The organism is Proteiniclasticum sp. C24MP (genome assembly GCF_043951855.1).
Lineage (GTDB): Bacteria > Bacillota > Clostridia > Clostridiales > Clostridiaceae > Proteiniclasticum.
In genome coordinates this window covers 1-50,675 of the sequence record NZ_JBINJW010000019.1, presented here as the reverse complement: position 1 = coordinate 50,675, position 50,675 = coordinate 1, and the positions used below count along the sequence as shown (strand labels likewise).

Annotated in this window: 45 protein-coding genes, 2 tRNA genes, 2 pseudogenes and 1 other annotated feature; of the genes and pseudogenes, 10 read left to right on the top strand and 39 right to left on the bottom strand. The window is 43.8% G+C overall.

Translation table 11 applies throughout. The features are described from left to right. Positions 1-20: 20 nt before the first annotated feature. A complete protein-coding gene (locus ACHAL6_RS11810; RefSeq protein WP_395270873.1) occupies positions 21-887 on the top strand; it encodes an aldo/keto reductase in 867 nt (288 codons plus the stop codon). A 149-nt stretch (positions 888-1,036) separates the two neighbouring features. Here ACHAL6_RS11810 and ACHAL6_RS11805 read toward each other — a convergent pair whose 3' ends face one another. The 17 genes and pseudogenes from ACHAL6_RS11805 to ACHAL6_RS11725 form a co-directional block, all read right to left on the bottom strand. Further along, a complete protein-coding gene (locus ACHAL6_RS11805) occupies positions 1,037-1,723 on the bottom strand; it encodes a transaldolase family protein (RefSeq protein ID WP_395270872.1) in 687 nt (228 codons plus the stop codon). A gap of 76 nt (positions 1,724-1,799) precedes the next feature. Beyond that, positions 1,800-2,459, bottom strand: a complete 660-nt coding sequence (locus tag ACHAL6_RS11800) for an aspartate/glutamate racemase family protein (protein ID WP_395270871.1) — start codon at positions 2,457-2,459, stop codon at positions 1,800-1,802. 17 nt (positions 2,460-2,476) lie between these two features. Next, positions 2,477-3,391 carry a sugar phosphate isomerase/epimerase family protein gene (locus ACHAL6_RS11795; RefSeq protein ID WP_395270870.1) on the bottom strand — a complete coding sequence of 305 codons (915 nt, stop codon included), beginning with the start codon at positions 3,389-3,391 and terminating at the stop codon, positions 2,477-2,479. Between the two features lie 127 nt (positions 3,392-3,518). Then, the gene (locus ACHAL6_RS11790) at positions 3,519-4,520 is read right to left on the bottom strand and encodes a 4-hydroxythreonine-4-phosphate dehydrogenase PdxA (protein WP_395270869.1); all 1,002 of its coding nucleotides are present in this window, start codon (positions 4,518-4,520) and stop codon (positions 3,519-3,521) included. Between the two features lie 90 nt (positions 4,521-4,610). After that, on the bottom strand, positions 4,611-5,594 hold the full coding sequence (locus ACHAL6_RS11785; protein ID WP_395270868.1) for a Bug family tripartite tricarboxylate transporter substrate binding protein: 984 nt from the start codon (positions 5,592-5,594) through the stop codon (positions 4,611-4,613). A 33-nt stretch (positions 5,595-5,627) separates the two neighbouring features. Further along, complete coding sequence (locus tag ACHAL6_RS11780) at positions 5,628-7,169, bottom strand: tripartite tricarboxylate transporter permease (RefSeq protein ID WP_395270867.1); 1,542 nt, start codon at positions 7,167-7,169, stop codon at positions 5,628-5,630. A gap of 13 nt (positions 7,170-7,182) precedes the next feature. Continuing rightward, on the bottom strand, positions 7,183-7,629 hold the full coding sequence (locus ACHAL6_RS11775) for a tripartite tricarboxylate transporter TctB family protein (RefSeq protein WP_395270866.1): 447 nt from the start codon (positions 7,627-7,629) through the stop codon (positions 7,183-7,185). A gap of 23 nt (positions 7,630-7,652) precedes the next feature. Beyond that, positions 7,653-8,692: pseudogene (locus tag ACHAL6_RS11770) on the bottom strand (glycerate kinase). A 44-nt stretch (positions 8,693-8,736) separates the two neighbouring features. Beyond that, positions 8,737-9,696: a D-2-hydroxyacid dehydrogenase gene (locus ACHAL6_RS11765; protein WP_395270865.1), complete on the bottom strand. Its 960-nt coding sequence runs from the start codon at positions 9,694-9,696 to the stop codon at positions 8,737-8,739. A gap of 19 nt (positions 9,697-9,715) precedes the next feature. Continuing rightward, positions 9,716-10,612: a sugar phosphate isomerase/epimerase family protein gene (locus ACHAL6_RS11760; RefSeq protein ID WP_395270864.1), complete on the bottom strand. Its 897-nt coding sequence runs from the start codon at positions 10,610-10,612 to the stop codon at positions 9,716-9,718. Positions 10,613-10,659: 47 nt separating this feature from the next. After that, entirely contained in the window at positions 10,660-11,601 is a 942-nt protein-coding gene (locus ACHAL6_RS11755) for a transketolase family protein (protein ID WP_395270863.1), read from the bottom strand. Then, the gene (locus tag ACHAL6_RS11750) at positions 11,601-12,428 is read right to left on the bottom strand and encodes a transketolase (protein ID WP_395270862.1); all 828 of its coding nucleotides are present in this window, start codon (positions 12,426-12,428) and stop codon (positions 11,601-11,603) included. Before ACHAL6_RS11750 ends, ACHAL6_RS11755 begins: the two co-directional genes overlap by 1 nt. A 26-nt stretch (positions 12,429-12,454) precedes the next feature. Beyond that, positions 12,455-13,285: a sugar phosphate isomerase/epimerase family protein gene (locus ACHAL6_RS11745; protein WP_395270861.1), complete on the bottom strand. Its 831-nt coding sequence runs from the start codon at positions 13,283-13,285 to the stop codon at positions 12,455-12,457. Between the two features lie 17 nt (positions 13,286-13,302). Continuing rightward, entirely contained in the window at positions 13,303-13,959 is a 657-nt protein-coding gene (locus ACHAL6_RS11740; protein ID WP_395270860.1) for a GntR family transcriptional regulator, read from the bottom strand. Positions 13,960-14,187: 228 nt separating this feature from the next. Next, positions 14,188-14,826: a GntR family transcriptional regulator gene (locus tag ACHAL6_RS11735; RefSeq protein WP_395270859.1), complete on the bottom strand. Its 639-nt coding sequence runs from the start codon at positions 14,824-14,826 to the stop codon at positions 14,188-14,190. Positions 14,827-15,134: 308 nt separating this feature from the next. Beyond that, entirely contained in the window at positions 15,135-16,013 is an 879-nt protein-coding gene (locus tag ACHAL6_RS11730) for a hypothetical protein (RefSeq protein WP_395270858.1), read from the bottom strand. Beyond that, positions 16,006-16,572 (bottom strand): sigma-70 family RNA polymerase sigma factor, encoded by a 567-nt coding sequence (locus tag ACHAL6_RS11725; RefSeq protein WP_395270857.1) that lies wholly within the window; start codon positions 16,570-16,572, stop codon positions 16,006-16,008. The genes ACHAL6_RS11730 and ACHAL6_RS11725 overlap by 8 nt, the downstream gene beginning before the upstream one ends. A gap of 289 nt (positions 16,573-16,861) precedes the next feature. Here ACHAL6_RS11725 and ACHAL6_RS11720 point away from each other — a divergent pair. Beyond that, positions 16,862-17,404: pseudogene (locus tag ACHAL6_RS11720) on the top strand (IS1595 family transposase); the annotation flags it as partial. A 16-nt stretch (positions 17,405-17,420) separates the two neighbouring features. Here the strand turns inward: ACHAL6_RS11720 and ACHAL6_RS11715 are convergent. From ACHAL6_RS11715 to ACHAL6_RS11690, 6 genes are all read right to left on the bottom strand, one after another. After that, complete coding sequence (locus tag ACHAL6_RS11715) at positions 17,421-17,702, bottom strand: hypothetical protein (RefSeq protein WP_395270856.1); 282 nt, start codon at positions 17,700-17,702, stop codon at positions 17,421-17,423. Between the two features lie 706 nt (positions 17,703-18,408). Beyond that, positions 18,409-19,191, bottom strand: a complete 783-nt coding sequence (locus tag ACHAL6_RS11710) for a hypothetical protein (RefSeq protein ID WP_395270855.1) — start codon at positions 19,189-19,191, stop codon at positions 18,409-18,411. Positions 19,192-19,242: 51 nt separating this feature from the next. Beyond that, positions 19,243-22,290 carry a type I restriction endonuclease subunit R gene (locus tag ACHAL6_RS11705; protein ID WP_395270854.1) on the bottom strand — a complete coding sequence of 1,016 codons (3,048 nt, stop codon included), beginning with the start codon at positions 22,288-22,290 and terminating at the stop codon, positions 19,243-19,245. Between the two features lie 14 nt (positions 22,291-22,304). Beyond that, positions 22,305-23,525, bottom strand: a complete 1,221-nt coding sequence (locus ACHAL6_RS11700) for a restriction endonuclease subunit S (RefSeq protein WP_395270853.1) — start codon at positions 23,523-23,525, stop codon at positions 22,305-22,307. Further along, positions 23,518-25,317, bottom strand: coding sequence for an N-6 DNA methylase (locus ACHAL6_RS11695; RefSeq protein ID WP_395270852.1), 1,800 nt, complete (start codon positions 25,315-25,317; stop codon positions 23,518-23,520). The genes ACHAL6_RS11700 and ACHAL6_RS11695 overlap by 8 nt, the downstream gene beginning before the upstream one ends. Before the next feature lie 81 nt (positions 25,318-25,398). Next, positions 25,399-25,986 carry a hypothetical protein gene (locus tag ACHAL6_RS11690; RefSeq protein WP_395270851.1) on the bottom strand — a complete coding sequence of 196 codons (588 nt, stop codon included), beginning with the start codon at positions 25,984-25,986 and terminating at the stop codon, positions 25,399-25,401. Between the two features lie 412 nt (positions 25,987-26,398). On the opposite strand from ACHAL6_RS11690, the gene ACHAL6_RS11685 reads away from it, so the two are divergent. From ACHAL6_RS11685 to ACHAL6_RS11665, 5 genes are all read left to right on the top strand, one after another. Beyond that, positions 26,399-27,016 carry a tyrosine-type recombinase/integrase gene (locus tag ACHAL6_RS11685; protein WP_395270850.1) on the top strand — a complete coding sequence of 206 codons (618 nt, stop codon included), beginning with the start codon at positions 26,399-26,401 and terminating at the stop codon, positions 27,014-27,016. A 66-nt stretch (positions 27,017-27,082) separates the two neighbouring features. Then, complete coding sequence (locus ACHAL6_RS11680) at positions 27,083-27,946, top strand: ArdC-like ssDNA-binding domain-containing protein (RefSeq protein WP_395270849.1); 864 nt, start codon at positions 27,083-27,085, stop codon at positions 27,944-27,946. A 40-nt stretch (positions 27,947-27,986) separates the two neighbouring features. Further along, entirely contained in the window at positions 27,987-28,259 is a 273-nt protein-coding gene (locus ACHAL6_RS11675) for a hypothetical protein (protein ID WP_395270848.1), read from the top strand. 75 nt (positions 28,260-28,334) lie between these two features. Continuing rightward, entirely contained in the window at positions 28,335-28,946 is a 612-nt protein-coding gene (gene radC, locus ACHAL6_RS11670) for a DNA repair protein RadC (RefSeq protein ID WP_395270847.1), read from the top strand. Between the two features lie 29 nt (positions 28,947-28,975). Next, positions 28,976-29,446 (top strand): HIRAN domain-containing protein, encoded by a 471-nt coding sequence (locus ACHAL6_RS11665; RefSeq protein ID WP_395270846.1) that lies wholly within the window; start codon positions 28,976-28,978, stop codon positions 29,444-29,446. Between the two features lie 279 nt (positions 29,447-29,725). Here ACHAL6_RS11665 and ACHAL6_RS11660 read toward each other — a convergent pair whose 3' ends face one another. The 3 genes from ACHAL6_RS11660 to ACHAL6_RS11650 form a co-directional block, all read right to left on the bottom strand. After that, positions 29,726-30,778 carry a hypothetical protein gene (locus tag ACHAL6_RS11660; RefSeq protein WP_395270845.1) on the bottom strand — a complete coding sequence of 351 codons (1,053 nt, stop codon included), beginning with the start codon at positions 30,776-30,778 and terminating at the stop codon, positions 29,726-29,728. Between the two features lie 168 nt (positions 30,779-30,946). Continuing rightward, on the bottom strand, positions 30,947-31,174 hold the full coding sequence (locus ACHAL6_RS11655) for a hypothetical protein (protein WP_395270844.1): 228 nt from the start codon (positions 31,172-31,174) through the stop codon (positions 30,947-30,949). Between the two features lies 1 nt (position 31,175). After that, complete coding sequence (locus ACHAL6_RS11650; RefSeq protein ID WP_395270843.1) at positions 31,176-31,382, bottom strand: hypothetical protein; 207 nt, start codon at positions 31,380-31,382, stop codon at positions 31,176-31,178. A gap of 124 nt (positions 31,383-31,506) precedes the next feature. On the opposite strand from ACHAL6_RS11650, the gene ACHAL6_RS11645 reads away from it, so the two are divergent. Beyond that, positions 31,507-32,568, top strand: coding sequence for a hypothetical protein (locus ACHAL6_RS11645; RefSeq protein ID WP_395270842.1), 1,062 nt, complete (start codon positions 31,507-31,509; stop codon positions 32,566-32,568). Continuing rightward, positions 32,543-33,991 carry a tyrosine recombinase XerC gene (gene xerC, locus ACHAL6_RS11640; RefSeq protein ID WP_395270841.1) on the top strand — a complete coding sequence of 483 codons (1,449 nt, stop codon included), beginning with the start codon at positions 32,543-32,545 and terminating at the stop codon, positions 33,989-33,991. Before ACHAL6_RS11645 ends, xerC begins: the two co-directional genes overlap by 26 nt. 24 nt (positions 33,992-34,015) lie before the next feature. On the opposite strand, the gene ACHAL6_RS11635 is transcribed toward xerC, so the two are convergent. The 4 genes from ACHAL6_RS11635 to thiM (ACHAL6_RS11620) form a co-directional block, all read right to left on the bottom strand. Continuing rightward, positions 34,016-34,363 carry a hypothetical protein gene (locus ACHAL6_RS11635; protein ID WP_395270840.1) on the bottom strand — a complete coding sequence of 116 codons (348 nt, stop codon included), beginning with the start codon at positions 34,361-34,363 and terminating at the stop codon, positions 34,016-34,018. A gap of 140 nt (positions 34,364-34,503) precedes the next feature. Next, positions 34,504-34,579 (bottom strand) — tRNA-Thr (locus ACHAL6_RS11630). Positions 34,580-34,713: 134 nt separating this feature from the next. Further along, a complete protein-coding gene (gene thiM, locus ACHAL6_RS11625) occupies positions 34,714-35,532 on the bottom strand; it encodes a hydroxyethylthiazole kinase (protein WP_395270839.1) in 819 nt (272 codons plus the stop codon). A gap of 9 nt (positions 35,533-35,541) precedes the next feature. Continuing rightward, a complete protein-coding gene (gene thiM, locus ACHAL6_RS11620; RefSeq protein ID WP_395270838.1) occupies positions 35,542-36,381 on the bottom strand; it encodes a hydroxyethylthiazole kinase in 840 nt (279 codons plus the stop codon). Between the two features lie 511 nt (positions 36,382-36,892). Here thiM (ACHAL6_RS11620) and adhE point away from each other — a divergent pair. After that, the gene (gene adhE, locus ACHAL6_RS11615; protein ID WP_395270874.1) at positions 36,893-39,514 is read left to right on the top strand and encodes a bifunctional acetaldehyde-CoA/alcohol dehydrogenase; all 2,622 of its coding nucleotides are present in this window, start codon (positions 36,893-36,895) and stop codon (positions 39,512-39,514) included. An 81-nt stretch (positions 39,515-39,595) separates the two neighbouring features. On the opposite strand, the gene ACHAL6_RS11610 is transcribed toward adhE, so the two are convergent. The 9 genes from ACHAL6_RS11610 to ACHAL6_RS11570 all read right to left on the bottom strand — a co-directional run bounded on the left by ACHAL6_RS11610 (position 39,596) and on the right by ACHAL6_RS11570 (position 50,536). Beyond that, positions 39,596-41,020 (bottom strand): carbon starvation protein A, encoded by a 1,425-nt coding sequence (locus ACHAL6_RS11610; protein ID WP_395270837.1) that lies wholly within the window; start codon positions 41,018-41,020, stop codon positions 39,596-39,598. Between the two features lie 176 nt (positions 41,021-41,196). Beyond that, on the bottom strand, positions 41,197-41,919 hold the full coding sequence (locus ACHAL6_RS11605) for a LytR/AlgR family response regulator transcription factor (RefSeq protein ID WP_395270836.1): 723 nt from the start codon (positions 41,917-41,919) through the stop codon (positions 41,197-41,199). Between the two features lie 27 nt (positions 41,920-41,946). Next, the gene (locus tag ACHAL6_RS11600) at positions 41,947-43,647 is read right to left on the bottom strand and encodes a LytS/YhcK type 5TM receptor domain-containing protein (RefSeq protein WP_395270835.1); all 1,701 of its coding nucleotides are present in this window, start codon (positions 43,645-43,647) and stop codon (positions 41,947-41,949) included. Positions 43,648-43,828: 181 nt separating this feature from the next. Further along, positions 43,829-43,919, bottom strand: a tRNA-Ser gene (locus ACHAL6_RS11595). A 117-nt stretch (positions 43,920-44,036) separates the two neighbouring features. Continuing rightward, positions 44,037-45,314, bottom strand: a complete 1,278-nt coding sequence (gene serS / locus ACHAL6_RS11590; RefSeq protein ID WP_395270834.1) for a serine--tRNA ligase — start codon at positions 45,312-45,314, stop codon at positions 44,037-44,039. Between the two features lie 51 nt (positions 45,315-45,365). Then, positions 45,366-45,563, bottom strand: a binding site (T-box leader). Between the two features lie 32 nt (positions 45,564-45,595). Then, the gene (locus tag ACHAL6_RS11585) at positions 45,596-45,823 is read right to left on the bottom strand and encodes a DUF1667 domain-containing protein (RefSeq protein ID WP_395270833.1); all 228 of its coding nucleotides are present in this window, start codon (positions 45,821-45,823) and stop codon (positions 45,596-45,598) included. Positions 45,824-45,837: 14 nt separating this feature from the next. Then, on the bottom strand, positions 45,838-47,223 hold the full coding sequence (locus ACHAL6_RS11580; RefSeq protein WP_395270832.1) for an FAD-dependent oxidoreductase: 1,386 nt from the start codon (positions 47,221-47,223) through the stop codon (positions 45,838-45,840). 17 nt (positions 47,224-47,240) lie between these two features. Further along, positions 47,241-49,985: a UPF0182 family protein gene (locus tag ACHAL6_RS11575; protein ID WP_395270831.1), complete on the bottom strand. Its 2,745-nt coding sequence runs from the start codon at positions 49,983-49,985 to the stop codon at positions 47,241-47,243. Positions 49,986-50,020: 35 nt separating this feature from the next. Continuing rightward, positions 50,021-50,536, bottom strand: a complete 516-nt coding sequence (locus ACHAL6_RS11570; protein WP_395270830.1) for an HD domain-containing protein — start codon at positions 50,534-50,536, stop codon at positions 50,021-50,023. Between the last annotated feature and the right edge of the window lie 139 nt (positions 50,537-50,675).

The window sequence follows — 50,675 nt, the reverse complement described above, 5'->3', positions numbered from 1 at the left end:
ATTAATAAAAGGAGTTTTTTATGGATACTTATACATTAGTCAATGGGATCTCTATCCCCAGGATCGGATATGGTACATGGAAAAATCTGAATCCGAAAGAATGCGTCAATGGAATAAAATACGCTCTTGAACTAGGTTTCAAGCACATCGACTGTGCTAGAGTCTATGCAAATGAGAAACTGGTTGGACAGGGCATTCTTGAAAGCGGAGTTGAAAGAAAAGACATATTTATCACAAGTAAGCTTCGTAACAGCGCTCATGGATATGAGCATGTGCGCAAAGAGGTGGAAGCGACGCTTGCCGACCTCAACACGGATTATCTTGATCTTTACCTGATTCACTGGCCTGTGGTTGCCGGACATCAGGAGGACTGGCGTGAAGATAACCTGGATACCTGGAAAGCCTTTGAAGAGCTTTATGAGGAAGGAAAGCTGAAAGCCATCGGTGTCAGCAACTTTTCAGTGAATCATCTGGAGAATCTTGTTGAAAACGCCAGAATCGCGCCCATGGTCAATCAGATTCTCATTCACCCAGGCGTACTGCTCACCGAAGAAATGGAGTACTGCAGAAAGCATGACATCCTTCTGGAAGCCTATTCGCCTCTGGCACCACTTTCCGTTCTCACGAAAAATGAAACCTTCCAGAAAATCATGGCCAATCACGGGAAATCACCTGCTCAGATTCTCATCCGCTTCATACTCGAGCTGGGTGCACTTCCCCTGACTAAGACCATCCACCCCTCCAGAATGTCAGAAAATCTGCATGTGAATGATTTCTCCCTGACGAAAGAGGAAATGGATTTTCTTGCAACATGGTCCCATCCTGACTTCACGCCCAGAGACAACCAGAAGGAACGTCCCCCACAGGCACTGGATGCAAAGATTTAACTGAATACCTGTACTGATTCCAAGACTCTTGTTTTACGAACTGCTTTCACTTTGGGCGTTCATAAGGCTGAATCCTATCAGAGACAAAAATAAGCCATGTAAAAACCAGTTTCTCTGGATTCTACATGGCTCTTTCATATGTTCTTCAATCAGTCACGAATGGTATTGTTCCAGGCATCACAGAAGATGCCCAATCCCTGATTTGTGAAAGGATGTCTGAAGCTGTCCTTATAGACCGCTATTCCCGCCGTCACTATGTCCGCACCCGCCAGAGCGCAGTCCACCATCTGCTTTGGTGTTCTGATTGCCGCACAGATGATTTCCGTTTTTCCTTTATATCCGTAATTCTCGTAGATTGCACAGATATCCTCGATGTATTTTCTGCAGTCTTCTCCGTTTGATTCTTTCCATCCTATGAAGGGAGACACATACATGGAGTGGTTCTTTCCTGCAATCAGAGCCTGGGCAGAAGAGAAAACCAGTGTCAGATTTGTCCTGATGTTCATTTTCTCCAGTTTTCTTGCTGCTTCAATTCCTTCTTCCGTGCAAGGGATCTTGATCACGAAATTACTGGAGATCTTTGCGACTTCCTGTCCCATTGCGATCATTTCCCCTGGGTCTGTGAGATTCGGATTGATTTCCACAGAAATCGGAAAAACCTCTTTGCCTTCTATGCCCTCTTCTTTTACCCACTCTGATATATCCTGAAGAAAAGCATGGAAGGATTTCCCGCTGTTCATGATATGTTTCGGGTTCGTGGTCACTCCGTCAATGCCGAAAGTGTTGTATGCGAATTTGATTTCATCGAGCTTTGCGCTGTCTAAAAAGTATTTCAAGTGTTTTCCTCCTGCTCATTTGATTTTCTGTATGTTTATGCATTGTCCCTGGTTTGGTTTTACGGATTAAGAATGGTTATCTCCCCAGAATAAAGGATCTGATTTCCTCAAGACACAGATCCGGACTGGAGAGAACCGGAATGCCTGTTATCTCCTCGATCTCTTCTTCCAGATGAGCCATGGAAGCCTGGGCCAGGACGATGCAGTCCACATCCGTGATCGTTTCAGCCTGAGAGATAAGCAGCGCATCATGCTTTTCCATATCGTTTCTCTTCAATGCTTTAAACGCTTCACCGTTGACCATGGTCTCAAACCGCATTTTCTTTCCGATTTTCAAGGCTTCCGTACTGAGCTTGTCCAGCGTAGGCCTGATTGTGCTTTCTGCCGTAGCCAGAATCATGATTTTTTCTCCGGTGGTAACCGCTTTTCTGCCCATGGCATCATCGATGGCGATGACGGGAACGGATAGGAAGGGTCGGATCTGTTCCACAATGGGGGTCAGTGTGGAACAAGTTACAACTATGAGATCCGCTCCGGTTAGCTCCGCATTCTTCAGATCGTGAAAAAGTCTTGTTCGGTTTGTCTTTGTGAATTCGCCCACTTCATTGGGATGAATGGCAAGGTAGTCATCCAGAAGATTATAGATTTTCACCTCTTCTTCCAGGACATCTCTTACCTTTTCATCAAAGGTGTTTGCCACATTCTTCACCGTATGAATCAGTGCAATACTTTTCATCAGATCACCCTCTCCTTTCAGTCTATGAGTTCCCACGCACAGTTCAGTGTTCTCTTTGCATTGGCAATGATCATTTCACTGTCTTCGTTACCGAATGGCTTCACCTCAAAACTGACGATATTTCTGTTCTCAGGATTCAGGTAGCCTATTTCCATCAGCTTCTTCAGGTACGCTGCCAGTTCTTCCACATCATTTTCGCTGCCCGGAAACCCGAATCTTGGATGGGTGTCTCCATAACCAGGAAGATTTTCATCCTTGATCACTGTATTGCCCATATGAGCATGGAGCACATACTCTCTGATCGGATCGATGTTTTCATCCAGGGTCTCATGTAGCATCGGAATGTGGCTCAGATCTATAAGAAGGCCAAAGTTGTCAAATTCCTCCGTAAGCGTTTCCGCTAAACGCTTTGCCATATGGACTGGTCCGATGAGTGACTTCTTGTCGATATCATAATCAAACACTTCCAGCGTGATGGGCATATCTCCCTTTTCCTTCGCAAAAGTCAGAATTTCGGCACTGGACTTCAGAAGCGCCTGAAACGATTCTTCCTTCGTTTCTTCCTCGTAATTTCCTGCAAGATAGGAAAACCCTTTGGCTCCGATCTCATAGGCTTCTTCGATCCCTTTCTTCAGCATATCCACCGCTTTTCTTCTTTCTTTCTCAACCAGATGGTTCACATTGAGACCATTCATAAGCAGTAAAGGCTGTCCCCCATAAATGACTTCCATATGGCCGCAGGAGATCATCTCCTTCGCTTCTTGTCTTACTTCGGGGTCTTTGATGTGGGTGATCTCCACCACATCGAAGTAATCATCTTTCACCACTTTCCTGAGGCTTTCCAGAATCGGACCTTCCCCACCTGCCAGGCCATTAAATGCCATATGGAGGATGATCCCCACCTTCATATACTTTCTCATTGATTTCATCATCTAAATCCTCATTTCTTTACATTATATACGCTTCTCGTCTCCATGTGCTTCGATCGCATCGAATCTCATGAATTTCACCAGAAAATGAATGAAGTGGAACAACTCCACCTCATATCATTTCTCTGTATCATTTCATCAGGTTTTCAGCCATTTTTGAAGTCATGATCACTGCATTTTCAAACGCGGAAGTCTTTACGATTCCCTTGCCCGCTATATCAAATGCTGTTCCATGAGCGCAGGTGGCAATGGGTGCAGGAAGTCCTCCCGCAATGGTGATGCCCTGATCGAAGCCCTTCAGCTTCAGTGCAATCTGACCCTGATCGTGATACATGGTCACAACACCATCAAAATCACCATTGAATGCTTTGATGAATAGTATGTCGGAAGGGTAAGGACCGCTGGCATTGACTCCAGCTTCATTCACCTTCTCGATGGTTGGGATGATCACATCAATTTCTTCTCTTCCGCATTTTCCATGTTCTCCTCCATGAGGATTCAAGGCAGCAACACCCAGTCTCGGATTTTCGATTCCAGCCGCTTTCAGTGTCGTGTTTGCCAGAGTGATCGCTCTTGTGATGGTGTTTTCAGTAAGATGAGCGCTTACATCCTTGATCGGAATATGGCTTGTTGTCCTTGTGGTATAGAGATTGGAAACATAGTTGATTTCTCCAAACGGAGCGGTATGTTCAAAAAGATGAGCAAGATAATGATGTTCACTCTCATATTCACAGCCTGCAGCAATCATTGCAGCCTTATTCAGTGGTGCGAAGCAGAATCCGTGAATTCTGTCTTCCTTATACAGATCGGATGCCAGCTTGAGAAGATCAAGAACCGCTTTCCCGCTCTCCACACTCAGTTCACCGTAGTTTACCGTCATCGGGTCAAGATTCTTCTGATCAAGTACCGGGATGCCATTTTCCCATGTGGCTTCCTCTATACGATCTATGATCTGCATCTTCACATCGACATCTGATGCTTCAGCACCTTTTTTCAGCACCCTTGCATCGCCTAAAACAACTGGCCTGCAGTATTCGCTGTAGAAATCTCTCGCTGCGAGTTTTGCGATGATCTCCGGTCCAACTCCTGCAGCATCCCCTACTATAAGTCCTATGATTGGTTTCTTCCTCATGATCTTCCTCCATTCTTTTGTCATCCGCTGTTTCAGAGTAAAGATAGGTAAATCTTCATTCACCTATCTTTTCATCTGATCTTCTGTATACTACTTAATGCCGTTGGCAGTCATAAAGTCGTTCTGATACTGTACTACATATGTAGTAGCATCTGCACTGTTCTTGAAATCTGGTACAAGCTTGTTCTTGTCGATGTAGTCGTTTGTCCACATGTCTGTTCCGGATACCTTCTCAAGCGCTTCTGTCCAGTATGCTACTGCAGCATCGCTCATTTCAGCTGGTGCAGCAACTCCACGCCATACAGGAATCTCAACATTTTCATAGTCCCCGATTTCGCTGAGTGTTGGTGCGGATTCCAGGTTTCCAGTATATCTCTCATTGGCAAGTGCAAGTACCGGAATCAGTGATCCTGCTTCCACATACTGTGTTGCTGCTGCCGGCTTTGACAGTACAAATTCCACGTGTCCACCAAGAGCTGCTGTGATGGCATCACCAGTGGAATCATGTGTGATGAACTTCATGTTGTCCTGTGATACGCCGATTTCTTCCACCATCGCTTCATATGTAGCGATGTCGTCTCCCTTGGAACCGCCGATTACAACGCTTTCTCCATTTTTTGCAGCTTCGATCGCTTCAGCAAAAGTTTCATACTTTGTATGTTCTCCTTTGAAGATCAGCTGCTTGTCTACAGCCATGATTCCGAGGATCTTGAAGTTTTCTGCACGGTTCTTGGTATTCTGAACCATTGGCATAAGGTCTCCACTGTTGAATGTAAGAAGTGTATTGTCGGCTTTGTCGCCCTTAAGATTCGCAACTTCATTACGTCCTACTTCTCCGCCGCCGTCTGTCTTGTTGGTTACAACAAATGTGGACTCCGTGATTTTTTCTGTTGTCATGATGTCACTGATCATTCTTGTGAAAATGTCACTTCCGCCACCAGGGCTGCTTGTAACAATCCATGTCACATTTGATGCAGGAGAGTATGTACCTGAATCTTCTTTTGCTCCACACCCAGCAAGTACAGTTGATAATACAAGTGCCCCAGTAAGTAATGCGATTAGTTTCTTTTTCATTTTTTTCCCCCTAAAATTTTGATTTATATAATTTTAAATTATATCTTTTTTATCTTTCTGATCCTCTTTTCCCTTGTGCACTTCAGACTTTCTGAAGATGCTTCTCACAATAGGTACAATGATCAGTGAAAGGAATATGATCATCAGGAAGAGTGTAATGGGTCTGGTAAAGAAAATATCAAGACTTCCTCCTGAGATGATGAACGCTTTTCTCATATTCGATTCAAGCAGAGGTGCAAGGACAAAAGACAGAAGCATCGGTGCTACAGGGTAGTTATTCTTCTGCAGGAAGTAACTGAATATTCCTGAGACCAGCATGACGAATACGCCATACATGGAATAAGTGGTGCTGTAGGACCCCACAACACATACAACTGTGATGATGGGAATCATGTATTTTGTCGGTACTGCGATGATCTTCGTCAGAAACGGTATGATGAGAATCGCAATGCCCAGTGTGATGAAGTTCGACAGGAAGAGAGATGATATCAGTCCCCATGCGAATTCAGGTTCATTCTGAAACAGTAGCGGTCCTGGACTTAATCCCCACATCATGAGGCCGCCAAGAAGAACTGCTCCTGTACCAGAACCTGGTATACCCAATGCCAGAAGTGGTGCAAAGGCTCCTGCCGCCGCTGCGTTGTTTGCCGCTTCACAGGCTGCGATTCCTTCAATGGCACCTGTTCCTAGAGGTTCTTCATTCTTGAACTTCTTCTGCATGGCATAGCCCATGAAAGATCCGGTGGTCGCTCCCGCTCCCGGAAGGACACCAACAAATGTCCCTAAGAATCCAGAACGGAGTGCCGGTGGAAGAAGTCTCTTGAAGTCATGTTTGGTGAGCCAGCTTCCTTTTATGGAAAGCTTGGTGTCCAGATTCTTATCCGGCATCTTATGCCTTTCATTGACCAGGCTGATGACCTGAGAGAACCCTACGGTTCCGATGACAAAAGGTGTGAACGGGATTCCGCCGAGAAGGTACATATTATTGAAATCATATCTCGGTGCACCGGAAAGGGTATCCATACCCATGCTTGCGATTAGAATTCCAAACATGGTGATGAGAATGCCTTTTATGGGGTTTTCTCCCACCAGCCAGCTGATGGAAGTCATGGCGATGAGTAGAATCGCTGTCATCTCTGAAGGTCCGAATTTCAGACCGAGATCCGCAAGTGCGGGACCAGCGAAGGTCAGAATGATCATGCCGATTGTTCCTCCGATGAAGGAGGACATATTGGCAGTGAAGAGTGCCTGACCTGGCCGCTTCTTTTTCTTGGCCATGGGATATCCGTCAAGGGCAGTCATGACTGCCGGCGAATCTCCCGGAATGTTCAGAAGGATGGCACTGAAGCTCCCTCCGTACATATTGGAGTAGTAGAGCGCACCCAGCATGATGATGGCTGTTGTCGGATTGAATTTGTAGGTCAGAGGCAGAAGCAGTGCCACCCCGGCAAGAGATCCGATTCCAGGCATTGCCCCTACTATGAGTCCCAGTACTGCACCTAAAAGCGCAGCGCCGATGTTCCCAGGGGAAAGTGCCACAAGAAATCCATTTAGAAGTAATTCGATATTTTCCACTTATTTCCCCCCCCTATCCTACGACATATTCCAGCAGTCCCAGCGGGAACTGAATCCCAAGCCACATGCCGAATACACCGATGGTAATGAAAAGTGCGATACTCATGATGATGCCTGTCATTTTCCAGCCGATTTTCTCAAACACTCTCAGCCAGATGAGCAGATAGACAATGATGGTCGGTACAAGTCCGATGATGAAGGTTCCTACGAAAATTCCGACTCCACCAAGAATCACCAGAAATTCATCTTTGAAATATTTCGCTTCCCCCTCTTCTTTCAGGGAAAGAATAAAAGATGCGATTCCTGCAAGAATCATGACAATGGCCATGATGGCTGGAAAAAACCCTGGTCCTGGACCATCTACCCAGAATCCGAGCTGGAAGAAACCCACCAGTGCAAAGAGTGCACCTAAGGCTATAAAAAGTAATGGTATTATTTTTTTGGTATTTGATTTTAACATTGCATTTCCCCCGAATTGCTGATTTATTGATCAAAGAGTCTCATGATCTGCTGTGTTGTCTGAATCAGGTTCTTTCTTGCGATATCCTTATCCATCGCCTCTTCCAGGGAAACGATTTCATTCAGGATAGAGAAGCAGGCATCTATACCCATAGCATTCAGGGTATCCACATCCCGGGATACACTTCCGCCCAGAGCAATGACCTTTGCTCCGTATTTACCGGCTAGCGCTGCGACGCCACCCGGTGCCTTACCCATGGCGCTCTGCGCATCGATTCTTCCTTCTCCTGTGAAGACCAGATCAGCACCTTTAAGTTCCTCTTCCAGACCGACAGCTTCAAGAACCAGCGAGATTCCTTCCTTGAGCTCGGCATGAAGATAGCTGAGGAGTGCGAATCCGAGTCCTCCGGCAGCTCCAGCACCAGGATGATTCCTGTAGTCCTTTCCGATTGCCGCAGCTGTAACATCGGCATAATTTCTCATGCCCTCTTCCAGAAGAGGTTTCGTATGTTCCGTGACCCCTTTCTGAGGTCCGTATATAGCTGTCGCTCCATTGGGTCCCAGCAAGGGATTGTTCACATCACAGGCCACCTGAAAGGTTGCCGTGGAAAGCAGTGGATGTGCATTTTCTGTATTCACGCTTCTGATTTTGGAGAGCCCTTCTCCATCCGGAGAAACCTGTTCTCCTTCCTGGTCCAGAAACTCGAACCCGAGCGCTGTGAGCATCCCTAGGCCACCATCATTGGTGGCGCTTCCCCCGATACCCAGAAGAAAGCTTGTGCATCCTTTTTCCATGGCATCTCTATGATGGCCATATTCTTCTCTTGGAGATACCCGTATGCCGCATTCACTTCTTTTCCTAAAGGACCTTTGACAGGGATCCGGATGAACGCTCCTCCGTATCCTGTCACGAATGCTTCCGTGGTTCCTTCTCCTCCATCCGCCAGAGGCTTGACTACGACTTCATGGGCTCCTGCTTTCAGGATTCCCTCTCTGACTGCTTCCCCGGCTTCCAGAGAAGTCAGGCTTCCTTTAAATGAATCAATGGCTACCACTATTTTCATCTTATCATCACTCTCCTTCATCCTTCAGGTTTTCAAGTGTGTTTTTAGAGATTGACTACATTGATCGGTGAACCTTCAGCATATGCTCTCAGATTGTCCACTGCGATGTCCATGAGTCTCTGTCTTGATTCCTTTGGTGCCCAGGCGATATGTGGAGTGATGTAGATATTCTTCGCCTCAAGGAGGGGGTTATCAGCCTTTATCGGTTCTGTTGAAACCACATCCACACCAGCTCCGCTCACCTTGCCGCTGTTCAGCGCATCCTTAAGATCTTCTTCCACAATCAGAGGTCCTCTGCTGGTGTTGATGATCTTGACACCATCTTTCATTTTTGCGATGTTGTCTTTATTGATGATTCCTTCTGTCTCTTTGAATAATGGACAGTGCAGAGAGATGAAATCAGATTCTCTGAAAAGTTCATCCAGCTCCACATACTTACAGGTATCTGTGACCAGTTCAGGTCTTGTATGCGCATCGTAGGCCAGAACCTTCATTCCTAATGCCTGTGCGATTCTACCTGTTCCCTGTCCGATTCTTCCGAATCCGATGATACCCATGGTCTTGCCTGCTAGTTCTATGAGCGGATGCTTCCAGAATGTCCAGTCCGCATTGTTTGTCCATTCACCGTTTTTCACCGCCTCGGAATGCTCGCCTACATGGTGACACATTTCAAGGAGCAGTGCGATGGCAAACTGTGAGACAGCATCTGTTCCATAGGTTGGGATATTCGTCACAGGAATGTTTCTTTCCCTGGCGGCTTCCACGTCGACCACATTGTATCCGGTGGCAAGCACACTGATGAATTTCACGTTAGGGCAGGCATCAAGGGTCTCTCTGGTGATGGGTGTCTTGTTTGTGTAGACCACTTCCGCGTCTCCGATTCTTGCAACCACATCTTCCGCTTTTGTTCTGTCATATACGGTAAGTTCTCCGAACTTACCCAGCTCATCCCAGGATAAGTCTCCAGGGTTTTCTGTATATCCGTCTAATACTACAATCTTCAATTCTATATCCTCCCTATTCCTAATCTTCAAGTAATGCCCATGCACGTCTTAACACGCGCTTGGTGTTCGCCATGATGATGGCCGGATCTTCGTCTCCCCATGGCTTGACTTCGAAGGAAAGCACATAGGGGTTCTTCGCATTGAAGAAGCCTTCTTCCTTCAGTACTGTCAGGAAATCAACCAGTTCTTCCACATCGTTTGCACTGTCCGGGAATCCGAATCTTGGGTGCTGGTCTCCATAAGCCTCAGCGCCTTCCTTCACCACGGCATTTCCGATATGGAAATGACTGATGTAAGGTCTCAGTGTCTGAATGACGAACTTTGATGTTTCATAGGTGGTGGGGAAGTGGGAAAGATCCACCAGCAGTCCGAAGTTGCTGTGTGTTGTTCTCATATCCTGGGCAAACTTCGCCGCAAAGGGCGCTGGTCCGATGAGGGCCGCTTTGTCCATGTCGAAATCAAATACTTCCAGGTTCACGTTCATATCCAGTGTTTTCGCATAATCGCACACCGCTCTTGTGGTTTTCAGAAGCTGCGCATAGGCTTGATCCTTCGTTTCCTGCTCCCACTTTCCTGAAAGGAAAGCTATGGCTGTAGCGCCAAGCTCCTTTGCTTCATCTAGAGCTTCCATGAGAGTAGCTTCCGCTTTCTTTCTCTCCTCTTCCTCGATGGCATTGGGATTCAGCTTGGGTCCAAGGATTCTTGGCTGTGCTCCGTAGCATACCTTGAGATGGGACTGTCTTAGAACTTTCTTTACCTCTTCTCTTACTGCATCGTCTTTGATCTGTCCGATTTCCACTGCATCGAAGAAATCATCCTTCGCTATGGTCTTTATGCTTTCCAGTACATCCAGACCAGCATAGCTCATGAACTGGATGGTTCCAATCTGGAAATATTTATGTATAGATTCTCTCATATCTTGTCCTCGCTTTCTTTCTCACCGTAACTTTTTCACATTTTAAACTATAATTTTTTCTTCGCTATGGCTTCCTTGGCCTTATCCCGGATGGCTTCCGGACTGAATCCGTATTTTTCAAGAAGTTCATCATAGTCTCCGGATTCCGCAAACTCTGTTGCCCCCACGAATTCCATCGGTGTAGGACATTTTCTTGAAAGCACTTCAGCCACTGCGCTGCCTAGTCCTCCATAGATGCTGTGCTCCTCCACGGTCACCACTGCACCGGTTTTTTCTGCCGCATCTGTAATGATCTTCTCATCAATAGGTTTCACCGTATGGATATTCAGAACGGTTGCCTTGATGCCTTCTTCTTGCAGAAGCTCTGCTGCACGCAGTGTATTATGAAGTATGGTTCCTGTGGCGATCAAAGTCACATCTTCACCGGATTTCAGCGCTACACCCTTGCCGATTTCGAAGGCATAGGATTCATCAAAATACACAGGAGCCGCTGCTCTACTCAGTCTCAGATAGACCGGTCCTTTGAATTCCGAAATGGCTTCCACCGCTTTCTTCGTTTCCACCGCATCACTGACAGAGACGATGGTCATGTTCGGAATGGATCTTATGAAGGCCATATCGGTGATGGCCTGGTGACTTGCACCATCATAGGAGTCAGATAGGCCTGCATAGGTTCCGCACAGCTTCACATTCATAGAGTCGTATGCAATAAGTGTCTGTATCGGATCAATCCCACGAGTGGTCATGAATACTGCAAATGTATTAACAAAAGGAGTGAATCCCTGACTTGCAAAACCTGTAGACATGGAAACCATGTTGAATTCGCTGATGCCCACATTGAAGTATCTTTCAGGAAATTCCTTTCCGAAAAGAATGCTCTTTGTGGAACCCCCCACATCCGCTTCCAGTACCACGATCTTCTCATTTCTTCTGCCAAGTTCCTGCAGGGCTTCACCATATGCATCACGTATCGCGATCATCTTTCCCATTAATTCTGCCCTCCCAGTTCCATTTTCGCTATCTTGTATTCCTCTGGCCCGATGGCTTTGCCATGCCAGATGTTTTTTCCTTCCATAAAGGATACGCCTTTTCCTTTCACGGTTTCTGCAATGATGATGCTCGGTTTGTCTGCTGACATTCTGGCTTCATCTACAGCATTGGAGAAGGAGGCGATATCATGTCCATCACAGCGGATCACATTCCAGCCGAAGGACTCAAACTTGCTTCCAATATCTCCTATGGTCATGATTTCCTCCAGGGTACCATCCAGCTGAACACCATTGTGATCCAGAATCGCAATGAGGTTATTCGCCTTGTATTTGGAAGCCGCCATGGCTGCTTCCCAGATTCCGCCTTCCTGTACTTCTCCGTCTCCCAGAAGCACGTAGGTGTATGCATCGCTTTTCTTCATTCTTTCGCCAAGTGCCATACCAAGACCCGCTCCAAGTCCAAGTCCTAAAGGACCTGCTGAAAGCTCGATGCCTGGTGTCTTATGCGCACATGGATGACCCTGCAGATGACTGTCTGTTTGTCTGAGCGTCATGAGATCCTCCTTGGGGAAGAACCCTCTTTCCGCCATATTGATGTAGAGCATCGGACAGGCATGTCCTTTTGACATGATAAACCGGTCTCTCCCTTCCGCCTTCGGGTTATTCGGATCGATATTCAGTTTATCGAAGTACAGTGTGGTGACGATTTCCGCTGCGGATAGAGAACCACCCGGATGTCCCGTCTGAATATGATGCAGAATATCTATGAGATCATTTCTGAATCGTAAGGTCAGTTCTTTCAGTTCCAGTACTTTTTCTTCAGTCATTTCCTTTCTTTCCTCCTTTGTTTCTTCTATTTCTGATATACCGCATTCAGAATGGGTCTCAGGTGCCGGATGGACTCCCTGGCTGCCACTTCCTGATCGGGAATCTGGAAGATCTCCGTACTATAGGTGCCGTCGTAGCCGCATTCTTTGAATGTCTTTATGATTTTTTCAAAGTCCAGACCGCAGTGCCCTGGATAACGTCTGTTGTTATCCGCCAGATGCACATGGATGTTATAGTCCTGATACTTTCTTATGGCATCGTAGATGTCTTTCTCTTCCAGATTAAGATGGAAGATATCCATCATGAGTCTGAAGTTGTCCTCATCCACGTCTTTCACCATCTGAAGTCCCTCTTCCAATGTATTGATGAAGTTGGTCTGCATGATCGTCACAGTCTCCAGTGCGATTCTGACCTTTCTCTCTTCTGCATAGATGCTGATCTCCTTGAACGCTGCCACCGCCAGGTCCCAGGTTTCCTTTCTGGATAAGACTCTATTGTACTGTCCTCTGATTCTACCGATATTGATATCCGCTTCCAGAAAACCTGCAAAATCGATGATTTCCTTCGTACGCCTGATGGCTTCTTTCCTTATTTCTTCATCCGGATCCGTATAACTGAGCTTCAGCTGACCGAAGATCTCACCTGTACAGACCAGAGCAGCCTGAAGATGATACTTTTCAAGAAGACTCTTCACCTCTTCCCAGTCCAGTTCCTTGGGATTCAGTGTCATAAGTTCAACACCGTCATATCCCAGTTCCGACAGATCCTTAAAGCTCTTCTCCAGTGGTCCCTGGTATGCCGTAACAGATTCATCTATCTTCACATCCGGTGTAGCCACCTGATAACATAACTTCATGCCTTTCTCTCCTATCATTAAATAATTACCGCCAGTTCCTCGTAGGAACTGAGCAGTTTTCTCATGGATTCTATATCCTGAAGTATGAACTTCATGGCTTTCGCTTCATCTCTCTTCGAGATTGCTTCAATGAGTTCATGATGATCTTTCAAGGATCTTTCCACTTTCTTTTCGGTCCAGTTCACGACACCTGTACGTGTATAAGCAAAGAAATCCTGGATATCATCTATATACTCTATGAGCTTCTGATTATCTGATACCTGAGCAATGAATTTGTGAAGCTTGCTGTCCAGCTCGCTGGCTTTTCCGTACTCTCCGCTTTTCAGCTTCATGCTGAATTCATGATATATGCTTTTGAGTTCTTCCACTTCCTCTTCACTGATCATGGAACAGCACATCCTGACAGACAACTCTTCCAGAACGATTCGGATATCAAGCATTTTCAGCAGCTCTTCTTTTGAGATTTCCGCTGCAAAGATTCCTTTTCTTGGTCTGTTTTCCACAAATCCTTCTGCAATCAGTCGATTGATCGCTTCCCGCACCGGGGTTCGACTGACGCCGAATTCCTTTGCGATCTCCTCTTCCCAGATTCGTTCTCCCTGTTTGATACTGCTACTCATCAGCTTCTTTTTCAGCTCATGGTAGACAAATTCTTTCAACCCTGATATTTTCACTTAACGCACTTCCCGTCTACCCATTTAAATCATCTTATAAATTATAATGTATAATGTATAATTTATAATCTACTGTTATTATACATGAATCTTTTATATTCGCAAACCTTTTCAGTTAAATTCTTCAATAAATTCCATGTTTATATTATTGAATCAAGAATTCTGATTATTATGGTCAATTAAGAAGCGCAAAAAAGGGATGCACTTTGTGCATCCTGATGTGTTCCTCTATTCTTCTTCGTTTAGATATTCTCTCATGGATTCGATGTCTTTTCTGACGATTCCTATTGCGCGCTCTTCGTCTTTATTGGCTATGGCTTCCACAATCTTTCTGTGTTCTCCGATGGACCTCTCCACCTTCTTATCTGTCCATTTGATGTTATACCCTCTGGTATAAGCGAAAACATCCTGTATATCATTGATGTAGGAGGACAGCTTCTTATTGTCCGCTACTTCTGCAATATATCTATGAATTTTACTGTCCCACTGACTGGCCTGGATGAAATCTTTCTTTCTGAGCATTTTCTCCAGATTCTTCATGATATCTTGCAGTTCATCGATCTGATCTTCATTGATCTTCTCACAGCAGAGCTTGATTGCCAGGCTCTCAAGGGCAATTCTGACATCCAGCATCTTTGCCAGTTCATTTTTCGAAATAACCGCAGCAAAGACTCCTTTTCTCGGTCTGTTCTCTACAAACCCTTCTGCTACGAGCTGATTGATTGCTTCTCTTACAGGCGTTCTGCTGACCTCCAGCTCCTCTGCTATGATTTCTTCATATATTCTTTCACCTGGTTTGATCACATTGCTGATCAGCTTTTTCTTCAGTTCATGATAGACATATTCTTTCAATCCCGAAAACTTCATTTTTTCCTCCTTGTCAGTCTGTCTTCTCCGACTTTATGACCTGAATCTCTCATCTCTGAAGTCACCAATAACACAGCAATCAGATCTGATTAATTCGTTAAACCTTTCACTGCTTACATTATAACTAATGTACGTACAAATGATAAGAGCAAACTTCTAAAAAGCTCTATGAATCCATTATATAAATCATATTCTGATTGCAATGTCAGAAATATAACTCTATCTTCAAAAAAATAAGCAACAAGCTTTAACCCAGAAACATCATATGTATGAAGAAATGAACCAGTTCTAGCGCTGGTTCATTTTCTCTATCTATTCATTTCATCATATTGTTCCATCAATCCGATGGATCCCAACTGGTATGGCGGGTTTATATTTAGCGATTCCTCATAGTTTACCAAAATCAGCTCCAGACAGATCTTTTCATCGAGAGGTCTGTCAAATATTTCCGGATTCCTTTCGTAATCCATTCTAGTGGCTGGAATCTGATAGACCATATGCCTTTCATTGATCAGGTACTGGTCTCCTCCATAGAAAAGGAGGTCAATTTCTCCAGTTCGATCCGGATCAGCAAGAGATAAGGTATGATAGAACATTTCTGCGGCCCCACCAGACATCAGGACAGTATATCTACCCCAGTCTTTTCCGATGAGGATGCTGTAGTATGACTCCTTCTTGTCTTCCACAATAAAAAGCCACTCCTCTTTCTCTTCCATGATATCGTTCATGGATTCATAGTTCCTGCTAAGGTCAATCTCTCTGATATAGTTCACCTTATACCCCTTCTCACCGATGGTGTACTTCTCCTTTGTGAGATTATGACCTGCTCTCAAGTTCTCCACCAGATCAAGCACCTGCTTTGGTATGTCCCCTCCAAGTCCTTCTGCAGGACTTGCCACGCCATAGCCGGGAATGAATTCCATGACTTTTCTCACTGTAACGACAAGGTCCTTCTCGCCGAAAGAAAAGAAAGCCAGAAATGCCATCAGCATAATCGAAGCTCCCACTACCCAGATTCCCCTGGAGTTTCTCTGGCCCCTTCTTTCTGCACCGGTTCTCTTTTTCACAGAAGAGGCGATTCTTCTTCTTGTGATCTCGTCTATAGGAAACTCCATTTCTCCACTCAGAAGATCGGATGTCTCTTTTTCATCCAGTTCATCTAGGACGCTGCTTATTCTTTCATCCATTATCATTCCCTCCCAGCAGTTTTCTCAATTTATTTCGACCTCTGGACACTTTCTTGTCTATGGTATTTTCTCTGATGCCCAGTTCATGGGATATGGATCTGGTACTCTGTCTGAAATAGTACTTTCGTATGAAAATCTCACTGTCTGGTTCCCTTAAGGTCTTTATCAGGCTTAGGATTTCCGCTATATCCTCTTTCTCGATCAGAACATCGTCAATTCCTGAATGACTGGATTCTATAGGACTGATATACTTTTCTTCGAATGACACGGAAAAAGTCTCCTTATCATTTCTGCTTCTATACAGACCAATGGCTTTTCGCTTTGCAATCACCGCAATATATCCCTTGATGGAACCTTTTCCAAGATCAATGGCATTTCTCTGCCTATAGATCTCATGAAATACATCAATCACACATTCCTCCACGTCTTCCTTTGAGGAGAAAGTGGATATTCTATTCTTCACAATATTGTAGACCATGCCCATATATAAGGTCATCATCTGATCAATCCCTTTATCCGGATTCTTTTCAATCATTTTCATCAATTCGCGATCCGACAACTAAAATTCACCTACCTTTCAAAAATTACCTTCTTACTATATATATTAGCTTATATGAAGATATTTCTGACACTATTTCTGACCCCACTGAAAATATCTTATGATGAAGGCAAAGCTCAACTTAAAAAGGTTCTCAATCATAGTACTCCTTCTGTTAGATTACAATATATTGGTATAACGAAAGAAGTATTAACAGACCTTTTGAGCAATTTAAACTTATAAAGTTTAAAAGACCATATAAACCACTTTTTTGCGGTTTATAGGCCTTTTTTTATACATCTAATTGAACATTGTCAAGGGTGACGAAACCTTCTTATAGAGTCAATGAAAAGTAAACGAAAGATAAGACATAGGGAACCGAAAGAGCTTGGTGGCAAAGACCCAAAGAGAGATACTTCCAACCATAAAATTGCTGTGGTTGTAGTCCAAGTCCGTAATAGTAACGTAGTAGCTTGGAAAGCTGGTCGTGGTTGTGTACAATCAGAAAAACAGATATCGTAATTGGGCAATATAAAGACCCATCTGCTTTGCTGTGCACAGATCCAGCTACAAATTTTAAGAAGTTCGCTTTAATTAAGGGTTAAAACAAGAAACTGTTAATGTGAGCAAAGAAGGTTATGTCAAAAAAGGCATATACCACCTACAACACGTCTATTACTTTCATAGACGTTTGGAAGATTGAATGGAAAGATTTCAAGACGTGGCTAATATATATTTGGATACCTAGCTCTACTGGTCTCGTTGGCTTCAATTAGGGAAAATTACCATATGAAAAACAAGTTGAACAAATGTTATTTCCGCTTGTAGAAAATCTGATTGTTCAACTTGTTGAAGACTTTCGTGGTTAGTTAGATTAAATTCAATACGAATAAATCTACAACGACCACTAAACCGAAGGAAATAAATCCTGCTAATTTTACTGGATGAGTAATTTTATATTTATTAAAAGGAGTTACCCTGTTTACAATTTCCCAAAACAAAGCCGTTCCGATTAAAATGATTAGTCCACCAACAATGAATGTATTTTCCATTGAATTTGCCACTCTAACAATGTGGTCAATGAATAATAACCATAAGTACCCTAAAAAGGCATTTAGAATGATGGATAGAGCAACTTCCTTTGTTTTCAATGACATTTCCCCCTTTTGAATTATCTGAATTTAATGAAATTTTATCACGTTTCATTTTATTTGTAAATTAACAATATATTTTTTAATCAAAACAAGGTATCTTCTTTATCTAAATCAACTATAGTATTTACGAAATCAATAACATCTTCTTCTTCATTAAAAAATCAATCCTTAATTTGTTAAATCAGCTGATTTACTTTTTTTCTTAATAAAAAAAGCAATGACTTGAATCATCAAAATCATTGCAATTACTTGTATGGAGCTACTAGGCGGAATCGAACCGCCGACCTGCTGATTACGAATCAGAAAGACTGTTTTCATTATCTTACTACTACTCTTCATAAACCCTTTATTCATGCCATTTAAGATGATGCACCTTAATTATCTTCTTGTAACTTCTTATGCTTTTTTGAATCTTTAGTACCCATTTAGTACCCATTTAGTACCCATTTAGTACCCATTTAAACTTGATCTTCGGCTCAATACTATCCGTTTCTCGTCTTCGGACATCCCTGTCTAAAAACTCATTTCAACAAAGTCGTCTCTCTGGAGTATCCTAAGGCTTTCAGCGAGCCTCTCATTGCACACCTATTTTGCTATACTTCCCTGCTGCTAAATACTCCTTGGATTCCATATAGGAGCCTATCTCCTTTCCATTCACATTTCAAAGACCATCTCCATTGAACACGTCTTTCCTAGAAACTGATTACTTTACAGTTAGGGAGCCTATGTTCTTTTTTATATATCGATTATTATTCAGATCTGAAATTAAGTAAAAATCAGGTTCGAGAGTTCTTTGGGCGATATCTAATTCTTTAGCGATAAAATCATTATTATAAGTACCTAATATAACAACTTCGTCATTAATCGTTGTGAATGTATCTTGCTTATGAGCATTATAGCTCCCTAACTGAAAAGTTAATGAACTAACCATATATCCAGTTACCAAAATCAGCGGAAGCGAAGGGAAGTATCTCCTAATATTATTATTAATTGATTTCTTATACTCAAAGGTATCAATGGCTTTCAGAGTTTTATTATACTCTGCAACCACTTTGTTTTTATAACCTTTTAACTTTCTTTGAGTAATAAAGGGGACCAAAAAATCTATAATAAACATACCTCCAATAAGTATTATATATATATTATAGGGGTCTTTATAGATATGAGCACCTAATATTGAATTAATTGTTGAAATGGTTCCAAAATAAATATACTTAAACACTAATTTAACAATTATCGGATCAGATGTGTCAGGGATAATTCCAGTGATTATGCTAACTACTATGTAGATTAAGTAAGCAAATCCTAAAATTGAAACGAAAGAAGTTAGAACGTTCTCTATTCTTATCTCTATCAAGAATGAAGGTAGATTGAAGAAGCTATAATATCCATCCTGATATCGATACGAAAGCAAATAAGAATATGCAGTAAGAAAAGCAATAATAAGACCATCTACTACAATGCCTTTTGTCTCTTTTTTCTCCATATACAGATATCCTCTCCTTCACCCTTCAAAGTATTTGCATTTTCTATTTCATCAGGTCCTTGTTCTTAAGTTCTTATAGGCTTCCTTGGCGATGACCTGCATGACAGAATTGTAGAAGGCTTTATCTTCAAAGAGTCTTGTGAATGACTTCATTTCTTCCGTATAGTGGGTCATGGATTCCATATAGCTGTCCTGCGCTGCCTTGTCGAATGTCTTTGGAAAGATGCTTTTCTCGAAGATCTCTGAATCATTGTGCTTTGCCTGCTTCTCCAGATTGTTTTCTTCTTTCATGATCTTATTGTAGAGCGTTTCCACGATCACACGGTCGGACTCATTGAACTTCCCTTCGAAGAGCAGGTTGATCTTGTTGATGATCTCTCCCAGAAGATCCCTCTTGTCATCTTCCTTCTCCTTGGTTCCTCCTATGACATGATGCAGATGATCTTCAGTTGGATTGAGCGTGATATCGCCTTTGAAGGTTTCTTCCAGTTTGTAGAACTCCAGCTTCAGCTTCTCGTCCAGATTCAGCTTCTCCGTCTCTGTGGGTGGAATGAGCCTTGCCAGATAGGAAGTGAAGGTGAACTCCTTGTGAAGGGGTATATCGAACATTCTCGTGATTTGCGTGATGTAGGTGTACCACTTGTTGAAGCTACGGATATTACGCCTGAACATGTATCTGTCGTTGGTGTTCAGATCGTTGTAGCGATCCACTATGGGCTTCAGAAGACTCGTCATCTTTCCAAGATCCACAGCAGTCTGATTTCCGGGCTTGAAGTTGATCTTCACGAACTTCTCGATATCCGCATCATTGTATAACTTGTACTCTCTGAGCTTCTCCTTGCTGAGATAGATCTTGTCGACGTCTATCTCCTCACCGAGGCTCGTCTCCTCATAGAAGGGCTCAAAGGCCTTCTGGATGTCCTCATTGGTGTTCACGAAGTCCAGTATGAAGGTATCGTTCTTTCCAGGGTGGATTCTGTTCAGTCTTGACAGGGTCTGTACCGCCTTCACTCCATTTAGTCTTTTGTCCACGAACATGGAGTGGAGAAGGGGTTCATCAAATCCGGTCTGGTACTTCTCAGCAACGATGAGCATGTTGAAGTCATCATGGAAGACTTCCGGAAGCTGCTTTTCGTTGACCGGGGTTCCATCCTTGCTGCGATTCATGCCTGATTCCGTATATTCTGCCTCACCATCCTTCACGACACCGGAGAAGGCCACCAGAATGTCCACATCGTCGTAGTTCATTCTTTCGAGGTAGTTCTTGAATTCATGGTAATATCGCACAGCATGGAGTCTGGAAGCCGTGACGACCATGGCTTTCGCTCGTCCTCCGATCTTGTCCTTGGTGATGCTTCTGAAGTGTTCTATGATGATGGCCGTCTTCTGCTGCAGGTTATGCGGATGAAGCGACTCGAATCGCTTGACGGTCTTGGCTGCAAGAGAAACCGGAACCTCTGGATTGTCTGGAGTCTTCTTGGCGATTCTGAAGCAGGTCCGATAGGTCATATAGTTCTTCAGCACATCCAGAATGAATCCTTCTTCTATGGCCTGTCTCATGCTGTATACATGGAAAGGGTGGAAGGTTCCGTCCAGCGCTTCTGTCCCGAACATCTCCAGCGTTTTCTCCTTAGGTGTTGCCGTGAATGCGAAGAAGCTCAGGTTTCTGTGTCTTCCATGTGTGATGATTTCCTGGATCAGTCTGTCTTCTCCGTCCAGAATTTCTGATTCCAGCTTCCCTTCGATCTCCGCATACTCCCGTAGCGCTTCCTGGGTGTCTGCAAGAGCTGTCTTCAGCTTCATGGCGCTTTGGCCTGTCTGGCTGGAATGCGCTTCGTCCACGAGTATGGCGAAGTTTCTTCCGTTGTTGTCATCGATCTCCTGATAGATCACAGGGAATTTCTGTAGAGTGGTCACGATGATCCGTTTGCCGTCGTTTATGGCATCTCTGAGGTCCTTGGAGGTCTTGTTGTTTCCTATGGTCTCCACCAGTCCTGACTGGTGCTCGAAGCTTGAAATCGTGTCCTGAAGCTGACTGTCGAGGACCTTTCTGTCCGTCACGACAATGACCGATGCGAAGATGGATCGGTTGTCATCATCATGAAGACTGGCCAGTCGATAGGCTGTCCAGGCGATGGAATTGGACTTTCCTGATCCTGCAGAGTGCTGAATCAGATAGTTGCTTCCGCTTCCGTTTTCTCTCACATCTGCTATGAGCTTTCTCACCACATCCAGCTGATGATATCTGGGGAAGATGAGGGTCTTCTTCTTTTCGGTCTTTTCCTTTCCGTCTTTCACGACTTTGACTTCCTTGACCTGAAGATGGATGAACTTCTGAATGATGTCGAGGAGGGAATCCTTCTGGAGGACTCTTTCCCAGAGATAGGAGGTGGCATACCCTTCGGCATTCATGGGGTTGCCCTTACCGCCGTTTGCACCGGCTCCTGCGCTTCCCTGATCAAAGGGAAGGAAATAGGTCTTCTTTCCATCAAGTCTGGTGGTCATGACGACGTTATAGAGATCCACACCGAAGTAGACGAGGATTCTTCTGTTGAACTGGAATACCAGCTCTTTGGGATTGCGATCATACATGTACTGGTTCCTGGAATTGTCGATGGACTGTCCTGTGAGCTGATTCTTGAGCTCCAGAGCGACGATCGGAATGCCGTTCAGGGACAATACCATGTCCACGGAGTTGTTGTTGTCATTGGAATAACGGAACTGCCTGGTCACATGGAGCGTATTCTCTCTGTAGAGGTCCCAGAGCCTCATATTCAGCTCAGATTCGGGTTTGAAGTAGGCTACCCTGAAGTCTATGCCTCTGTACTTGAAACCGTGTCTGAGGACGTGTATGAGCCCGAAATTGGTGATGGCATCGTTGATAGCCTTATAGAACTTCTTCTCGATGTCGGATACCGTCATACGCTCAAAGCGATCCCATTCCTTGGGTTGAGTAGCCTTCACATAGGTGATTAACGTTCCCATATCCAGTGCTTTATCCTTGTCGTATTTCTTCATGTCACCTTTCTGATAGCCTCCGGCTGGAGATAGCAGGTAGGTTTCAATGTCCTGTTCGAATCGTATTTCCTTATATTCCATTATGATCCCTCCCTTTACTTAACCTCTTTCTTTCCGGTTACGTATTCATAGATGACTGATTTCTTATATGACTGTAGTTCATCTATTAATGACTCTTTCTTTTCAATTAATATATCTATATTGCTCAAGTTATTGTGTAGCTTTTCAGCAATTGCTTCTTGGATATTAACAGGTGGAATGCATACATCTAAATTAAGTATTACTTTGGCAGACAATCCAGGTTGAGCTGCTGATTGAGAGTATTGATTTAAGTTCATGAATTGAAGGAAATAGAAGTAAAATGATGAGGAATACTCTTCTTTAATTTTAGTTACCAATGCATGTTCTGTAGCCCAAAATCGATCATTCGCAAACTGTATGTTTCCACATAATGCACCTTGTCTCCCAATAAGTATCGATTCACCTTCTCTATTATATTCATTGTAATACCCTCTGATACCATTACCGCCATATACAGGGAACTTACCTTCTTGTTCTATTTGATCAGAAATCAGGTTATCACCGCTTTTCATATAGCAAATATTCTTTAATTTTACTATTCCCCAATTACTCGGAATCTCTCCTATCCACTCTATACCCGAATCTCTCATCTCCACATTCTTTTCCAGTCCCTTTGTCACCGCTTCTGTGATGATGGACTGCTTGAGAAGTTTGTAATCTTCGATGGTTGATTTTGTTTGTTCGAGTATAAAGTCGATTTTTTCGACTTTCTCACTTATTACATGAGATATCTTTATTTGCTCATATCTATTTGGGTATGGTATCAAAATGGTGTTTAATTTACCCATAGATATTCTCATGCGAAGTTCCATTATTCCATTGCCATACCCTTTTAAATTTTCCTGAAACTGTTTTGTTTGAAAAAGCCAGTTGAAATATTCAACATTATCAGTGTCACTTCGAGGTCTTAGCATATAATAAACTGGACTTACTGCTCCAAAATATTTAGATAATCCTATAGAACCAATAATAGCGTTCATACTATTTAGTACAATATCTCCTGGATAAGCTAATTTATAAGATGTCAAATCTTCCTTTGATTTGTTCCCAATATCGCCTTTTTCTGAATATGGAATAACACCTCTATCATTCGTAAGAGAAAGTATAAAGTCAGTTTTCACAGGCTTATTCATCTCTTTTCTTTCAATGAGAATATTCTTTATTCTATCTAAATCCCAATCATCAGGTATCTCTCCAATCCATTCAACGCCACTATTCTTCATCTCTCTACTCACTCTTTTCACCATCCTTCTCAAAAAGAGCTCTCAGAGAAGCCATGAGTTCCTTTTCCACTTCCAGAATTCTCTCAGCAATCACCTCAGACTTTTCAGGAGCAACGTACTTATAGAAGTATCTGGTGAATGGAATCTCATATCCGACCTTGGTCTTACCCTTGTCGATCCACGCATCTGGATTGAAAGGTTTTACTTCTCTTTCAAAATAGACATCGATGTCTTCTGTCAGTGGAATATTTTCCGTATCTTTCAGGCTCTTATCAGCTACAGGCTTACCTTTCTTCAGGATCATCTTTCCGTTCTCATCTCTTTCAGGAGATTCAATGACAATCTTATTGAATCCGAAGTCTACGGTATCGAATATCTTGGACTCTGTTTTCAGATTTCCATCTTCGTATTCTTTGTTTTCAAATTCAAGATAGGTCTTGATGATAAGGTCTCTTGCATTGTCTGTGATATCATTTCGCTTACTTCCAATGGACTTTCTTCTCTTTTCAAAGCAGTTGGATGCATCAATGAGCTGAACCTTACCAGCACGATAAGAAGGCTTGTCCTTGTCCAGCACCCATAGATACGTTGTGATGCCGGTATTGTAGAACATATCCGTTCCCAGCTGCACAATGGCATCCAGCCAGTCATTCTCTAGAATGTATCTTCTGATCTCGGAAGGTCCTGATCCCGCATCTCCGGTGAATAGAGGACTGCCGTTATGAACAATACACATTCTTCCGGTATCTTTCAGCTTCTTCAGGCCGTTCAGCGTAAAGAGCATCTGTCCATCGGATACTGGAGGAAGTCCCATGCCGAATCTCCCTTTGTCTCCGGTCTTCGCCTCTTTTTCCACAGCAGGTTTGGAGGATTTCCAGTCAATTCCGAAGGGGGGATTCGATATAACAAAGTCGAAGGTATATCCACTGAACTTGTCATCAGCGAGAGTATCTCCCTTTCTCATGTTATCCGCATCTTCTCCACGGATCAGTGCATCAGCTTTTGCGATGGCGAAGGTCTGCGGATTGATCTCCTGCCCGAATGACGTTACTTCAGCATCCTTGTCAAACTGGGTCAGTCTTTCATCCATACAGCCAAGCATCTGGCTTGTCCCCATTGCCATATCGTAAACGGTCTTGACTACTCCGTCATTGATGAGAGAAACCCTCTCTGACTCCACAAGAAGATCCACCATGGTATAGATGATGTCTCTTGATGTGAAATGGGCTCCAGCTTCCTCATTGTAGGACTCTGAGAACCTTTTGATGAGGTCTTCGAAGATATACCCCATATCGACGGAAGTGATCTTCTCAGGGCTCATATCGGCCTTTTGCGTGTTGAACTCCTGGATGATGTAGAACAGCTTCCCGTTGTCGGCAAGATTTCTGATCTCCACATCGAATTTGAAGTTCTCGAGGATTTCCTGGACGTTGTCGGAGAATCCGGCAAGATAGCTTCTGAAGTTTTCTTCTATATTGTTCGGATCCGCAAGAAGATTATTGAAGTCGAATCTGCTTACGTTATAGAACTGGTAACCGGAAGCCTTTCGAAGGAAGCCGTCCTTCACCTCAAAATGCTTGACCTGCTCATAAGTATTCAGCACTGCCTCTCTGGTGGGCTTCAGACAGTCGTTGAATCGTTTGATCACCGTCATAGGGATAATAATGTTACCGTACTCATGGGGCTTGTAGAGCCCTCTCAGCATGTCTGCAATGTTCCATATGACAGAAGATTTTTCTGCTATGTTGATTCCCACCTTCGCTCTAAGTTCCACTCCGGTTTCAAATACTTCCACTTCACTCATTGTTTGTTCCCCCTGTTATTCTTCTTACTTCTTCATGATTGTTGATATTGTATGTAGCTTCAGCTGCCATAGCGATCTGCTTCATTTCGCAGACAGCTCATTCACTTTTCTTTGTTCCTCTTTTGTCAGATTTCTGGGCGGATTGGACTTATAGATCAGCACATTATCATAACCTACCTTGACCCTGTTTTCAGATACATAACGCTCACCGAAGATATCTTCGTACAGAATCGGCGTAAACAGATCATGCTCCATATCCGTCATTTCCTTTGCGTATTTGATATATACAGCCGGAAAACCGATGTCTTCATTAAACTCCAGCTGATAGGCCTCATTGACACCCAGAGAACCGATCTCATGGGCATTCATGACTTTAAGCCCCAATAGGCCCGAACTCTCTTCCATAATACTCGAAACGTACTTCACATTGAATGCGGGTCCTGTCCCGATATTTATGATCTCCACTTGTCTTTTCGGTTTCATCTCAGTAAGCACTCTTAGTTTCAGAACAGGACGGTTCTGAAGATTTATCTGTTCATGCACTTTACGAAGAGATGCTCTTGAGAAATATAGACTTGCAGCAAATCCCAGGACTGCAACTGCTGCAATAATCCCATTCAGCCAGATATCGATGGTCAGTATAACCGTATTCTGAACTCCTCCAAACATTATCCGATACCTCCAAGTACGTTTAGAATTATTATCTCATATTACGTTCCAGTATATCAAATTAGTTTTATTGTGTTTCATTACAAAACCAACATTTATACCATATCTTTGAGTGAAAGTCTTATATATCATTTCATTTCGATATCAGAGTGCCAGTATGTCTTAAAAAAACAGAAAAATTTTTCCGGGGGTCCTGCCACCTTTCTGTGAAGATCTTCAGAACGTTTAACGGCCTAGGGGTCTGTGGAAATGCCAACAAAGTACATTAGCTGGCTTTTATATGTTTTCCTAAATCCATTGAATACCAACGGTTTTCTTTATTTCAACAGAAAGATTCAAAGGATTTCCAGTTTATAATGCCAGCTTACCGCTGGTTTTATATATATATTATCATTTTCGAGGAGGTACAAACATGTACAAGAATGTGAACAGTCGTGGCATACCGAAACCGAAGGAGGTGGAACCGATCAAGAAAATGAAGGACATCGAGAAGATCAAACAGTATCTTCGTGGCAAAGACAACAGAAGGGACTATCTGATGTTTGTCCTGGGTATCAATGTAGGTCTTCGTGCAGGGGATCTCCTGAAGCTTAGGATCTCTGAAGTGTATTCAGGGTCAGATGTGAGAGAAACGGTCAGAATCACGGAGGAGAAGACGAAGAAGGTACGCGAGTTCACGCTGAACAGAAACGCTTCAGCCGCCATCACGTATTATCTGGAAGGCCTTTCTGAGATCAATACCGACTGCTATCTTTTCCCCAGTCAGAAGGGTGGACATCTCTCCGTGTCCTCAGCGCACAAGATCATCAAGAATCTGCTCAGGGAACTCCACATAAAAGGAAACTACGGCACACATACCCTGCGCAAGACGTTTGCCTATCACATCTATGTGAGTCAGGCTGGATCGAATCCCATGATTCTCTCCACTCTGCAGAAGATGCTGAACCATTCCAGTCAGCTTACGACACTCCGCTATATCGGCATCACCAAGGAAGTCATCGAAGACATCTACAACAGCATAAATCTCTAGCCTCCTTCATCCATATGGATCATGAAGGAGGTTTTTATTTTTCAGCATTAAAAGGAGGATTGAACAATGAACACCAACATTTCAAGAAAAATCAGCCATCAGGCAGCATCCATGACTGTAGAGGATGCCTATCAGACACTTCAGGACACGATTTCCAATCTCAGCTCCAGCAAGGCATGGACCGAGTATCTTGACTTCCAGTCCAGATTTCACAACTACAGTTTCCACAACATCCTGCTGATCAAGTCTCAGAATCCGTCAGCCACATTCATTGCCGGATACAGGAAGTGGCAGAACCTCGAACGGCAGGTCAGAAAGGGGGAGAAAGGGCTTCGCATACTTGCTCCGGTCATTTCAAAGAAAAAGGAACCCGATTCTGAAGAAGATCCTACCTTCATCAGAGGGTTCCGACTTGTATCTGTGTTTGATCTGTCTCAGACGGATGGAAGCGAAGAGCATCTTCCGCTCATCATTACAGGGCTTCGTCACTCCGTAAAGGGAGAGGAGGAAATCTATGAAGAACTCAGATCGAACATTCCGCTGAAGATCATCGAAGTGGAGCACCTCTCCTCCAAAGGCAGTTATAACCTCTCTTCGCAGCGTATCAGGATCCGTTCCGATCTGTCCACTGTGCAGAAGATCAAGACACTGATTCATGAGTATGCACACCATGTTCATCACACTTCCTACAAAGGACAGGAGTCCTACAGCGCATCCGAGGTGATTGCAGAAAGTTCCGCATACATTGTCTGCCGCTTTCTCGGAATCGATACTTCAGACTACTCCGCGCTCTACATTGAATCCTGGAAAGACAAGACAACCGATATTGCCGCCATAGGCATCAAGGTCCAGAAGGTATCCTCTGACATCATCAGTCACTTCACTGCTCAACATGATCCGGGAATCGAGAAGGAGGTGTCTGCCATCTAGCATCCGTTGTCGCAAGAACTTCTGCTGTAAAGGAGGAAACATGAAACAGTACAATCCGGTCCAACTGCTTCCACAGGAATGCGGAGGAGACTATACGTTCATTTCACAGATCTATATCACCAGAGGCTTCAGAAATGCCTTCCAGGAGAGCTGTGATCTGCTCGTCACAGTTTCTCTGGATATGATCCGTAAACAGCGTGTAGAGAGCTCTGACGGTGCTGATTACCTTCAGGTTCTTGAGCATGAAGGGATCCGGTTCTGGTGTATCGACGACGTTTCACATCTGACATTTCTTCTACCTGAAGAATATTGAGAAGAAATCATGAGAGGCTGGTATATCCGGCCTCTTGATCTTTTAAAGAAATAAATTGAAAAGGAGTCAATCAGAATGAATTATTCGAATCTAACAGATAAGGAACTGCTGCAGATAGTCATAAATGAAAGGTCTTCAGAAAGTATTGCGGAGGCTCTGCTTGATCAGTACCAGAGTCTTCCTGGAGTGCTGATGGAGTCTTCTGAGGAGGAACTCCTCACTATTAGAGGTCTAGGCATTAAGAAAATCCAGAGGCTCAAGGCCATTCAGGAACTCTCCAGGAGAGTATTCGTAAAAGGAAATCCGGAAGGATACATGATCAAAGGACCCGAAGATATCGGAGCCCTCATGATACCCATGATGCGATTCCTGAAGGAGGAGCATCTGAAGGTTCTTCTCCTGAACACCAAGAACAAGGTCATTTCCATAGAGACCGCTTCCATCGGATCTCTGAATGCCTCCATCGTCAGTCCACGTGAGATATTCAAGCTCGCGATCCGGAAAAGTGCTGCTTCCATCGTCCTCGTACACAATCATCCCTCCGGGGAGACGATGCCCAGTCAGGAGGACATCAGCGCCACTGCGCGAATTAAGGAATGTGGAAAAATTCTAGGAATCACACTGCTTGATCATGTGATCATCGGAGACATCTACCATTACAGTCTGAGAGAGAATGGGTTTCTTTGAACCCATCCCGTATTTAAGGAGGTATTAGTATGTCTGAAAAAGAAATGAAGAGAAGAAAGATTGCAAGAGCAGTTATGAGGAGAGCATGGTATACCTTCAGAAGAAGCTGTCTAAGCTGGAGAGTCTGCCTCCAGATGGCCTGGAGAACCGTCCGATGCATGCAACCAGTGTACTACAGCAAAGTCCATGGAACGACTTATGAGAACAGACAGGATACGCTAAGATCGCTTCTGAATTGCCATGAAGAGGATATACGCCTGTTCTTTCAGAGAGAAGAAGACAATGCATACGACAAGAATGCCATCAGAATTATCGCTGAAGTTAAGAATCGGTATGAAGCACAGATCGGTTATGTATCCAGAGAATGGGCAAGAAGAATCGCACCTTATCTGGATCAGGGCCATGAAGCAATAGTCCTGATCTCTCAGATAACCGGTGATCCGGAAAGAGGAAGGTATCTTGGAGTAAACTATGAGTTCAGCCTTGCTGACATAAGATGATTAATTGCATCAATCAAAAGGGAACCACTCAGGCTCCCTTTTGTTCTCTTTTTTGCTTTTATGTTTCTGTCTCTCGCTAGTAGCATCTGATAGAGGATCCGATGCTATTTATTGTTTTCTGAACCATTCTTCTAATCTGAAAGGGTATGATGCTCCATTGGAACCATGCTGTAATGAATATATATTCGTTTTTTTAATGTTGTATCCAGTGAGGTGATTTAGTGCTATAAGATACTTAGATTGAATCATAGGTAAAGGCATTTCCTGTGTCACTGATCTTTAATGAATTAAGACGCACTGCCCGGTTTCATCCTCTATCTGAACTGGAAGAATGTCGCTTTCCGCATAGAGAAAGTGGAATCCAGTCTGAAGAATGATTTTTTTATAAGAAGTTATCGTTCTCTCAGACAGGCTAATATTCTTGAATTCTCCATTGAGGTAACGCAGGACACGCTTGCAGGTCTTCTTTCTCTTACGGGATAATGCACTCATGTCATCAATGATGGCGTACAGTTTATACTTGGTCGTAATAATTCGATCCAGTCCTAAGGAAGAAAGGAAGCTCTTAATATGGAAAATCTGATGTTCTTTGCTCAAGGCGATTTCCAGCCTGGTGAACCCTTCTGGAAACTCGTAGTTGGCTAAGGTTTTCTTGACATCTGTCTTTAGAGGACTACCCTTTGTCTTCTCTTCCACTCGCAGAACAGAATAACCTTGTGGGAGATTCAGTGTTTGCTCCAGATTAATTCCTCTTATGGATTGCTGAAGACTCTTATCATATACAATTAGCTGCCGACCTGACTTCATGCGGTTTTTCCCGGTATGAAAGTATATCGATCCCTCGTTCTTATATGTTAAATCTGCAATTTGATAGGGAAGCTTTTTGAGTTTAGCGAGAGTGTCGAAACGCCTTCTGTTATTTTCTGAAGTGTCCGTGATATCAACTGTCAACTCGTCTCTGGAAAGTCCCCATTCACTCCATGGTGGAAGTTTTTTTACGTCAATAGCATATCGTAATTCATTATGAATCTTACCAGCAAGTTCGACGTAGTCTGTGTGGAAGTAAAAGTAAGCATTATTACCAAAATATAGATCAGGCAAAGAAAGGGAAAGAAGAAGATCTCCCATTTTTTCCGCATATCTCATGTATTCAATGTGGATGCATCCAGAATCCATTGATAGAGTACCAAAACCATATTTTTCCTGTCTTTTCTTGTACTTCGTTTCACAGTCCTGTCTATAGAATCGACTTCTTTTCCATGAAGAAGCCTTGTGGTTTAGTGCATCGATGCCAACGCCGCTGATGAAGATTCGCACCATGTCTATTGCCATTCATTTTCACCTTTCCTTACGAAGGATCGGATCAGGATTTACCTGATCCGATTCTTACGATTTCACTGAATTTTTTTCCTGAAATATTGCTATATTATAATCCACAGAAATTAATTACGGCTGATGAGTTTTGATTGTTAGTATTCCTAAGCTTCAGCGGTGTGCTTTTTATTCGCTCACCTTCCTTAGCCTATACTCCTTGGCGATATTCTGCTTAGCCAGCATATTTTCAAGAGATGTTCTTTCGAGTGTCTTCTCAACAAGTTCCACGTCCACGACGTACCTGTTTCCGATCATGAGGAACGGAACATCACCTCTTCTGATGGCATTTCGTAGAGCGTTTTGAGATAACCCCAGAGTGACAGACGCCTCTTTAATGAGCATTTTTCTACCCATACTACACCTCACTATTTTCTTCTGGAAAAAGATCTTCTTCGCGTAAATCCAGAACCTCGCATAAGGAGTCCCGCCATCGGGGGAAGAACGGTTTAAGCCCTTTTAGGGCTTGGTAAAAGTCCGAAGGAGATATCCCAGCTTCCATTGCAATTTTCATGTTGGAAACCTGTCGGGCTTGAACTGCTTTTTCGTATAATTCTCTGTTCATATTTTCACCTCGTCTATTGACATTTGTCATTTTTCTTGATCTAATTATATTAGATATTTTTAATCACGTCAAGCGATGCTATTAAAATATTTTATATAATTTCGCCAAATTAAAGGGGGTTATCATGACAGATCTTTCTAATATTTATCCACATTACTTAGAACCTGAACTTAGTCTTATACTGGATATGAACAGTAAACTTACGGATTTTCGGATAAGCATAATCAATCAAGATGCTGAAAACACAACTCTGGATAATGAATGGCTTGAATTGAGAGGAACCAGAATAACTCAGAAGAGAGGTGATCTTTTTCTGAACTTCATAAACAATGACTTCACTGACTATTCAGATTTCTTTAAGTTTGCTTCGATTTACGGTATAAATGGACTTATTCGATACGCCTCCAACTCTTCTGAAATAACCCAATATCTTGATCAGAGCAATGAGATCAGAATCAAAAGCTTTGTACCAGAAAAAGTGATTATTACTTTTATCGAAAGAGTATTTCATGATCATGGAGATACATTCACTAATGCGAAAGTCTTGTTCTGGAAAATACTAAATAGTTATCTTGAATCGAAATCAGAAGCTGTAAACAGCGCAAAAAGCTCCCTTGAAATCTACTTCGATAACTGCGCATCAGAATTTCACAAACCTCTTTCCCGATACAGTGGTGCAATCAGAATAGAATATGAAGCAAACAAACAGATCAAATCGAACGGGGATATGGAAAATGTTTTTAACAAGGTATTTTACAGTACCGACATATTGGCTGTCGTATACCATGACTTTTTTGCTGCTCTGGAAAACTCTTCATTCAATGTCTGTAAGAACTGTGGGATAGTCTTCACTCCTAGATCCAGAATTGATGAAACATACTGTGACTCCTGCAAGTCCCTGGCTTATGAAAACAAGATCAAGGATGATCCCATTCTTGCAGCTTATAATGCTGCATATAAGGCTCGTCATAAAGAAAGGCAGCGTAATATCAAGGCTCTCAAAGCCAGCAACGGCTCGGATGCTGATATTAAGATCTGGGAAAATACATTTAATTCATGGATCGATTATGCTAAGAGCAAAAAGCAAGAAGCCCAGGACGACAAAATCACAGTAGAAGAATTCAAGAAATCATTGAAAGTCAGATTGGAGGATATACTAAATGGGACATATCGAAAAACGTGGTAGTTCCTATAGACTTCACGTCAGCTGTGGTTATGACTCCAAAGGAAAAAAGAAGTATAAACGGAAAACCGTCAACCTCTCCCATCTAACTGCACATAAACAGGAGATTGAAGCCAGGAGGCTCCTAGCATTGTTTGAAAATGAGGTTCTACAGGGTTCTATTCTGGACGGAAACAAAATAACCTTTGAAGAGTTCATTACCCTGTGGATCAATGATCATGCGAGAATAAAGCTCGAGCCTAAAACACTGTTCAGTTATCAGTCTGAACTGGAAAAAAGGATTATCCCGGCTCTGGGACACATTAAACTGAGCAGACTTACACCGAATCATCTGATTCAGTTTTACAATAATCTCAGAGAAGAAGGAGTAAGACTCGACTACAAGTATCGAGCAAAAGCCAACTTCTTCGAAATATTGAAAAAGAACAACTACAGTGAACAGTCTCTGATGGAGCTTTCTTCCATCAACAGAAAAAACCTGAAGAAGATCAGGGACAGAGAAAATATGAATCCATCTATCGCTGAAAAGATATCTGAAGGACTTCAGATTCCTATCAGTAAACTCTTCGAAAAGATTGAATCAAAAAAAAGACTCTCGGATCGAACCATCCAGCTCAACCAGAGAATCATAAGCAGTATCCTGACTACAGCAGTTCATTGGCAGTTCATCGTCAGTAATCCTGCATTGCGTGTTCAACCCCAGAAGGTCGAGAGAAAAGAGGCTTCCCATTTCGATCTCGAACAGACAGAGTATCTTCTGCAGCTCATGAACGAAGAACCTCTGAAATACCGAACCATGGTTTATATCACTGTATTTGGTGGTCTACGCCTCGGTGAACTGAACGCTCTCGAATGGAAGGATATCGATTGGGATACAAACTCAGTCTCCATAAGTAAAGCTCTGCAATATCTTCCTAATAAAGGTGTTTTCATCAAGAAGCCGAAAAACAGTACAAGCAAACGTAAAATCATGCTACCTGCTTCGGTGATGAAGATTCTCAGAGAATATAAGGTATGGCAGAACAGCAATAAAGTCACTCTGGATAACCTGTGGAATGAGTCGGATTATGTATTCACTCAGGATGACGGGACAATAATCTTTCCTGATACCATTAGTAAGTGGTTTTCCAAATTCATTTCCAGCCATAATTCCAGCATCGAGCAAGGTAGTATCCTTGAAGAAAAGAAGAAGAAGAAACTCCTTCTCCCAAAAGTATCATTTCACGGGTTACGTCACACCAATGCCACTCTTCTGATGAGCCAGAATATCGATCTTGCAACTGTTTCGAAGCGATTAGGCCATGCCAATATTACAACAACATTGAACATTTATACCCATACTCTGGAAAAGCTTGATCAGACGGCCTCAGACTCTCTGGAAAGCCTCTTCAGCAAAGATAAGAAAACTGTTCAAAAGAAGATTTAAGGGTATCTGTAGATATCCTTTTTTCTATAACCTTGTGAAAATCGACACTACACCATTCTCTTTACTGATCTCCTGGATTCTTCTCCTGAGATAGTTGTAAAAGAATTCCTTTCTTAGCCCATCTATCAGCGTGAGCTTTGCACTTCCCCCTTCATAAAGCATCCAATCGATTTCGGCTGCCATTTTCGGAATATTCATGATCAGATCGTCCCTTACATCGTCTCCGACCTCCGTAATATCGAATAAAGCCTGCAGAAGACTATCTCCTATCCATGATACTTCTCTGTCATCTCGAATTTTAAAGTTTATGTTCAGCTCTTCTAGAGCTCTTACTGCCTCTACAGTGTCATAATCCTTAATCTCTATGATCATATTGAACCCCCTTCCATCCAAAAGAAACAATCCATAGCATTGTGGTACCCATTTAGTACCCATTTCAGGCAATTTTCCTCAATATAAAAAATGAACAAGATAAACCAAACGCTGTAAGCATTGATATACCTTGTTCTAACTGGAGCTACTAGGCGGAATCGAACCGCCGACCTGCTGATTACGAATCAGCTGCTCTACCGACTGAGCCATAGTAGCGTATTAACTCGTACTCATATATCTTAGTGTATTCTGAAGAATTTTGCAATGGTCGAGGATTCCAAATCTCAAAAAAATCATAAGGAAACAGCGGACATGAACCTCTGAAATCGGTTCATATCCGCCATATATGGTTATCCTTCCACATGCACTCTTTCCATGAGCTCTTCCAGGCTCAGCATGGAGACCGCATCATGGACATAGGATTTGAATGTCCTGATACCGTCTTTCTCCTTCATTCTATCTTCCGCAATTTCCGAAGCCACTCCCATGACCGCCGCACCTAAGGTGGCACTCAGGAAGTAGTCCTTCGTAAGGCCGGAGTAAGTCGCCATGATGGAAGCCACGGAAGAACCGGCTCCACAGATTTTCTTGAGTCTTGCATTCCCGTTTGAAACTCTTGCCACTCTTTCTCCATCTGTGATGATATCCGTCTTCCCCGTCATGACCACCACCGTATCCAGCTTCTTTGCCAGTTCAATGCAGTACTTCTCTCCATCCCGTTCATCCTCAAAGGAATCAATTCCCTTGTTCTTTGTGTCATATCCCAGGATGAATTTGATTTCACCGAGATTACCCTTGAGAATGGATACCTTCACCTTTTCAAGAAGATGGCTGATGGCATATTTTCTGAAAGAAGATGCTGTGATGGCAGCAGGATCCAGAATCACCGGAACACCTGCTCTATTGGCCGTGATCCCCGTCATGGTCATGATATCCAGATATTCTCTGTTAATGGTGCCGAAATTCATCACCACGGCATCAGAGCCTGAATACTCCACCATTTCATGGGCTTCCGAGATCTCATCTGTCAGAACTGGTGATCCTCCGGAATGAATGCACATATCCACCAGGTCCAGAACTGTGACGTAATTGGTCAGAAAACAGACCAGAGGATACCTTTCCTCAAACTTCAATGCATAGAGTTTTCTCATCTCTTCCTTCAGTTTCATAGTATCCTCCTAAACCGCCAGATCCTCATAAGCAACATCAACGATATCCGCTCTTTCTCTTACCTGCTCATTGGTCAGAATGGAAAGTGTATCTAGAAGATGATGCTTGTAGGTGTAATATCCGTCTCCCTTTTCTCTCATGGTATCGGCAATCTCTCCCGCAATTCCCATGATGATGACACCCGTCATGGCACTGTAGAAGTAATCATCCGTGACACCACTGAAGGTGCCGACAAGAGCGCCTATGGTGCATCCGGTACCGATGACCTTTGGAAGGTTTTCCGATCCGTTTCTGATGCGTGCTACACGATTTCCATCACTGATCACATCTTCTATGCCTGTCATAGCCACTACGCAGTTATACTTCTTCGCCAGGGCAACCACATACTTCTCCGCTTCCGATTCATCTTCATTGGAATCCACCCCCTTGGATGTGGTTTCCACCCCAAGGCACGCCTTTACTTCTGCAAGATTTCCCTTGATTACGGAAATCTTAAGTTCCTCCAGCATTCTTCTTATGGAAGCTGATCTAAAGGGTGTCGCTCCGGCTGCCACTGGATCAAGAATGATGGGTATGCCCAGCTCAGTGGCTTTCCTTCCCGCTTCGATCATGGCATTGACCTGCTTGTTGGTCACAGTTCCGATGTTGAACACCAGAGCATCCACCTTGGCGTATTCCACCACTTCAGCCGCATCAATGGGATCATCTGTCATTACAGGTGTTCCACCGAAGTAGGATGTGATGCTGGTGAGCTCATTGGCGGTGACATAATTTATCAGGAAATCCACCAGTGGATTCTCCTGCTTGGCTTTGTCCATTAGTTTTATAATCTGATCTATATGCTTCATTAGTAGTTTCCTCCAGAATCGATATTTTTCCGTGCAATTCTCTGCACGATAGGAAAGTATATAGACAGAACCTCCTGAAGACAAGGACATCACGAAATTATAATACTCTGTTCAGAATCTTTTCACCGGTTTCTCTCTATATTTCGCTCATTACGGGTGAATGAGCGAATTCTTTATCATGGAAAGACAGGTCTGGACTTCCTTATCCATACGCAAAGAAACATCCTATGATTTTCAAATCATCAGAATCTCAGACTTTCATTCGAAAATTATCATTTCAATCTAATTCGTTATTAATTTAACGAAAATAACGATTTTATACTCTGTTTCCACTGTTTTCCTCCAGCAAAAACATTGCAATAGAATTTCAAATTCACTGAATTATTCAGTTAATTTATCAACTTTTTAAATATGTAACCGTTTAATTCTACATTTATTATAATTGTGTTATTTTTATCACAATATTTTAAGAGATTCCATTGACTCTTCATTTTTCCGGTGCTATGCTTTTATTGTCAATAAATTAACAAAGGATGTGTTGAAAATGAATCCGATCACCACAGTAGAGGAACTGGAACTTTCCATGGAGGACCTCAGAGCACAGCAGCAGAAATTCGCCGCTTTCTCCCAGCAGCAGGTGGATGAAATCTTCAGGCAGGCAGCACTGGCTGCAAACAATCATAGAATTCCCTTAGCCAGAATGGCTGTTGAAGAAACAGGCATGGGCATTGTTGAAGATAAGGTCATCAAGAACCACTTTGCCTCTGAGTACATCTACAATCAGTATAGAAATGATAAGACCTGCGGTGTCATCGAAAGAGATGATTCCTTCGGTCTGGTCAAGATCGCTGAACCCATCGGTGTGGTGGCGGCGGTGATCCCTACCACAAATCCCACCTCTACCACAATCTTCAAAGCGCTTCTTGCCTTAAAGACAAGAAACGCCATCATCTTTTCTCCACATCCCAGAGCAAAGAAATCCACCATCGCTGCAGCCCAGGTCATTCTTGACGCCGCTGTAAAAGCTGGTGCACCAGAAGGCATCATACGCTGGATCGACAAGCCTTCTCTTGAGATGACACAGAAGGTCATGTCCTCTTCTGACATCATCCTCGCCACCGGTGGTCCTGGTATGGTGAAAGCAGCCTACTCCTCCGGAAAACCCGCCATTGGTGTTGGTGCCGGTAATACGCCAGCCATCATCGATGAGACTGCCCATATCAAAATGGCCGTGAGCTCCATACTTCTTTCCAAAACCTTCGACAATGGCGTCATATGCGCTTCAGAGCAGTCCATCATCGTAGTGGATGAGGTTTATGAAGCAGTGAAGAAAGAGCTGTCGGAAAGAGGTGCCTATCTTCTGTCTCAGGAGGAAACCGAGGCAGTTCGAAAGATCATCCTGAAAAATGGAACCATCAATGCAGATATCGTAGGTCAGAGCGCATCTACCATCGCTTCCCTTGCAGGCCTAGAGATTCCAGAAAGCAGCAAGGTGCTCATCGGAGAAGTGGAAAGCATCACAGAGGAGGAACCCTTTGCCCACGAGAAGCTCTCCCCCATCCTCGGCATGTACAGAGCTTCTGATTTCCATGATGCCCTGGAGAAGGCGGATGCGCTGGTCAAGCTTGGCGGATTCGGACATACTTCCGTTCTCTATACCGACCAGATCCGATCCAAGGACCGTATGGAGACTTTCGGAAACCGCATGAAGACAGGCCGAACCATCATCAACATGCCTTCTTCCCAAGGAGCCATAGGGGATATCTACAATTTCAGACTGGCACCTTCCCTTACCCTGGGCTGCGGAAGCTGGGGCGGAAATTCCGTCAGTGAAAATGTAGGTGTAAAGCACCTTCTGAACATCAAGACAGTGGCAGAGAGGAGAGAGAACATGCTTTGGTTCAGAGTTCCTGAAAAGATCTACTTCAAATACGGAGCACTTGAAATCGCACTGAAAGAACTGAAAGACATGAAGAAAAAGAAAGCCTACATCGTGACCGATAAGGTGCTTTATGATCTTGGCTACTGCAATCAGATGATTCGGGTGCTGGAAGAGCAGGACATCGACTTTCGAATCTTCACCGATGTGGAACCGGATCCGACCCTTGCCACAGCGAAAAAAGGGGCAGAAGAGATGCTCAGCTACAAGCCTGATGTGATCATCGCTCAGGGTGGAGGATCACCCATGGATGCGGCGAAAATCATGTGGACCCTCTACGAGCATCCGGAAGTCCGTTTCGAAGACCTGGCCATGCGCTTCATGGACATCAGAAAGAGAATCTATCCCTTCCCGAAGCTTGGTGAGAAGGCCACTTTCATCGCTGTACCCACCACATCAGGAACAGGTTCCGAAGTGACACCTTTCGCCGTCATCACCGACGAGAAGACCGGCGTCAAGTATCCCCTGGCAGACTATGAACTGACACCGGATATGGCCATCATCGATACGGAGCTGATGATGAAGATCCCCAAAAGCCTCACCGCAGCATCGGGATTTGATGCTCTGGTTCACGCCATGGAAGCCTATGTCTCTGTTCTGGCATCGGAATACACCAATGGTCTGGCCCTGGAAGCCATCCGCCTCATCTTCAAATACCTCCCTCTGTGCTATACGGAAGGGGAAACCAACGAAAAAGCCAGAGAGAAAATGGCTCATGCATCCACCATGGCAGGCATGGCCTTCGCCAATGCTTTCCTCGGTGTCTGTCACTCCATGGCCCATAAGCTTGGCGCTTTCCATCATGTATCCCATGGCCTTGCCAATGCGATGCTCATCGATGAAGTGGTCCGGTTCAATGCGGAGGAGAGTCCGGTGAAGATGGCTGCATTCCCTCAGTACAAATACCCGAACATCACTTTCCGATATGCAAGGATTGCCGATTATCTGGGACTAGGTGGAGATACCGAGGAAGAGAAAACAGAGCTTCTCATTGAAGCTCTGGATGAACTGAAGAAGAAGCTGGATATCCCGTCCACCATACAGGAACTGGGTGTGTCAGAGAAGAAATTCTTACGTTCTCTGGATGACATGTCCTCTCAGGCTTTTGATGATCAGTGCACAGGAGCGAATCCAAGGTACCCTCTGATCCGTGAAATCAAGGAAATGTATCTCAATGCCTACTACGGAAAATAGAATAGCAAATAAAACAGAAGGTGAATTTTTCGGATTCACCTTCTGTTTTATTTGCTTATATATAAATGGGCGTTTTCTCCATCAGGCAGCCATTTTGCCTTCCTGCTTCTCCTTGATGAAGGTTATTCTTGCGAATAATCCGAAGCAGAGCAGCGCAAACAGTATACCTACAGGATATGCGATGGTCATGCTCAGCTTGAATCCTTCCGGCGCCATGAGAATATACGTCATACTCACAGCAGACATGAAGGTTGCCGGAATGGATGCTGTCCAGGAATTCTTCTTGTTTCTGAACAGATAGACAGCTCCAGCCCATAATGCCATCATAGCAAGGGTCTGATTGCTCCAGGAGAAATATCTCCAGATCATCTGCACATCCATCTGAGTCAGTACTGCACCGATTCCGAGAATGGGCAGTGTGAGAATAAGTCTCTTCTTTGCATCTTTCTGATCCACATTGAACCAGTCAGCGACAACCAGTCTTGCACTTCTGAACGCCGTGTCTCCTGAGGAGATCGGACAGGCGATTACGCCGATCATGGCAAAGACGGATCCTACTGGTCCGAGAAGCTTGGAAGTAATATCATAGACCACTGGTCCCTGACCGCCAAGCTCTGTCATTGCTGCCAGAAGACCACCAGTGGATTCATAGAATGCAACACCAGCAGCTGCCCAGATCAGTGCAATGACCCCTTCAGTAACCATGGCTCCGTAGAAGATCTTTCTGCCGTCTTTTTCTGAATTCATGCATCTGGCCATGATCGGAGACTGCGTGGCATGGAATCCTGAGATGGCTCCGCAGGCCACAGAAACGAACATCATCGGCCAGATTGGCGTGTTCTTGGGATGCAGGTTTGCCAGTGTGATCTCAGGAATGGTATATCCCTGAAGGATGATTCCACCCGCAACACCCAGTGCCATGAAGATAAGGCTTAATCCGAAAATCGGATAGACTTTACCGATGATCTTATCCACCGGAACAAAAGTGGCAATGAAATAATAGACGATGATCACAACCAGCCAGAAGGACTTGGTCAGTGTATCCGGAGTCAGCATGGCAAGCAGCGCAGCTGGTCCTGTGGAGAATGCAACGCCCACAAGAACCAGAAGGACCACTGAGAATACTCTCATGATCTGCTTCATTGTAGGTCCCAGATAGATTCCCACGATTTCCCCGATGGTCTTTCCGCCATGACGCATGGAAATCATGCCTGACAGATAGTCGTGTACCGCACCAGCGAAAATGGTACCGAAAGTGATCCATAAAAATACGGAAGGTCCCCAAAGTGCTCCTGCAAGCGCTCCGAAGATCGGACCTAAGCCTGCAATGTTCAGAAGCTGAATGAGAAATACTCTCCATACAGGCATGACGACATAATCAGATCCGTCTGCCATGGAAACTGCAGGCGTAACTCTCTCGTCTGGTCCGAAATTCTTTTCCGTGTACTTACCGTAGATGAAATATCCTCCGATGAGGATCGCAAGACAGATTAAAAATGATACCATTGATACATCCCCTTTTCATAAATTATGATTCACACAACAACAGAAAAATATCATGACTTATACTCTCTGTTAAATTATTAATAATTTATGTACATGGTATCACAGTCATCCAATAATAAACCCCGTTTCGTGTAAAGGTTATCACAAAAACGGGGTGAAATGCTTATTCTCGTGCGTCAAATGCAGATTAGTTCTCTTAACTGTCTTATGGTCCTTCTGCTCACTGGCAGAACCACATCCTTGAATCCCTTAAGTCTCACCGAATAAGTGCCGTTGAACCAGGGAGAGATTTCAGTGATGTAATCCAGATTCACAATATAGCTTTTCTGGATTCTGAAGAATCCCTTGCTCTGTAATCTTTCCTCATAGTAATTCAAGGTGTTGTTATCGGTATATTTTTCATTCTTCGTATGAATGACGCAGACACGGTTCTGTGATTCGATGTATACCACATCCTTCAGGCAGACCATGATTGTCTTCTTTTCAACGATCAATGGAATTCTGGCGATGCCGCTCTTTCTAATATCCGGAAGCTCGGCTCTTTTCTTCTCATGATACCTTTCCATCATCTGCTTCACCTTGTCTTCAGAATAAGGTTTCAGAAGATAATACAGGGCTTCCACTTCAAACGCTTTCTCTGCATAGGTATTATAGGCTGTGGCAAATACGATTTCCGCTTCAGGCATCAGTTTGCGTGCCGTGGAAGCAAGGGTTGTCCCACTGATATCTCCAAGATTGATATCGATGAAAAGCAGATCATAGCGCTCTCTTGAAAAATGGTCCAGGGCATCCTCCCCACTGCTGATCTGGGTGAACTCCGCATCCTTCTCCACCATTCGGAGCAGATATTCCAGTTCTCCTCTGGCAGGTTTTTCATCATCTATTATTGCAATTCTCATGTCATTTTCCTCCATCATGATGACTGCCTATTCTCCGGCAGCTCGATCCAGTATACGCTCCGATTTAGGCGCCTTGATCTCTATGGTCGTTCCTTCATCGCTGGTACTGATTTTCAGCCCGCGATCCACTCCGAACATATACTTTAGTCTTCTGTTCACATTGCTTAATCCTATGTATTGATTGGACGGGTTTTCATCATTGAGACTGCTGACTATCTCCTGTGAAATACCATGACCGTTGTCCTTCACCGTAATGATCACATCTTCCCCAAGGGAAACCACTTCTACACTGACTTCTCCTTTTTTTCGCTTCATGGCGCCATGGATGATGGCATTCTCCACGATGGGCTGAAGAATCAGGCAGGGCAGCTGGCAGTCCAGATTCTTCTCCACATGCATATGGAGTTCCAGTCTTTCATCGAATCTGGCTTTCTCAAGCTGCATATAGGCTTCCACGTATTCCATCTCTTCATAGATGCTGACACAGCTGTCCTTGGTTTTGATGGAGTTTCTGAAATACCTGGCGAGGGCTATGAGAAGCTCTCTGGCCTTGTCCGGTTTCTCCCTGCAGAAAGCGCTGATGGTATTTAAGGAATTGAAGATGAAATGCGGATTGATCTGAGACTGCAGCGCACGATACTCCACTTTTCTTAAGATCTCTCTCTGCTTCACCATTTCCGCCAGTCCGAACTGAACAGAAAAGAACTGAGTAAGCCCTTCCACAAATTCGCTGACGGACTGATAGGTGAACTGATATTTATTTGTGAAAAGAATCATTGTACCGATGATTTCATCGTTCCGGAAGATCGGCGCTCCGATGGCGACCTTGTTTTTCATAAAGGGCAGGTTCAGATGCTCATTATGTCCTTCATCCGTCGAAACCACAGTTCTTCTCTCCATGATGACTCCAGCCATCCTTATGAGCTCCTCGTGATCCTTCCTTGACACCTTACCGGAACTGCTGATCACTTCCTGCCCGGTTGTGAATGCGACGCCTGGATACCCTGAATTCGAGATGATGATTTCACCGATCCGATCCAGGCTCTCTTTTTCATAGGAACCCTTACTTAAGATAGGAAGACATTTTTTCGTGATTTCAAAAGTCATGGTGGTATTCTTACCGATCTCATAAGCCTGCTCGATGAATATATTCTTGAAGATCTGAATGAAGAACACCATGCCGATGCTGTTGAACATGATCATGGGAAAAGCGATGGCACTGACAAGACTCCATGCTTCGCTGAAGGGTCTTGCCACAATCAGGATAATGACCATCTGCAGAATTTCAGCCACAAAGGTCAGAAGGAATACTTCAGATTCCTTGTATTTATTGACCTTGATGTGATTATAGGCAAGGGCGGACAGCCCTCCCTCCACCATGGTCGAAATGGCACAGGCCAATGCCGTGATTCCATTCACGTCAATGAAGTATCTGTGAAGGCCTGCAATGATGGAAGCACCGATCCCCACCACCGGACCGCCGATGATTCCTCCGGCGATGACACTGATCACTCTGGTATTGGCTATGGCACCATGCACTTCATAGCCGGTCAAGGTGGAGATGATTCCGATGATCCCGAAAAGGAGAATCAGAAAGATCTGTTCTCCAGCGGATTTCCTTTCCCCGGTGATGAACCGCCTGATCATTCTGAAACGAGATAACATCACGGCGATGATGACCAGAAGACCAATATTCAGAATGACACTTCTTATGATTTCGATATCCATAGCTTTTCCCACTTTCTATACATTTTCATCTCATTATAGATTGGATGGAGGGGTAAAATCAATCTGCTGCAGAATTTTCACTGTTTGAGAAAACGGCAAAAAAAAAGAAGCAGCTTTTCCTTGAGAAAAACTTCTTCTTCATGCCAGATCATTTTACGGCATAAAAAAGCCGCTATACTGATGGCGGAGAGAGAGGGATTCGAACCCTCGGTACCCGTAAAGGTACGCCGGTTTTCAAGACCGGTGCCTTAAACCAACTCGACCATCTCTCCATGAGTATAGCGACAATATGTATTATATCAACATAAAAAAAGCATGTCAATGAGTTTCTAGAAGAAAATGGAAGTTGTGTCAGGAAAAACACAACCCCCTTCTTCCACCTTTTCAGTCTATCTGATCAGTGCTTCCCCCTTGAGATAAGGTCTCAGCGCTTCAGGAATCGTTACGGTTCCATCTTCATTCTGGAAGTTTTCAAGAATGGCTGCCACGGTTCTTCCGATGGCCACACCTGAACCGTTCAGCGTATGCACGAACTTCGGTTTGTCCTTCTGGCTTTCCTTGTATTTGATGTTGATTCTTCTGGACTGGAAATCCTCGAAATTGGAGCAGCTTGAGATCTCCACATAACGGTTGTAGCTTGGCATCCATACTTCAATATCGAACTTCAGAGCAGCTGTGAAGCCTAAGTCCCCTTTGCAGATTCTGACGACTCTGTAGGGAAGACCCAGTCCCTGAAGTACTCTTTCCGCATCTTCCACAAGCTTATCCAGCTCCGCATAGGAATCTTCAGGCATTGTGAACTTCACAAGCTCCACCTTGTTGAACTGGTGCTGCCTGATGAGTCCTCTTGTGTCTCTTCCTGCAGAACCCGCCTCTGCCCTGAAGCAGGCAGAGTAAGCCACATGCTTGACCGGAAGATCCTCCACCTGGAAGGTTTCATTTCTGTACATGTTTGTCACTGGCACTTCCGCTGTAGGAATCAGGAAATAGTCGTCTTCTGTCAGCTTGAAGGCATCCTCTTCAAATTTAGGAAGCTGTCCTGTTCCTGTCATGGACTGACGATTGACCATGAAGGGTGGCATCACTTCTTCATATCCGTGGTCTGTGTGGGTATCCAGGAAGTAGTTTATGATGGCTCTTTCGATTCTCGAACCATATCCTTTGAGGAAAGTGAATCTTGAACCTGTTACTTTTCCTGCACGTTCAAAATCCAGAATGTCAAGGTCTGAACCGATGTCCCAGTGTGCTTTGGGATCAAACTCGAACTTTCTTGGTTCTCCCCACTTTCTGATTTCCACATTGTCTTCATCGGTATTTCCTGCTGGTACATTCTCATTAGGAATATTTGGCAGTCTCATCATGATGTACTCGATTTTTTCATCCAGATCTCTGACCTTATTGTCCAGCTCCTTGATGGTTTCTCCCAGTGTCTTCATCTCAGCCATGATCTCCGACACATCTTCCCCGGCTTTCTTCTTCTTTGGAATCTCTGCTGATACCTGATTCTTTCTTGCTTTGGCTGTCTCAACCTCCACAAGAGTCAGTCTTCTCTCTTCATCTAAAGCGACTACTTTATCAAAATCGGATAGATCGATGCTTTCTCCTCTGTCGCTCATGAGCGCTTTGATTTCTTCCGTGTTTTCTCTTATTCTTTTGATGTCTAACATTTGCTTCACTCCTTCTTGTAAAAATATATATAAAAAAGAGTCCTATCATCCTGAAGGGACGATAGAACTCGTGGTGCCACCCTAATTCGATGGACAAAAGGTCCATCCTTCATAAAGATAACGGTCTTCTCCGTACTGCGTTTACAGTCCCTCAGAGGTGGATTCCTAAAATTTGAACTGCAGATTCACACCAGCCATCTGCTCTCTTTCTGATTCTCATCCTAGTACTAGTCTCGTCAACGGTTTATTTCAATTTATTATAGCCTTAAGTCCTGTAAAGGTCAACTCTCAATGGACTTCGTCACGATGATATTCACACCAGTATTCAGGATATTGCTGCAGATGATGTCTCCTCTGTCCAAGGGCACCCCCACATAGATTCTGGATAAAACCTTTGAGATCTCAATAAAGTGACTGCGGTCAATGGGCTGATCGCTCTTCACCGGAACCATGGCGTGATGCTCGGAGCCCTTGATTCTTATGACACTGGTATAATACTCGCTTTTCATTCTTCTGTTCTCCTTTAAATGGAATCGAATTCCTTGATTCTTGCAAAGATGATCTGAGAGTCTTTCTTGTCGTTCATGATTTCCAGAGGACTCTTATGAAGCTCTCTGGCAAGGATACTGATCACCTTCGTCAGGCAGTAGGATCCCTGGCATCTGCCGAAGATGGTCCCTGTTCTTCTTCTTACCCCTTCAACAGTTCGTGCGCCCATGGGTCTTCTTATGGAATCCACAATTTCGCCTTCTGTCACGTTGGAGCAGAGACAGACCATTTTTCCGTACTTCGGGTCAATCTTGATGATCTCGTTTCTTTCTTCATCGCTCATTTCTCTGAAACGGTAGTATTCTCTTCTCTTCACTTTGAAATCATTGTTCGAAGTAGCCTTGAACTGCTTCAGAACCAGTTCCACCGCATCACTGGTCAATGCGGAGAATACATTGTCCACCGCATAGTTCTTCGCCTGGATATGGATGTATCCGTCTTTTTCATACTCGGCATCGATCATGATGGGTTCCGCCCAGTATCTGCTTTCATTGATGATATCCACTCTTTCCGGAGGGAAGGGCCCGATGACACTTTCCACTTCCTTCTTCATCTGAGAGAACTCTTTGGAAGACCCTGTCTGCAGTGTTGCCAGCAGTTTGTTGGTTGATGTGGGTACAAGAGTGATGACTTCTCCGTTGTCCTTGTATTCCTTGATGATGTGCTTCACTTCATTACTGAAATCCTTCTCCACTAGCATATTTTCCACAATGCCTTCTCCGCCTACAACTTCAGAATCCTTCTTAATGGTGTACTTATCACCGAAGGTGGTTCGTACAACCACCCTTGCTGTATAGCGGTTCTTGTTGGTTGTAACCTTGACGCCACCACGTGGCAGATCCTGAATATCAAGGACCTCTTCTTCCACTCTGAAGCTCACACCGTTATCATAGGCGATTTCAGACATGGCCGTGGCATAGTCATACGGTGAGATGACTCCGGTATTCATGGAATAGATCACATAGCCCTCATGGGGTTTGATGTTGTGATTCATCTTGTTGGCTTCCTCTGACTTGAGCAGAGAGATCCCTTCGATTTTTCTCTCCAGTGCTCTTTTGTAGATTCTTTCGGCTTCCTTTTCGCTGGGATATACGGTGAAAGACGGGACCTTTTCATAGAAAACATCCAGCTCCTCTGAAAGACTGTCCAGTTTCTGATTGCTTCTTCTGATCAGCTCAAAAACCCGATCTTCCTCGATGTCTTTTCCATCCAGAATCAGAGAAGAGTTGAACAGTGCCACATCTTCCGCGATATCGAAATTCTTCTCGATGACACCGATATTCAGATTGTATTTGCATAACTCATATGCCATGGAGCAGCCGATAAGGCCGCCTCCAAGGATGATTACATCATAGTCCATCTATATTCCTCCTACTCCTACTGATCAAACATGGACTCCAGAACACGTTTCAGCTCCTCCATGAGTCTTCCGTATTCCGCCCAGTCTCCTGCTCTCTGTGCTGCAGTGGCCTGATCGAACAGATCGTTGGCTTCTCTTGCCAGTCTCTCTTCCACAACGCCTCCTGGGCCTTCCTGCTCCTCACCCACTGTGAAGTCGAAGAGCTGTCCCAGAGTGCTCATGAAGGTGTCTCCGATGACGATTTTATCATCATTGGAGAGTACGTACCGCTTGATTTCAGGAATGGAGTTTTCTCCTTCTGCCACCAGATAAATCGGTACCACATATAAAAGACTGTTCTCGATGGGTGCAATGACCATATCTCCGAATTCAACCGCTGACCCTCCACTGTCAAGAAGTGACAGCTCCTTTGAAATCTCCGGATCCTGATTCAGCTTGTTTCTGAAAAGGTAGGGACTTGAAACGGTCTTCTGCGGTGGGAACTTGTATTCCACCAGCTGTCCGTAATGATCTCCTTCCATTCTCACATTGACGATGGCCACCATATTCTCTTTTCCTTTGATGGTATAGTACTCGGTAAACACCAGTTCCAGTCCCTGTTCATCCCCAAAGGAGGTGAAGAGAGAGTAAGGTTCCTGAGCCACTTTTTCCTGATCGTTTGTGGTGGTGACCTTCGATTTTTCCCACACATCTTCACCATTGTAGAAAATACCCGCATCCGTCACATGATACTGTTCAAGGACAGTTGTCTGCATCTCGAAAAGATCTTCCGGATATTTGATATGTTCTCTCAGAGGTTCCGGCATGTCGTTCAGATCCTTGAAAAGGCCTCCGAATATTCTGTTGTAGCTTATGGCAATGGGATCCTCGGGATCTGCAAGGTAGAAATCCACATCTCCTGTATAGGCATCCACTACGACCTTCACGGAGTTTCGAACATAATTGATTCCATTGAAGGTTCTTGCATTTGGATATCGGTCGGTTATGGTATAGGCATCAATCATCCAGTACACCTTACTGTTGGCCACAACCAGATAAGGATCTGAATCGTAGGTCAGAAATGGTGCTATGCTGACGACTCTTTCTCTTATGTTTCTTTTTCTTATGATACTGGAATTCTCATCAATCAGAGAGGAGATGAGAATCTTCGGTTCTTTCTCTTCTATGGCGTAAAGGAGCCTGTTCAGGAAACTGAGCCTTATGCCCGCATCTCCTGTATAACGATAGGTTTCATTCTCTCCGCCTTTGGGATAATCAAATTCATCATATTCCGTACCGACAATCACGTAATCCGAAACCAGTTCTCCGAAATAGATTCTGGGATTTTCAATTGGAATATCCGTGTTGTTCGTGGTAGGAATGTCCTTCATCAGAAAGTCCGGCTGCCCCTGGGAGGTGGCTGTGCTCGAATCCGACATGACCACACCGTATCCGTGGGTATAGAACAAGTGCATATTCTGCCAGGTATCGGGTGAAATGAGATTTCTGTCGATTTCTCTTGCAGATAGGAACACCTGCTTCTTCTCTCCGTTGATGACATATCTGTCCACATCCACGTCATTGAAGTCATAGTAGCCTCTGATGACCTGAGCCTGCTTGATGAAATCAAGCGTATGACGATAGGAATTGATCTTGATGCTGTCCACCACGTCTCTGTTCTCATTGATTTCAGTAGCCGTGATATCCTTATCCGCTTCAAACTGCCTGATTTCCACATCATTGATTCCAAACGCCTGTCTTGTCATGTTGATGTTGTTTACAATATAGGGCCGTTCTGTTTCCAGCTGGTTGGGATTGACCACAAGTGCTTCCACAGCGAAAACGGCAAGGACTCTTATAATGGAAAGGGCGAAGATTCCAAGGACAGGATAAGCTATGAGATTGATTTTCTTCTTCAAGATTCCGTAAGCCACTACAATGGCAGAAACTGCCGACAGCAGCGCGATGATTCGAAGAAAAGGCACATTGATCTTGATATCTGTATACCCCGGTCCATAGACGACACCAGATTCATTGAACATCACAAGATACGAATCCATGTAGTACTTCAGCGCCAGAAGAACCATGAACAGAGAAATAAGCATGGCAAGCGCTTTGCCTGCAAACTGGATGAACCCGCTTTTGATCACATGGAGAATCCCTCTCGCGTTTCTGAAATTAAGCCTGTTGAAGGAACTCTTTGCGGCAATCAGAAGATAAATCAGTACCGTCAGGAGCACAAGAAGCACTACTACCGAAATGGCCATGGATACCAGAAACTGATACATGGGCAGTCTGAATACATAGAAGGAAATATCCTTACTGAAGACAGGATCCACCTGATTGAAATCCACACTGTTGAAGTACTGGAGAATCACATACCAGTAGTCTGATGCCAGTCCATAGGAGACGATCAGAAAAAAGATTCCTGAAATGGTATAGACATAGCGGTTTCTCGTTCTGATCTCCGCTTCGGTTTTCTTTGGATAAGATATTGAATCATATTTCTTCGCTATACTTTTATAGTAAAGGATCGAAATAATATAAAAAACAAGAAAAATCGGAAGGGTCAGACCGGCTATGGCCAGTGCTCTGGTCAGATATGTCCTTGTATATCCCACCTCATCAAACCATTGCAGATTTGCAATGATATGCGTAGAGTTGAAAAGAAGGATCAGCAGAACCAGAATGATTCCGAAGATCAGATAGATATTCTTCTTGCCTCCGAATAGTTTTTTCCACTTGAAATTAAATTTAAAATTGGGATTGATGTCAATTTTCATGTGATGTTTCCTCCAAATCATTTATTGCAGTCGTCTCAATAGCGCTCATCATATTTTTTCAGCAGATTGTGATAGAACTCAAGCTCCTCATTCTTTCTGGCGGCAATCTCCTCTTGCGTTTCCTGGTGGGTACCAACCAGATCATAAAAAAGCGGTTCCTTGAAAACATCCTCTTTGCGCAGGATCTCTTCTCCCCATGGGCCATGGTGTCTGAAAGATCTCATGAATTCGAATTTCTCAAACAAAGATCTTTCCTGAAACAGTTTATCGACCATCACCGCAAGACTCTTCTCCACTATATTGAGGGGTCTTCTGATCTTACCGATATCATGAAACAGTACCGCTTTCAGGAAACTTCCGTTCTCAGTGGAATCCAGCTCCTGCAAGACACCTTTCGCCACAAGGATCGCATGAATCTGCTCGGATCTCTGAAGTTTTCCGAAAAGATCCATTTCCTTTTCATTCAGATAGCGTATAAGGAACATCTGATCCACTGCCTGAAATCCGTAGCTTATATTCTGTAGAAATTGTCTGACTCGCTTGACCATCATTACCTCATTCTCTGCTAAAGGATTTCAGCGTTCTCTTACTATATTATAATTATAATCTAAAATAGGGCATAAATTGCTTTGTTTAGAGAATATTAATGGAACATATAAAGAATTGAACGACAAATTCCCTTCGGTTACG

Excerpts from the sequence above, each read along its gene's own strand:
- ACHAL6_RS11760 (WP_395270864.1), bottom strand. The coding sequence starts at position 10,612 with ATGAGAGAATCTATACATAAATATTTCCAGATTGGAACCATCCAGTTC.
- ACHAL6_RS11680 (WP_395270849.1), top strand. The coding sequence starts at position 27,083 with ATGAACACCAACATTTCAAGAAAAATCAGCCATCAGGCAGCATCCATG.
- ACHAL6_RS11755 (WP_395270863.1), bottom strand. The coding sequence starts at position 11,601 with ATGGGAAAGATGATCGCGATACGTGATGCATATGGTGAAGCCCTGCAG.
- radC (WP_395270847.1), top strand. The coding sequence starts at position 28,335 with ATGAATTATTCGAATCTAACAGATAAGGAACTGCTGCAGATAGTCATA.
- ACHAL6_RS11745 (WP_395270861.1), bottom strand. The coding sequence starts at position 13,285 with ATGAAGTTATGTTATCAGGTGGCTACACCGGATGTGAAGATAGATGAA.
- ACHAL6_RS11655 (WP_395270844.1), bottom strand. The coding sequence starts at position 31,174 with ATGGGTAGAAAAATGCTCATTAAAGAGGCGTCTGTCACTCTGGGGTTA.
- ACHAL6_RS11710 (WP_395270855.1), bottom strand. The coding sequence starts at position 19,191 with ATGGAGAAAAAAGAGACAAAAGGCATTGTAGTAGATGGTCTTATTATT.
- thiM (WP_395270838.1), bottom strand. The coding sequence starts at position 36,381 with ATGAAGCATATAGATCAGATTATAAAACTAATGGACAAAGCCAAGCAG.
- ACHAL6_RS11705 (WP_395270854.1), bottom strand. The coding sequence starts at position 22,290 with ATGGAATATAAGGAAATACGATTCGAACAGGACATTGAAACCTACCTG.
- ACHAL6_RS11775 (WP_395270866.1), bottom strand. The coding sequence starts at position 7,629 with ATGTTAAAATCAAATACCAAAAAAATAATACCATTACTTTTTATAGCC.
- ACHAL6_RS11685 (WP_395270850.1), top strand. The coding sequence starts at position 26,399 with ATGTACAAGAATGTGAACAGTCGTGGCATACCGAAACCGAAGGAGGTG.
- ACHAL6_RS11690 (WP_395270851.1), bottom strand. The coding sequence starts at position 25,986 with ATGTTTGGAGGAGTTCAGAATACGGTTATACTGACCATCGATATCTGG.
- ACHAL6_RS11800 (WP_395270871.1), bottom strand. The coding sequence starts at position 2,459 with ATGAAAAGTATTGCACTGATTCATACGGTGAAGAATGTGGCAAACACC.
- ACHAL6_RS11580 (WP_395270832.1), bottom strand. The coding sequence starts at position 47,223 with ATGGACTATGATGTAATCATCCTTGGAGGCGGCCTTATCGGCTGCTCC.
- ACHAL6_RS11675 (WP_395270848.1), top strand. The coding sequence starts at position 27,987 with ATGAAACAGTACAATCCGGTCCAACTGCTTCCACAGGAATGCGGAGGA.
- ACHAL6_RS11650 (WP_395270843.1), bottom strand. The coding sequence starts at position 31,382 with ATGAACAGAGAATTATACGAAAAAGCAGTTCAAGCCCGACAGGTTTCC.
- ACHAL6_RS11695 (WP_395270852.1), bottom strand. The coding sequence starts at position 25,317 with ATGAGTGAAGTGGAAGTATTTGAAACCGGAGTGGAACTTAGAGCGAAG.
- ACHAL6_RS11635 (WP_395270840.1), bottom strand. The coding sequence starts at position 34,363 with ATGATCATAGAGATTAAGGATTATGACACTGTAGAGGCAGTAAGAGCT.
- ACHAL6_RS11610 (WP_395270837.1), bottom strand. The coding sequence starts at position 41,020 with ATGGTATCATTTTTAATCTGTCTTGCGATCCTCATCGGAGGATATTTC.
- ACHAL6_RS11785 (WP_395270868.1), bottom strand. The coding sequence starts at position 5,594 with ATGAAAAAGAAACTAATCGCATTACTTACTGGGGCACTTGTATTATCA.
- ACHAL6_RS11645 (WP_395270842.1), top strand. The coding sequence starts at position 31,507 with ATGACAGATCTTTCTAATATTTATCCACATTACTTAGAACCTGAACTT.
- ACHAL6_RS11585 (WP_395270833.1), bottom strand. The coding sequence starts at position 45,823 with ATGAAAAGCGAGTATTATACCAGTGTCATAAGAATCAAGGGCTCCGAG.
- serS (WP_395270834.1), bottom strand. The coding sequence starts at position 45,314 with ATGTTAGACATCAAAAGAATAAGAGAAAACACGGAAGAAATCAAAGCG.
- ACHAL6_RS11665 (WP_395270846.1), top strand. The coding sequence starts at position 28,976 with ATGTCTGAAAAAGAAATGAAGAGAAGAAAGATTGCAAGAGCAGTTATG.
- ACHAL6_RS11795 (WP_395270870.1), bottom strand. The coding sequence starts at position 3,391 with ATGATGAAATCAATGAGAAAGTATATGAAGGTGGGGATCATCCTCCAT.
- xerC (WP_395270841.1), top strand. The coding sequence starts at position 32,543 with ATGGGACATATCGAAAAACGTGGTAGTTCCTATAGACTTCACGTCAGC.
- ACHAL6_RS11600 (WP_395270835.1), bottom strand. The coding sequence starts at position 43,647 with ATGGATATCGAAATCATAAGAAGTGTCATTCTGAATATTGGTCTTCTG.
- ACHAL6_RS11790 (WP_395270869.1), bottom strand. The coding sequence starts at position 4,520 with ATGAGGAAGAAACCAATCATAGGACTTATAGTAGGGGATGCTGCAGGA.
- ACHAL6_RS11735 (WP_395270859.1), bottom strand. The coding sequence starts at position 14,826 with ATGAAGTTTTCGGGATTGAAAGAATATGTCTATCATGAACTGAAGAAA.
- ACHAL6_RS11605 (WP_395270836.1), bottom strand. The coding sequence starts at position 41,919 with ATGAGAATTGCAATAATAGATGATGAAAAACCTGCCAGAGGAGAACTG.
- ACHAL6_RS11575 (WP_395270831.1), bottom strand. The coding sequence starts at position 49,985 with ATGAAAATTGACATCAATCCCAATTTTAAATTTAATTTCAAGTGGAAA.
- ACHAL6_RS11660 (WP_395270845.1), bottom strand. The coding sequence starts at position 30,778 with ATGGCAATAGACATGGTGCGAATCTTCATCAGCGGCGTTGGCATCGAT.
- ACHAL6_RS11750 (WP_395270862.1), bottom strand. The coding sequence starts at position 12,428 with ATGACTGAAGAAAAAGTACTGGAACTGAAAGAACTGACCTTACGATTC.
- ACHAL6_RS11730 (WP_395270858.1), bottom strand. The coding sequence starts at position 16,013 with ATGGATGAAAGAATAAGCAGCGTCCTAGATGAACTGGATGAAAAAGAG.
- thiM (WP_395270839.1), bottom strand. The coding sequence starts at position 35,532 with ATGAAACTGAAGGAAGAGATGAGAAAACTCTATGCATTGAAGTTTGAG.
- ACHAL6_RS11810 (WP_395270873.1), top strand. The coding sequence starts at position 21 with ATGGATACTTATACATTAGTCAATGGGATCTCTATCCCCAGGATCGGA.
- ACHAL6_RS11570 (WP_395270830.1), bottom strand. The coding sequence starts at position 50,536 with ATGATGGTCAAGCGAGTCAGACAATTTCTACAGAATATAAGCTACGGA.